General features: G+C 40.6%; 53 protein-coding genes and 1 pseudogene (1 of these 54 running past the window's edge). 30 read left to right on the forward strand and 24 right to left on the reverse strand.

The window, feature by feature from the left end:
* The 14 genes from mraZ to ftsZ all read left to right on the forward strand — a co-directional run.
* Nucleotides 1-509: division/cell wall cluster transcriptional repressor MraZ (mraZ, locus tag ABJG98_RS00060; protein ID WP_348277405.1), on the forward strand; the 509-nt coding region annotated here is incomplete at its 5' end.
* An 87-nt stretch (nucleotides 510-596) separates the two neighbouring features.
* Nucleotides 597-1,529, forward strand: coding sequence for a 16S rRNA (cytosine(1402)-N(4))-methyltransferase RsmH (rsmH, locus tag ABJG98_RS00065; protein ID WP_348277406.1), 933 nt, complete (start codon nucleotides 597-599; stop codon nucleotides 1,527-1,529).
* Between the two features lie 84 nt (nucleotides 1,530-1,613).
* The gene (locus tag ABJG98_RS00070; protein ID WP_348277407.1) at nucleotides 1,614-1,976 is read left to right on the forward strand and encodes an FtsL-like putative cell division protein; all 363 of its coding nucleotides are present in this window, start codon (nucleotides 1,614-1,616) and stop codon (nucleotides 1,974-1,976) included.
* 108 nt (nucleotides 1,977-2,084) lie between these two features.
* Nucleotides 2,085-4,184, forward strand: a complete 2,100-nt coding sequence (locus ABJG98_RS00075) for a penicillin-binding protein (protein ID WP_348277408.1) — start codon at nucleotides 2,085-2,087, stop codon at nucleotides 4,182-4,184.
* Nucleotides 4,184-5,635 (forward strand): UDP-N-acetylmuramoyl-L-alanyl-D-glutamate--2,6-diaminopimelate ligase, encoded by a 1,452-nt coding sequence (locus tag ABJG98_RS00080; protein WP_348277409.1) that lies wholly within the window; start codon nucleotides 4,184-4,186, stop codon nucleotides 5,633-5,635. The genes ABJG98_RS00075 and ABJG98_RS00080 overlap by 1 nt, the downstream gene beginning before the upstream one ends.
* Nucleotides 5,636-5,639: 4 nt before the next feature.
* On the forward strand, nucleotides 5,640-6,815 hold the full coding sequence (gene mraY, locus ABJG98_RS00085; RefSeq protein WP_348277410.1) for a phospho-N-acetylmuramoyl-pentapeptide-transferase: 1,176 nt from the start codon (nucleotides 5,640-5,642) through the stop codon (nucleotides 6,813-6,815).
* Nucleotides 6,815-7,183: a hypothetical protein gene (locus tag ABJG98_RS00090; protein WP_348277411.1), complete on the forward strand. Its 369-nt coding sequence runs from the start codon at nucleotides 6,815-6,817 to the stop codon at nucleotides 7,181-7,183. The genes mraY and ABJG98_RS00090 overlap by 1 nt, the downstream gene beginning before the upstream one ends.
* Nucleotides 7,183-8,562 (forward strand): UDP-N-acetylmuramoyl-L-alanine--D-glutamate ligase, encoded by a 1,380-nt coding sequence (murD, locus tag ABJG98_RS00095; RefSeq protein WP_348277412.1) that lies wholly within the window; start codon nucleotides 7,183-7,185, stop codon nucleotides 8,560-8,562. Before ABJG98_RS00090 ends, murD begins: the two co-directional genes overlap by 1 nt.
* On the forward strand, nucleotides 8,559-9,710 hold the full coding sequence (locus ABJG98_RS00100; RefSeq protein ID WP_348277413.1) for an FtsW/RodA/SpoVE family cell cycle protein: 1,152 nt from the start codon (nucleotides 8,559-8,561) through the stop codon (nucleotides 9,708-9,710). The genes murD and ABJG98_RS00100 overlap by 4 nt, the downstream gene beginning before the upstream one ends.
* Before the next feature lie 26 nt (nucleotides 9,711-9,736).
* Nucleotides 9,737-10,816, forward strand: a complete 1,080-nt coding sequence (gene murG / locus ABJG98_RS00105; RefSeq protein WP_348277414.1) for an undecaprenyldiphospho-muramoylpentapeptide beta-N-acetylglucosaminyltransferase — start codon at nucleotides 9,737-9,739, stop codon at nucleotides 10,814-10,816.
* Complete coding sequence (gene murC, locus ABJG98_RS00110; protein WP_348277415.1) at nucleotides 10,816-12,246, forward strand: UDP-N-acetylmuramate--L-alanine ligase; 1,431 nt, start codon at nucleotides 10,816-10,818, stop codon at nucleotides 12,244-12,246. Before murG ends, murC begins: the two co-directional genes overlap by 1 nt.
* The gene (locus ABJG98_RS00115; RefSeq protein WP_348277416.1) at nucleotides 12,197-12,997 is read left to right on the forward strand and encodes a cell division protein FtsQ; all 801 of its coding nucleotides are present in this window, start codon (nucleotides 12,197-12,199) and stop codon (nucleotides 12,995-12,997) included. The genes murC and ABJG98_RS00115 overlap by 50 nt, the downstream gene beginning before the upstream one ends.
* Before the next feature lie 24 nt (nucleotides 12,998-13,021).
* Entirely contained in the window at nucleotides 13,022-14,317 is a 1,296-nt protein-coding gene (ftsA, locus tag ABJG98_RS00120) for a cell division protein FtsA (RefSeq protein WP_348277417.1), read from the forward strand.
* A gap of 73 nt (nucleotides 14,318-14,390) precedes the next feature.
* A complete protein-coding gene (gene ftsZ / locus ABJG98_RS00125) occupies nucleotides 14,391-15,950 on the forward strand; it encodes a cell division protein FtsZ (protein WP_348277418.1) in 1,560 nt (519 codons plus the stop codon).
* A gap of 251 nt (nucleotides 15,951-16,201) precedes the next feature.
* Here the strand turns inward: ftsZ and ABJG98_RS00130 are convergent, their stop codons facing one another.
* Together ABJG98_RS00130 and ABJG98_RS00135 are read right to left on the reverse strand one after the other, a co-directional pair.
* Nucleotides 16,202-16,933 (reverse strand): lysophospholipid acyltransferase family protein, encoded by a 732-nt coding sequence (locus tag ABJG98_RS00130; protein ID WP_348277419.1) that lies wholly within the window; start codon nucleotides 16,931-16,933, stop codon nucleotides 16,202-16,204.
* A 123-nt stretch (nucleotides 16,934-17,056) separates the two neighbouring features.
* Nucleotides 17,057-19,513, reverse strand: coding sequence for an FtsX-like permease family protein (locus ABJG98_RS00135; RefSeq protein WP_348277420.1), 2,457 nt, complete (start codon nucleotides 19,511-19,513; stop codon nucleotides 17,057-17,059).
* Nucleotides 19,514-19,743: 230 nt separating this feature from the next.
* Between ABJG98_RS00135 and ABJG98_RS00140 the strand changes: the two genes are divergently transcribed.
* Nucleotides 19,744-20,904 carry a thioredoxin fold domain-containing protein gene (locus tag ABJG98_RS00140; RefSeq protein ID WP_348277421.1) on the forward strand — a complete coding sequence of 387 codons (1,161 nt, stop codon included), beginning with the start codon at nucleotides 19,744-19,746 and terminating at the stop codon, nucleotides 20,902-20,904.
* A 46-nt stretch (nucleotides 20,905-20,950) separates the two neighbouring features.
* On the opposite strand, the gene ABJG98_RS00145 is transcribed toward ABJG98_RS00140, so the two are convergent.
* Entirely contained in the window at nucleotides 20,951-23,353 is a 2,403-nt protein-coding gene (locus ABJG98_RS00145) for an ABC transporter permease (RefSeq protein ID WP_348277422.1), read from the reverse strand.
* 184 nt (nucleotides 23,354-23,537) lie between these two features.
* Here ABJG98_RS00145 and ABJG98_RS00150 point away from each other — a divergent pair, with 184 nt between their 5' ends.
* A complete protein-coding gene (locus ABJG98_RS00150; RefSeq protein WP_348277423.1) occupies nucleotides 23,538-24,203 on the forward strand; it encodes a DUF2306 domain-containing protein in 666 nt (221 codons plus the stop codon).
* A gap of 46 nt (nucleotides 24,204-24,249) precedes the next feature.
* On the opposite strand, the gene ABJG98_RS00155 is transcribed toward ABJG98_RS00150, so the two are convergent.
* The 3 genes from ABJG98_RS00155 to ABJG98_RS00165 are packed head-to-tail and all read right to left on the reverse strand — an operon-like array spanning nucleotide 24,250 to nucleotide 27,708.
* The gene (locus tag ABJG98_RS00155; RefSeq protein ID WP_348277542.1) at nucleotides 24,250-24,993 is read right to left on the reverse strand and encodes a succinate dehydrogenase/fumarate reductase iron-sulfur subunit; all 744 of its coding nucleotides are present in this window, start codon (nucleotides 24,991-24,993) and stop codon (nucleotides 24,250-24,252) included.
* 24 nt (nucleotides 24,994-25,017) lie between these two features.
* The gene (locus tag ABJG98_RS00160; RefSeq protein WP_348277424.1) at nucleotides 25,018-27,027 is read right to left on the reverse strand and encodes a fumarate reductase/succinate dehydrogenase flavoprotein subunit; all 2,010 of its coding nucleotides are present in this window, start codon (nucleotides 27,025-27,027) and stop codon (nucleotides 25,018-25,020) included.
* Nucleotides 27,028-27,039: 12 nt separating this feature from the next.
* Nucleotides 27,040-27,708: a succinate dehydrogenase cytochrome b subunit gene (locus ABJG98_RS00165; protein ID WP_348277425.1), complete on the reverse strand. Its 669-nt coding sequence runs from the start codon at nucleotides 27,706-27,708 to the stop codon at nucleotides 27,040-27,042.
* 222 nt (nucleotides 27,709-27,930) lie between these two features.
* On the opposite strand from ABJG98_RS00165, the gene ABJG98_RS00170 reads away from it, so the two are divergent.
* From ABJG98_RS00170 to ABJG98_RS00220, 11 genes are all read left to right on the forward strand, one after another.
* Nucleotides 27,931-30,750 carry a gliding motility-associated C-terminal domain-containing protein gene (locus tag ABJG98_RS00170; protein ID WP_348277426.1) on the forward strand — a complete coding sequence of 940 codons (2,820 nt, stop codon included), beginning with the start codon at nucleotides 27,931-27,933 and terminating at the stop codon, nucleotides 30,748-30,750.
* A complete protein-coding gene (locus ABJG98_RS00175; protein ID WP_348277427.1) occupies nucleotides 30,729-31,145 on the forward strand; it encodes a DUF393 domain-containing protein in 417 nt (138 codons plus the stop codon). The genes ABJG98_RS00170 and ABJG98_RS00175 overlap by 22 nt, the downstream gene beginning before the upstream one ends.
* 38 nt (nucleotides 31,146-31,183) lie before the next feature.
* A complete protein-coding gene (gene fabD, locus ABJG98_RS00180) occupies nucleotides 31,184-32,062 on the forward strand; it encodes an ACP S-malonyltransferase (protein WP_348277428.1) in 879 nt (292 codons plus the stop codon).
* A gap of 149 nt (nucleotides 32,063-32,211) precedes the next feature.
* The gene (gene cmk, locus ABJG98_RS00185; RefSeq protein WP_348277429.1) at nucleotides 32,212-32,874 is read left to right on the forward strand and encodes a (d)CMP kinase; all 663 of its coding nucleotides are present in this window, start codon (nucleotides 32,212-32,214) and stop codon (nucleotides 32,872-32,874) included.
* Nucleotides 32,864-33,754, forward strand: a complete 891-nt coding sequence (locus ABJG98_RS00190) for a 4-hydroxy-3-methylbut-2-enyl diphosphate reductase (RefSeq protein ID WP_348277430.1) — start codon at nucleotides 32,864-32,866, stop codon at nucleotides 33,752-33,754. The genes cmk and ABJG98_RS00190 overlap by 11 nt, the downstream gene beginning before the upstream one ends.
* A 129-nt stretch (nucleotides 33,755-33,883) precedes the next feature.
* Nucleotides 33,884-35,242 carry a Na(+)-translocating NADH-quinone reductase subunit A gene (locus ABJG98_RS00195; RefSeq protein WP_348277431.1) on the forward strand — a complete coding sequence of 453 codons (1,359 nt, stop codon included), beginning with the start codon at nucleotides 33,884-33,886 and terminating at the stop codon, nucleotides 35,240-35,242.
* Between the two features lie 6 nt (nucleotides 35,243-35,248).
* The gene (locus ABJG98_RS00200; RefSeq protein WP_348277432.1) at nucleotides 35,249-36,439 is read left to right on the forward strand and encodes an NADH:ubiquinone reductase (Na(+)-transporting) subunit B; all 1,191 of its coding nucleotides are present in this window, start codon (nucleotides 35,249-35,251) and stop codon (nucleotides 36,437-36,439) included.
* The gene (gene nqrC / locus ABJG98_RS00205) at nucleotides 36,426-37,166 is read left to right on the forward strand and encodes an NADH:ubiquinone reductase (Na(+)-transporting) subunit C (RefSeq protein WP_348277433.1); all 741 of its coding nucleotides are present in this window, start codon (nucleotides 36,426-36,428) and stop codon (nucleotides 37,164-37,166) included. Before ABJG98_RS00200 ends, nqrC begins: the two co-directional genes overlap by 14 nt.
* A gap of 3 nt (nucleotides 37,167-37,169) precedes the next feature.
* Nucleotides 37,170-37,883 carry an NADH:ubiquinone reductase (Na(+)-transporting) subunit D gene (locus tag ABJG98_RS00210; protein WP_348277434.1) on the forward strand — a complete coding sequence of 238 codons (714 nt, stop codon included), beginning with the start codon at nucleotides 37,170-37,172 and terminating at the stop codon, nucleotides 37,881-37,883.
* A gap of 26 nt (nucleotides 37,884-37,909) precedes the next feature.
* Nucleotides 37,910-38,521, forward strand: coding sequence for an NADH:ubiquinone reductase (Na(+)-transporting) subunit E (nqrE, locus tag ABJG98_RS00215; RefSeq protein ID WP_348277435.1), 612 nt, complete (start codon nucleotides 37,910-37,912; stop codon nucleotides 38,519-38,521).
* 104 nt (nucleotides 38,522-38,625) lie between these two features.
* On the forward strand, nucleotides 38,626-39,180 hold the full coding sequence (locus ABJG98_RS00220; protein ID WP_348277436.1) for a porin family protein: 555 nt from the start codon (nucleotides 38,626-38,628) through the stop codon (nucleotides 39,178-39,180).
* A 3-nt stretch (nucleotides 39,181-39,183) separates the two neighbouring features.
* Here ABJG98_RS00220 and ABJG98_RS00225 read toward each other — a convergent pair whose 3' ends face one another.
* From ABJG98_RS00225 to ABJG98_RS00235, 3 genes are all read right to left on the reverse strand, one after another.
* A complete protein-coding gene (locus ABJG98_RS00225) occupies nucleotides 39,184-39,348 on the reverse strand; it encodes a hypothetical protein (protein ID WP_348277437.1) in 165 nt (54 codons plus the stop codon).
* 43 nt (nucleotides 39,349-39,391) lie between these two features.
* A complete protein-coding gene (locus tag ABJG98_RS00230) occupies nucleotides 39,392-40,111 on the reverse strand; it encodes a DUF547 domain-containing protein (RefSeq protein ID WP_348277438.1) in 720 nt (239 codons plus the stop codon).
* Between the two features lie 104 nt (nucleotides 40,112-40,215).
* On the reverse strand, nucleotides 40,216-40,848 hold the full coding sequence (locus ABJG98_RS00235) for a CPBP family intramembrane glutamic endopeptidase (RefSeq protein WP_348277439.1): 633 nt from the start codon (nucleotides 40,846-40,848) through the stop codon (nucleotides 40,216-40,218).
* Between the two features lie 247 nt (nucleotides 40,849-41,095).
* On the opposite strand from ABJG98_RS00235, the pseudogene ABJG98_RS00240 reads away from it, so the two are divergent.
* A pseudogene (locus ABJG98_RS00240) lies at nucleotides 41,096-41,311 on the forward strand (thrombospondin type 3 repeat-containing protein); the annotation flags it as partial.
* A 1,047-nt stretch (nucleotides 41,312-42,358) separates the two neighbouring features.
* Here ABJG98_RS00240 and ABJG98_RS00245 read toward each other — a convergent pair.
* From ABJG98_RS00245 to ABJG98_RS00315, 15 genes are all read right to left on the reverse strand, one after another.
* On the reverse strand, nucleotides 42,359-42,913 hold the full coding sequence (locus tag ABJG98_RS00245; protein WP_348277440.1) for a VanZ family protein: 555 nt from the start codon (nucleotides 42,911-42,913) through the stop codon (nucleotides 42,359-42,361).
* 77 nt (nucleotides 42,914-42,990) lie between these two features.
* Nucleotides 42,991-44,643, reverse strand: a complete 1,653-nt coding sequence (locus tag ABJG98_RS00250; protein ID WP_348277441.1) for a hypothetical protein — start codon at nucleotides 44,641-44,643, stop codon at nucleotides 42,991-42,993.
* Between the two features lie 189 nt (nucleotides 44,644-44,832).
* Nucleotides 44,833-45,723, reverse strand: a complete 891-nt coding sequence (locus tag ABJG98_RS00255) for a hypothetical protein (RefSeq protein ID WP_348277442.1) — start codon at nucleotides 45,721-45,723, stop codon at nucleotides 44,833-44,835.
* Between the two features lie 147 nt (nucleotides 45,724-45,870).
* Entirely contained in the window at nucleotides 45,871-46,266 is a 396-nt protein-coding gene (locus tag ABJG98_RS00260; RefSeq protein WP_348277443.1) for a VOC family protein, read from the reverse strand.
* A 31-nt stretch (nucleotides 46,267-46,297) separates the two neighbouring features.
* Nucleotides 46,298-46,702, reverse strand: coding sequence for an AraC family transcriptional regulator (locus tag ABJG98_RS00265; RefSeq protein WP_348277444.1), 405 nt, complete (start codon nucleotides 46,700-46,702; stop codon nucleotides 46,298-46,300).
* Between the two features lie 321 nt (nucleotides 46,703-47,023).
* Nucleotides 47,024-47,398 (reverse strand): hypothetical protein, encoded by a 375-nt coding sequence (locus ABJG98_RS00270; protein WP_348277445.1) that lies wholly within the window; start codon nucleotides 47,396-47,398, stop codon nucleotides 47,024-47,026.
* Between the two features lie 99 nt (nucleotides 47,399-47,497).
* Nucleotides 47,498-48,082: a Crp/Fnr family transcriptional regulator gene (locus tag ABJG98_RS00275; RefSeq protein ID WP_348277446.1), complete on the reverse strand. Its 585-nt coding sequence runs from the start codon at nucleotides 48,080-48,082 to the stop codon at nucleotides 47,498-47,500.
* A 183-nt stretch (nucleotides 48,083-48,265) separates the two neighbouring features.
* Nucleotides 48,266-48,682 carry a BrxA/BrxB family bacilliredoxin gene (locus tag ABJG98_RS00280; RefSeq protein ID WP_348277447.1) on the reverse strand — a complete coding sequence of 139 codons (417 nt, stop codon included), beginning with the start codon at nucleotides 48,680-48,682 and terminating at the stop codon, nucleotides 48,266-48,268.
* A gap of 27 nt (nucleotides 48,683-48,709) precedes the next feature.
* Nucleotides 48,710-49,042, reverse strand: coding sequence for an iron-sulfur cluster assembly protein (locus ABJG98_RS00285; RefSeq protein WP_348277448.1), 333 nt, complete (start codon nucleotides 49,040-49,042; stop codon nucleotides 48,710-48,712).
* Nucleotides 49,039-49,470, reverse strand: coding sequence for a SufE family protein (locus ABJG98_RS00290; RefSeq protein ID WP_348277449.1), 432 nt, complete (start codon nucleotides 49,468-49,470; stop codon nucleotides 49,039-49,041). Before ABJG98_RS00290 ends, ABJG98_RS00285 begins: the two co-directional genes overlap by 4 nt.
* On the reverse strand, nucleotides 49,470-50,708 hold the full coding sequence (locus tag ABJG98_RS00295) for a cysteine desulfurase (protein WP_348277450.1): 1,239 nt from the start codon (nucleotides 50,706-50,708) through the stop codon (nucleotides 49,470-49,472). Before ABJG98_RS00295 ends, ABJG98_RS00290 begins: the two co-directional genes overlap by 1 nt.
* Nucleotides 50,708-51,889 carry a Fe-S cluster assembly protein SufD gene (gene sufD, locus ABJG98_RS00300; protein WP_348277451.1) on the reverse strand — a complete coding sequence of 394 codons (1,182 nt, stop codon included), beginning with the start codon at nucleotides 51,887-51,889 and terminating at the stop codon, nucleotides 50,708-50,710. Before sufD ends, ABJG98_RS00295 begins: the two co-directional genes overlap by 1 nt.
* The gene (gene sufC, locus ABJG98_RS00305; protein ID WP_348277452.1) at nucleotides 51,886-52,641 is read right to left on the reverse strand and encodes a Fe-S cluster assembly ATPase SufC; all 756 of its coding nucleotides are present in this window, start codon (nucleotides 52,639-52,641) and stop codon (nucleotides 51,886-51,888) included. The genes sufD and sufC overlap by 4 nt, the downstream gene beginning before the upstream one ends.
* A 17-nt stretch (nucleotides 52,642-52,658) precedes the next feature.
* Nucleotides 52,659-54,104, reverse strand: a complete 1,446-nt coding sequence (gene sufB / locus ABJG98_RS00310) for a Fe-S cluster assembly protein SufB (protein ID WP_348277453.1) — start codon at nucleotides 54,102-54,104, stop codon at nucleotides 52,659-52,661.
* Between the two features lie 100 nt (nucleotides 54,105-54,204).
* On the reverse strand, nucleotides 54,205-54,666 hold the full coding sequence (locus ABJG98_RS00315) for a winged helix-turn-helix transcriptional regulator (RefSeq protein WP_348277454.1): 462 nt from the start codon (nucleotides 54,664-54,666) through the stop codon (nucleotides 54,205-54,207).
* A gap of 404 nt (nucleotides 54,667-55,070) precedes the next feature.
* Here ABJG98_RS00315 and ABJG98_RS00320 point away from each other — a divergent pair, with 404 nt between their 5' ends.
* On the forward strand, nucleotides 55,071-56,759 hold the full coding sequence (locus tag ABJG98_RS00320) for an AMP-binding protein (protein WP_348277455.1): 1,689 nt from the start codon (nucleotides 55,071-55,073) through the stop codon (nucleotides 56,757-56,759).
* Nucleotides 56,760-56,761: 2 nt separating this feature from the next.
* Nucleotides 56,762-57,671: the 5' portion of a DUF3078 domain-containing protein gene (locus tag ABJG98_RS00325; RefSeq protein WP_348277456.1), read on the forward strand. It continues 32 nt past the right edge of the window; the window shows 910 of its 942 coding nt (coding positions 1-910); its start codon is at nucleotides 56,762-56,764; the stop codon falls past the right edge of the window.

Raw genomic sequence — 57,671 nt, forward strand, 5'->3', positions numbered from 1 at the left:
AGTGGAGGAAAATAGGAAAAGTTGATTACATTTGTCTCGGTGGTTTATATTTTTCAAGGCTCAGTATGACGTTTTTTACAAGCGAGTATGAGTGTAAGTTGGATACTAAAGGAAGGTTGGTCTTGCCTGCAAAGATCAAGAACAACCTTCCGGAGGTCTCCACTGCAGAACTAGTAATTCGGAAGGGATTCGAGCCGAACCTAATCCTCTACCCAATGGTGGAGTATAAAAAAATACACCACAAGATCTCATCACTTAGTGAATTCAATCCTGAGCAGCGAAAGCTGAAAAGGAATTTTTTTAGAAGTATCGCCCAGGTGGAGTTGGATAGCGCAAGCAGGATACTGGTACCCAAGACGATGCTCGCTCATGCACAGATAGACAAAGAAGCAATTCTCATCGGCATGGGCAACTATATAGAAATGTGGAATCCGGAAGTATTCAATAAGCACCTCATCGAAGATGCAGACGAATACTCAGAGTTAGCACAGAAGTTCTTAGACGAATAAGCTTCAGTTTGGAATGAAAAAGTTGATTGTAGGTAAGGCTGAAAGTTGGAATGAAGCTAAAGCTCGTTATAAAAATGGTCAGAGACCATGAGTGAATATCACAACCCGGTTATGCTGAAAGAATGCATGGAAGGGCTGGATATAAAACCGGACGGAGTATATGTGGATGTGACCTTTGGAGGTGGCGGTCATAGCAAAGCAATACTCGAGCGATTGACAACCGGACACCTCATCGCTTTTGATCAGGATGCAGATGCTGAGAAAAATGCACAACAGCTTGTCGGACCGGACACTTCCGGAAAGTCGGGCAAACGTTCTTTTACATTTATTGAGTCAAATTTCAGATTCCTGAAAAAGTACCTCAAACTACATGGCATCACGGAAGTAGATGGCATACTGGCCGATTTGGGAGTTAGCTCCCATCAGTTCGATGAGCCAGCGCGTGGATTCACCATTCGGGCAGAAGGTGTGTTGGATATGCGCATGGATCAAGCCGCAACTAAAAGCGCCAGGGAAGTAGTAAATGAGTACGATGAACGAGATCTGATACATATTTTGAGTGCATATGGTGAAATTAGAAATGCACGAACCCTCGCAAGAGAGATTGTGAATTTCAGAATGAACCAACCCGTAGAGACCAATGAGCAGCTGAAAGCAATAGCGATGAAGAACGCTCCTAAAGGTCGGGATCTCAAATACCTCGCACAGGTCTTTCAGGCCATTCGCATTGAGGTAAATGAAGAACTGGAAGCACTGAAGGAATTTTTAATACAGGCTGGCGAAGTGCTAAAGGCAGAAGGCAGACTGGTGGTGATGAGTTATCACTCACTTGAAGACAGACCGGTTAAAAATTTCATCAATAAGGGAAACATTAAAGGGGTCGATGAAAAAGACTTTTATGGGAATCCAATCAGGGTCTTAGACCCGGTGAACCGAAAGCCTATCGTCCCTGAAGCGGCAGAAATAAAAGAAAACAGCAGAGCGAGAAGCGCTAAGCTGCGTATTGGCAGAAAGAGATAATAGTAGCTACGAGTTACGAGCTATGAGTTTCGAGATTCACTTGAGACTTTACTCGCAACTCGCAACTAAAAACTCGTAACTAGAATGAAAAACACCTACAAATTACCCCAAAGAGAAGAGCGAGGAGGCCTATTCCGTCTCATCAATCGCTTTCTACGCATGGACAGCTCCATGAGCGAGGTGATACACGTGCGTTTTCTTCCCCAAATTCTATTTCTGGCATTCTTATGTCTGCTATATATCGGCAACCGCCACTACGCGGAAAAGAAGGTTCGGGACATCAACCATCTGGAAACGGAAGTTGAAGACCTGCGAGCAGATTACACGACTCTGAAAGCGGATTTCATGTATGAAAGTAAGCAATCAGAGGTAGCAAAACGAGCTTCAGAGCTTGGTTTAAAAGAGAGCAAAGAGTCACCAGTATTAATCAGGGAAGTTGGAGAATAAGCAAGAGACATATCATTTCTATAAATCAATCATCAGGACTGATTCCCCCTTTGAAGGGGGGTGGGTTGGAAGTGCATGGATAAGGGGATGTAAAATACGTTTCTCAATATGAGCATTAAAAGAGACATAGTATTACGCGTTCGCGTCGCATTCATTCTCACCTTCTTGGTGGCAGGATTGGTCGTGTTTCGTATTGCTAAGATCCAATATGTAGAAGGAGAGGAATGGAGAAGCATGGGCGAGACACTTGGCGTTCAAGCCATGAATGTCAAAGCTACCCGTGGAAACATCTATGCCGATGATGGAAGTTTACTGGCTACCTCATTGCCATTCTATCGATTGGCGATAGATCCGTATTTGCCAACAAATGGCCTTTACAAAAACAACATTGATTCACTTACCTATTTATTAGCGCGCTATTATAAAGACCTAACGCCAACCCAATACAAGCGAAAAATTGATGATGCCCGCAAAAAGGGCAGACGCTACCTCACACTTAATAGGCAGGAAATTGGCTACCAGGATAAGAAACTCATGGAAAACTGGCCGCTCTTTAGGGAGGGCCGACTCAAAGGTGGTGTGCTCTTTGAAAAAGTAGAAAAACGCTTTCTGCCATTTTCACATTTGGGCATTCGCACAATCGGAAGTGTAAATGCAAACGATCGTGGAGTGGTAGGTTTGGAGTACAGTTTCAACAAGCAACTGGCGGGTGTTAATGGAAAAGGACTTTATCAGAAAATGGCTGGCGGAGGCTGGAAGCCGATCTATGATGGCACCGAAAGACGTCCGGTTGATGGCCTGGATATACAAACAACTATCAATGTAGATCTTCAGGATGTCACAGAATCAGCGCTGCTGAATGAATTGCAAAAGCACGACGCAGATTACGGAGTAGCCATTGTGATGGAAGTGAGCACTGGAGAAATCAAAGCCATTTCTAATTTGAGTAGAAATAGTGAAGGAGACTATTACGAAAGATACAATTACGCAGTAGGTAGTCAGGGTTCGCGCGAGCCGGGTTCCACTTTCAAGCTGGCGAGTATGATTGCCTTATTGGAAGAGACAGATATCAAGCTCACTGATTCCATCGATACCGGAGATGGTAAGTTGGAATTTTTTGATAAAACCATGCGCGATCACAAGCCTGGTGGCTTTGGTAAACTGACAATTCAGGAAGTCTTTGAAAAATCTTCCAACATCGGAGTAGCAAAGATGGTGTCGCACTACTTTGGAAACGAACCAGAGAAATACATTAATTACTTGAAGCGCATGAACCTCCATCAACCTCTTGATTTTCAAATGGTAGGTGAGGGAAAGCCTTACATTAAAGACCCATCAGATAGTACCTGGAGTGGAGTAAGTCTGCCATGGATGTCTCACGGCTATGAGTTGAAAATGACACCTCTTCAGATGCTGACATTATACAATGCAGTAGCCAACAATGGGAAGATGGTGAAGCCAATGATTGTGAAAGGAGTGATGAAGGCCGACCGTATGGTCGAGGAATTTGATACTGAGGTAATCAATGCGCGAATCGCTTCGAAAGAAACACTGGTGCAACTAAGATTGATGATGGAGGGAGTCGTAGAACGAGGCACAGCGAAAAATATCAACCACAGTCATTACAAAATTGCTGGTAAGACAGGAACTGCTAAGAAGGTGAGAAATGGACGATACGTAAAGGAATACTACACCTCATTCGCGGGATACTTTCCAGCAGAGGCGCCAAGATATAGCTGTATCGTAGTGATTGACAATCCAAAAGGTTTCCAAATCTATGGAAGTGATGTGTCTGCTCCGGTCTTTAAGGAAATCGCTGATAAAATCTACTCTCTGGAGTTGGATATGCATGAAATAGGCACCCAAGAGCGAACATATGTTACTGGCGTCTTCCCTTATATAAAGGCGGGTAAGCGAGATGAATTAACCATGATCTGCAACGAGTTAGGCATTTCTAACCATGCCAGGTCAGATGCCGAATGGGTGAAAACGTCAGTCATCAATGATGCAGTGTATTGGAAAGGTAACAACATTAAATACGAGGTGGTGCCAGACGTTAGAGGCATGACTTTACGTGATGCGATCTATGTTTTAGAAAACCTTGGATTAGAGGTTAAGGTGAATGGAAGAGGTCGTGTGGCTACTCAATCTCTGACTCCAGGTGGAAGAATTTCCAAAGGTGCAACCATTAAACTCCAGATGAGCTGATGCAGACGCTGAAAGACATATTGTTTGGAGTTTCACTCAGATCACTCACGGGAAATCGAGAGGAGAAGATCACTGGTGTAACCTTTGATTCCCGCATGGTGAAAAAAGGCTTCCTTTTTGTTGCTGTGCAAGGCTTGACCGTAGATGGTCATGATTTTATAGATAATGCGATAAAGAAGGGTGCAAAAGTGATTGTTTGCGAGCAATTACAAGAAGATCTTGATAAAGACATTACAGTCGTTCAAACCGATGATTCCGCAGAAGCTTTGGGCATAGTCGCTTCCAATTTCTATGGACGACCATCAGAAAAACTTAGGCTCATCGGAATAACGGGTACAAATGGAAAGACCACTTGTGCCACATTATTATTTGAGCTTTTCCAAAACCTGGGCTACACGGTGGGCTTACTTTCTACTGTAGAAAACAAGATTAACCAAGAGGTCTTATCTGCCAGCTTTACAACTCCAGATGCAGTTCAACTCAATGCACTTTTAGCCGATATGGTTGAAGGTGGATGTACGCACTGCTTTATGGAAGTAAGCTCCCATGCTCTGGTACAGCAGCGAGTTGCAGGAATCCATTTCACAGGTGGTGTTTTCACCAACATCTCTCATGACCACCTGGATTACCACAAAACTTTTGACGAATATATCGCTGCAAAGAAATTATTGTTCGACGGACTTTCATCAGACTCATTCGCTCTTGTCAATGTAGATGATAAGCGGGGTGCGGTGATGATGCAAAATACAAAGGCCAATAAATTCAGATTGGCTATACGATCCATGGCCGACTTTAAGGTCAGAATCATTCACAACACATTGCAAGGATTGGAGCTCAACTTTGATGGAGTAGATGTGTGGTTTAAGCTAATCGGTCAGTTCAACGCTTACAATCTACTCACAGCTTATGCAGTAGCAGTGCTTCTGGATGAAGAAAAGGAAGATATACTAAGTGCGCTTTCAACTACTTCTGGAGCCAGCGGTCGATTTGAGAAAGTAGAGAATAATTCTAATGTGATGGCTATTGTGGATTATGCACACACGCCTGATGCATTGGAAAATGTACTGAAGACCATCGATGAGCTCAGAACTAAAAATGAAATGCTTGTTACCGTAGTTGGTTGTGGCGGTGATCGTGACAAAACGAAGCGTCCAATGATGGCAGATATCGCGTCACGTTTTAGTGACAAGATCATTTTAACATCAGACAATCCCAGATCAGAAGATCCAAAACTGATTTTGGAAGATATGAAAGCGGGAATTCCTAAATCAAAGGAGCGAAACGTAATGGTGATTGAAGATCGAAAAGAGGCTATACGAACAGCCTGCAATTTGGTCAATGACCAGGACATCATATTAGTCGCTGGAAAAGGACATGAGAGTTATCAGGAAATAAATGGAAAGCGACATCATTTTGATGATCGTGAAATACTAGGAGAATTATTGAACTAGAGTAATGCTGAATTATTTATTTGAATATCTGAATCAAATGGACTTCCCGGGAGCGGGACTGTTTCAGTATATCTCGTTCCGTGCAGGAATGGCAGCTTTGCTCTCCTTGCTGATCACTATCACATTTGGTAAACGATTGATCAGTATGCTTCATCGGTATCAGCTCGGTGAGTCTATTCGCGACCTGGGACTGGACGGACAAATGGAGAAAAAAGGTACTCCGACTATGGGAGGTATTATCATCATTTCTGGCATAGTTATCCCAACGCTACTCTTTGCCGATATAACCAATATCTACATCATTCTTTTGATCGTTTCTGCTCTTTGGATGGGTTCCATTGGCTTCCTTGATGACTATTTGAAAGTAAAAAAACAGAACAAAGACGGTCTCAGAGGGAAGTTCAAAGTGATAGGTCAAATTGGTTTAGGCTTATTGGTTGGTTTGGTGATGGTTTTTCATGAAGATATTGTGGTAAGAGACTTCTCTGGTGAAGCTTTCAAAGATGAGAACTCGCTGCTCACAACCATCCCATTTGTAGCCAACAATGAATTTCAGTATGATTGGTTACTACCCGATTTTCTGACTGATTATGCATGGGTACTTTACGTATTTGTAGTGATTTTCATTGTTACAGCGGTATCCAATGGGGCAAACATCACAGATGGTCTTGATGGCCTGGCAGCAGGAACATGCGCGATTATTGGACTTACATTGGCAGTATTAGCCTATCTATCTGGTAATGCCATTTTTGCCGACTACCTAAATATTATGTTTATCCCCAACTCTGGTGAGTTGGTGATCTTTTGTACCGCTTTTGTTGGAGCTTGTATAGGCTTCCTGTGGTACAATGCCTTCCCGGCACAGGTATTTATGGGAGATACGGGTAGCCTATCTCTGGGAGGAATCATTGCTGTCCTTGCTTTCGTCATCAGAAAAGAATTTTTAATTCCGATCCTATGTGGAATCATAGTTATAGAAAACTTATCAGTAATCGTTCAGGTGGCTTATTTCAAGTACACCAAAAAGAAATATGGTGAGGGAAGAAGAGTACTATTAATGTCTCCTCTTCATCACCACTACCAAAAAAAGGGAATTCATGAAGCCAAGATCGTAGGCAGATTCTGGATCGTGGGAATTCTCTTAGCCATTTTCACACTTGCAACTCTAAAAATCAGGTAATGACAGTAACAGAAATTCATGAATTAAACGAAAAATTTCAGAAAAGCGCAGTACAGCTTTCTGAGCTTATTCCTTCTGGCTCCTTAGTACAAGCCACCTCTATGTTGATTAGATGTGCTCGCAAAATTGATGATCAATTTTCGAAGCTATTATCAGCCAATACAGAAATGAAGTTTGGTCAGATTATGGGCACCCTGGAAGATGAAACAGATGAAGTATTGTTCATTCTAGATCAATTGGAGATTGCAAATAAGAAACAACAAATCAGCTTGATAAACGACTTCCTGAAGGACGGTTATGATCTGATAGCATTGTACTCAAAATGCTTTGATTACATCATTGATAAAAAGGTAAAAGAAGAAGAATAATGAATGAACGCATAGTCATATTAGGCGGTGGTGAGAGCGGCGTAGGTGCAGCTCTACTTGCTCAGCAAAAGGGCTATGAAGTATTCTTGTCTGATGGTGCAAGCCTGGCTCCTGAGCGCAAAAGAGTGCTTAAAACACAGCGAATTGATTTTGAAGAGGGAGGACATTCCGAGGAGCTCATCATGAATGCTACATTGATAGTGAAAAGTCCAGGCATTCCTGATTCAGCGCCATTAATACAGCAGTTAGTTGCAAAAGACATTCCTGTCATTTCTGAAATAGAGTTTGCCTACAGATTCATAGATAAGTCCAAGGTGATAGCTATTACAGGTACGAATGGAAAGACCACTACTTCGCTTTTGACTTATCACTTGTTAAAAACAGCAGGTTACAAAGTAGCGCTTGGTGGAAATGTGGGCAGAAGCCTGGCTGGACTGGTAGCCGAAGGCGAATTCCACTATTATGTGGTTGAAGTAAGTAGCTTTCAGCTAGATGGAATTGCCAATTTCAGACCAGATGTGGCTGTGTTGCTCAATATCACGCCTGATCACCTGGATAGATATGACTATAACTTCAATAAGTACGTCACATCCAAGTTTAGAATCATTGAAAATTTAACGAACGAACACGCATTCATTTACTGTGCGGATTCTGAGCCGGTATCGGAAGAAATAAGTCGCAGAAAGATTGAAGCGACCATGTTTGCCATGACAACTTCAAACAATGATAAGCTCAGTGCATACCTAAAAGATGAGCATCTGATATTTAATTATCAGTTCAAAAAAGATGAAAGACATTACCAGATTCCACTTTCGGAAATCTCATTGATTGGAAAACACAACATGGTCAATAGCATGGCTGCTGTGCTAAGTGCACTATGCATGGAAGTGCCGATTGAAAAGGTATTAAAAGGGCTAAAGAATTTTAAAAATGCACCACATAGACTAGAGTTTGTCAAAGAAATAGATGGTGTCGCTTACATCAATGACTCGAAGGCGACCAACGTGGATTCTGTTTATTACGCGCTTGATGGCGTGAAGGGAAACATCATATGGATTGCTGGAGGTATAGACAAAGGCAATGATTACGCTCAGTTAGATGAGTTAGTACATGATAAGGTCAAAGCACTTATATGCATGGGAAAAGATAATCAGGCATTGACTGGATATTTTGGGTCAAAGATCGATCAAATCACAGAGGTTGATAGTGCGAAGAAGGCAGTAGAAAAAGCTCAGGAATGGGCGGAAGAAGGCGATGTAGTTTTACTATCTCCGGCATGCGCCAGCTTTGATCTATTTAATAACTATGAAGACAGGGGCGATAAGTTCAAACGGGCAATAAGCAAGCTGAGTAAGAAATTAAAATTGAAAGAGGCATGAACGAAATAAAAAATTGGGCATATCGAAACCTGAAAGGTGACCCGGTAATCTGGTTCATCGTTCTCATTCTTTCGCTATTTAGTATACTGGTGGTATATAGCGCCACCGGAAGTCTTGCTTACAAGATGATGGATGGCAACACCGAGTACTACCTGATCAAGCATTCCATTCTTGTGATTGTAAGTTTAGGTGCGATTTGGCTGGCTCATCGAATCGATTATCGATACTATTCCAAAATATCAAAGTTGGTTTTATGGCTATGTGTTCCATTGTTGATATTCACATGGGCATTTGGAACCAATATCAACGAGGCTTCTCGATGGTTAACAATCCCTGTAATTAATCAGGCATTCCAGCCATCAGATCTTGCGAAACTGGCATTACTTGTCACCTTGGCCAGTATGCTGGCTAAACGTCAAAATTCCATTGAAGACTTCCAAAAAGCGATCGTGCCCATGCTATTCTGGATAGGTTTGATTTGTGGATTAATCGCATTGACCAATTTCTCGTCGGCTATCCTGCTATTCCTGACGTGTATGTTGGTGCTATTCATCGGACGCGTACCAATGAAGTATCTGGCAATGTTGGTTGTGATATGTGCCTCGTTTGGATCAGTAGCATTTATGATAGGCCAGCGTGGCGGCACGGCCATTTCACGGGTCGAAGACTTTATCAATAACGATACCCCATATCAGGCAAAACAAGCATATATCGCAATTGCGTCAGGTGGCGTAATTGGAAAAGGCCCTGGACAAAGTGATCAAAGAAACTTCTTGCCACATCCTTATTCTGACTTCATCTATGCTATCATTTTGGAAGAGTATGGGCTGATTGGCGGGATCACAATTTTATTTTTATACCTCGCATTGCTTTATCGAGGCATGAAAGCAGCAGAGGACAATGATCGGGCATACGGAGGATTACTATCCGCAGGGCTCAGTTTTGCGCTAGTCATACAAGCGCTCGTGAATATGGGTGTAGCAGTAGGTTTAGGCCCAGTTACGGGATTGACACTTCCATTCATAAGTATGGGAGGTACCTCACAGCTTTTTGCTGGTTTAGCGCTTGGAATCATCTTAAGCGTGAGTAGGGGAGAGATTGATCAGTTTGGAAATACAATTGGTAACCAATATAAAGAAGCAGCGTAATCGAGCAGGAACGAACATATCGGATAATGATTAGCGGTGGAGGCACAGGAGGTCACATCTATCCTGCTATTTCAATTGCACAAGCGTTGAAGGACACACTTCAACACGTGGAAATTCTATTTGTAGGTGCAAAAGGAAAGATGGAGATGGATAAAGTTCCGGCTGCCGGCTTTGAAATTGAAGGGCTTTGGATCAGTGGAATTCAGCGCAAAATCACTGCAGGAAATCTGATGTTTCCATTCAAACTGGTATCCAGCATTGTTAAATCCTACGGTTTACTCAAGAAATTCAGGCCTGATGTGGTGGTAGGTGTAGGTGGGTACGCTAGTGGTCCATTGCTTTATGCAGCTACTAAGAAAGGAGTTCCAACCCTTATTCAAGAGCAAAATTCATACGCAGGACTTACCAATAAATGGCTAGCAAAAAAAGTAAATAAGATATGTGTAGCTCACGATGGTATGGAGAAATACTTCCCTGCTGATAAGCTCGTGGTGACTGGAAATCCAGTACGGAAAACAATCAAACTAAATCAGAACCGAAGAGGCGAAGCATTTAAGTATTTTGAACTTGATGCCGCCAAACCTACACTCTTAGTAATAGGCGGAAGTTTAGGAGCAAGGACACTAAATGAAAGCATTATCACTGGTCTGGAGAAATTGAAAAAAGAAGGCATTCAGCTGATCTGGCAATGCGGAGGATTTTATCACGAAGAGATGAAGGAGCGTGCAGAAGGCAAGGGAGGAAAGGTAATTTTGAAAGACTTTATATTTCAAATGGATTTCGCCTATGCATGTGCAAATGTGGTAATATCAAGAGCCGGCGCACTTTCTATCGCCGAGCTGATGCTCACAGGGAAGCCTTCCATTCTGGTACCTTCTCCTAATGTCGCGGAGGATCATCAAACCATCAATGCACAAGCGTTGGTAGATAATGATGCAGCTGAAATGGTAAAGGATGGAGTGGCAATGGAAAGACTTGTGGACGAAGCGATCAAACTATTAAACGACAAAAAAAAACAAGCAAAGCTTTCAAAAAGTATACATGCAATGGCGCACGAAAATGCTGCCGTTGACATTGCAAATGAAGTAATTAAACTCATAGCCTAATGGAATTAAAAGAAGTAAATAGCGTCTATTTTATCGGTATCGGTGGTATTGGTATGAGTGCGTTGGCTCGCTGGTTCCATGCGAAGAAAATGCCAGTAGCAGGCTATGATAAGACTGAATCCGATCTGACAAAGCAGTTGGTAGAAGAGGGGATGGAAATTCACTATCAGGATCAACTGGATCTAATACCGGATTCCTTTCTGGAAAAAGAAGGAACACTGGTGGTGTATACTCCAGCCATCCCTGCTGATCACATGGAATTGAATTACTTCCGCGATAATGGATTCGAGGTGAAGAAACGATCTGAAGTACTTGGTATGATCACAGCAAACCATTTCACTATAGCTGTTGCAGGTACTCACGGAAAAACCACTACTACTTCTATGATCGCTCACCTTTTGAGCGTATCGAGGAAAGGTTGTTCGGCATTTGTAGGAGGCATCATGACCAATACAGGTACCAATCTCATGATTGGAGATTCCAATGCACCGGTAGTGGTAGAAGCGGATGAATACGACCGCTCATTTATGCAATTAAATCCGAACTATATCATCATCACCTCACTAGATCCGGATCACCTCGATATCTATGGGGACGAAACAGCAATGCTTGATACCTACGAAGAGTTTGTGAAGAAGACACCTAAAGACGGAAAAGTCTTGATGTACTCGGAAGCAGGATTTAAAATCAACCCTGGTAACAAATACACCTCATACGCGATTCGGAACGGTGATGCAGTGGCGGATGCACTCCGAATTGTGAATGGAGCTTTCGTATTCACTTATAGGTATGGCATGGAGAAAATTTCTGACGTTTATGTGGAAGTTCCTGGCTATCACAATGTTGAAAATGCACTTGCTGCAATTACAGTTGCATTGGATATGGGGATGGAGGGTAAAGAGATTCGTAAGCGCATGAAGACTTATTCTGGCGTAAAACGAAGGTTTGAATACGTATACAGAAGCCCACATATTACTTTGATTGATGATTATGCGCATCACCCCGAAGAGATTAAGGCCTTTTTGAAGTCTGTACGATCATTGTCTGGAAAACGAAAGATAACCGCAATTTTTCAACCACATCTGTATTCACGGACAAGGGATTTTAAAGCGGCATTTGCAGAAGCTTTAGACAAAGCAGACGAAATTATACTATTGGATATCTATCCAGCTCGTGAAGAACCCATTGAAGGAATTACTTCGAAATCCATCTTCGAATTGATGGAAAATGAGAAAAAAGTAATGGTTTCCAAAGAGAATTTGTACGACGAGCTGGACAAGCACAACCTGGATATTGTACTGACTATTGGAGCCGGTGATATTGATCGTGAGGTTCCCAAGATTACTAAATACCTCAAGAATAGGTTTGAACCTAAACTTGATGAAGATTCTGAGTCTGAAGAAAATTCTAAAGCCAACGAAGATGAGTAAGGAAGAGAAGAAAAATATGCTGATCTACTCGTTTAGTGGTTTGCTTCTACTAAGCCTAATCACCTTTGCTGGAGTAAAGAACAATGGTCGCGTTATCGATAAAGTGAAAGTAGAAATCCTCGAGCATGATGGAATCTTCTTCACTGATCAGCTCGAAGTTGTAGATCTGATGACAGATAAAAGTGCGGATTACGTGATTGGTGTAGAGATGGGAAATTTGGAACCAAAGATCTTAGAGGAACGCGTGGAGGCCAATCCGTTTGTTAAGGATGCACAGGTATATAGAGACCTAAAAGGAAATCTTCAGGTCAAAGTGAAGCAAAGCAAACCAATCGCACGCTTATTCATCGATGGCATGAATGATAGATACATCGATTCTGATGGTAGAGTCTTACCAGTCAATGCAAAGCATACAGCTCGCGTACCGCTAATGGAGACAGACTTTGAGTTTGGTTGGGAGAAAAATCTGAATGAGAGTAAGTATGGCACTCAAGTATTTGAACTATTGAAATACATCGAAAAGGATGCATTCTGGAAAGCACAGATAGCGCATATCTTCATTAAGAAGGATGGAGAGATAGAAATCTACCCACAAGTGACCAAGCAAGTTATAACGTTTGGAATGCCAGTGGATTTAGATAGTAAGTTTTCAAAACTGATGACTTTCTACAAAGAGATATTACCCAAAAAGGGATGGAACACTTACGACAGAGTAAATCTGAAGTTTGAAAATCAAATTATTTGCGAATAGTAATCACCACGAAATAAAGAAATTATGGAAGACAAAATCATCGTAGGATTAGACATAGGCACCACAAAGATTTGTGCCATTGTAGGTAAGAAAAATGAATACGGAAAGCTCGAAATTTTGGGCATGGGCAAGGCTGTGTCCGACGGTGTGATCCGTGGAATCGTAACAAACATTGACAAGACTGTCAGGGCCATTGAAAAGGCGATAGCGGAAGCTAGTGAGCAGTCTGGAATTGATATTGGTGTTGTCAATGTGGGTATAGCGGGTCAGCACATCAAGAGTGCTGTCCACCATGGTGGGATTACACGCGAAGACGCTGAAGGTGAAATAACGATTGAGGATCTGACCAGATTGAATAGTGATATGCATCGCATTGTCACGCCTCCAGGTAGCGAAATCATTCATGTGATGCCTCAGGATTATATCGTGGATTACGAAGATGGCATCATGGATCCGGTAGGAATGACGGGTGTGAAGCTAGAAGCCGACTTCCATATTATAACTGCACAGACCAATGCAATCAACAACATAAACAAGTGTGTGAAGAAAGCTGGGCTCCAGATTGAGAATCTCATTTTGGAACCACTCGCGTCCAGCTTATCTGTTCTCAGCGACGAAGAAAAAGAAGCAGGAGTTTGTTTGGTGGACATAGGCGGCGGCACCACGGATGTGGCCGTATTCTATGACAACATCATCCGACATACAGCTGTGATTCCTTTTGGTGGGAATATCATCACCTCTGACATCAAACAAGGATGCATGGTGATGGAGCATCAGGCAGAACTACTCAAAACTAAGTTTGGTAAAGCCATTTCGGAAGAAGCAAGTCCAAATGAAATAGTCTCAATTCCAGGATTAAGAAACAGACCTCCAAAAGAAATCTCTATTAAAAACCTGGCGCATATCATAGAAGCCAGAATGGAAGAGATCATTGAGCTGGTACATACCGAGATCATTAGCTCTGGCTATAACAAGAAGCTAGCGGCAGGTATCGTGGTGACAGGTGGTGGATCGCAGTTGACCAATTTGAGTCAGCTGTTTGAATACATGACCGGACTGGACGCACGCATCGGTTATCCAAACGAGCACCTGGGAAGAAGTAAAGTAGATGCAGCGAAGAGCCCAATGTTCGCGACCACCGTAGGTCTGGTACTATCTGGTTTCAAAGCATTAGATATTCGCCAGGCAAGGTATTCGGAAGCCCCATCTATGAAAGGGGACGGAAAGAAAAAAATGAAACAAGGCAACAAGTTCTTTTCCAACATTTTGGAGAAAACCAAAGGCCTTTTAATCGATGATTTTGATGATAAAATAAACTAGTTGCAAGTCCCAAGCTATAAGCTTCAAGTTCAACCTTGAAACTTGCTCCTTGACACTTAAAACTTTTACAATTATGGCAGAAAATATGTATCAATTCGACTTACCGTCACATCACAAATCCATCATCAAGGTGGTAGGTGTTGGAGGTGGCGGAAGCAACGCTGTTAATCACATGTACAGCCTGGGGATCCGGGACGTAGAATTTGTGGTTTGTAACACCGACCATCAGGCGCTGGAAAGCAGCGCGGTACCAAACAGGCTTCAGATAGGAAACAATCTGACAAGCGGTTTAGGAGCAGGGGCAAACCCTGAAAGAGGCAAGAATGCCGCGATAGAAAGCAAAGAAGAAATTCGTGACCTACTCTCGCAAGACACGAAAATGGTCTTCATCACTGCAGGAATGGGAGGAGGTACCGGTACGGGTGCTGCTCCGGTAATTGCGCAGGTAGCAAGTGAGCTGGATATCCTGACTGTAGGAATTGTGACAGCACCTTTTGCTTTTGAAGGAAAGAAAAAAATGAAGGCAGCTGAGGAAGGAATCAAAGAACTGAAGAAGTATTGCGATACCGTACTTGTGATCATGAACGATAAACTTCGTGAGATCTACGGCAATCTTTCCATAAGTGAGGCATTTGCTGAAGCCGATAACGTATTGACCACTGCGGCCAAAGGAATCGCGGAGATCATAACTGTACCTGGATATGTAAACGTCGATTTTGAAGATGTGAAAACAGTGATGAAAGGAGCAGGCCCGGCAGTGATGGGATCATCTAAAACAATTGGTGACAACAGAGCACGTAGAGCAGCTGAAGAGGCGCTCAACTCTCCACTATTGAATCAGCAGGATATTTATGGTGCTGAGAAGATTCTTCTTTCCATCATTTCGGGTGAGGAAGCGGAACTTCAAATGGATGAGCTTACAGATATCACAGATTACATTCAGGAGTATGCGGGTGATAATGCTGAAGTAATTTTTGGTCACGGCGTGGATGGTAGTTTAGGTGAAAACATTCGGGTCACGGTCATCGCAACCGGATTTGGAAAAGTAGCAGAAGATGGTGAGTACATCTCTAAAGAGGAGGAAGCTCGCAGATTTGATCTGAACTCTCAACGGGAAATCGATGAAAACAAGCAGGTAGGAAATACTTCAGACTTCATGTTTGAGATCGAAGATACCAAAGACAAAGAAGGTGTTGAAGATTGGAACTATGAGTTTAGCTCATTGAAAGATGAGATAAAACGAGAAGTAGAAGAAGAGGAGCAACGCCACAAACGACCATCCGATCAGTCGTCTTTTGAATTCGATTTTACGAGTGGCTTTGATAAAGAGTATGAAGAAGACGTTCATGAAGAGGAGGTAAATATCGAAGATGCCTTTGATGCTTCACCAAGTTCTAAGCAAGTACGATTGGCACAGGAACGAGCAGAGCGTGAAGCAATGTTCACGAGTAAGAAGTTTGAAATGGAAACGGAGGAATTCAAGGAGCGACTGGATGTTCCGGCATACGAGCGCAAGCAAGTAAAACTCCAAAATGTTCCTCACTCTTCCGAGCGAAACATTTCGAAATTCAACCTGAATGAGGAAAATCAAATTTTAGGAAACAATAAATTCTTGCACGATAATGTGGATTAAAATCTGAAAGATTTTAATCCATCCCTCGTGAATTGAGGGATATGTTTCCAGCATCATGAGTTGATGATTGGGAATCTAAAAAAATGGTTAACGTAGGTGTTAGTCATACACGTGCCGGACGTGATCCGGTATTCTGCCAAGAATAAGCCCCGGCCAAGGTCGGGGCTTGATTGTTTAAAATAGGTAATTAAATAGCGTGAGGGGTGTTCTGTGAGATTGATTCAGCATCTTCGAGTAGTAAAGCTAGAAGCTTATTCCGCCGGATGATCTTCCCCAATAGCCACACCTATCTTCTTAACCAACACCTCCACTGAGTCATTTTCATAGTCAATAGCCAAAGGCTGACCAAACTTCAATGAAAGCTCAGTTCCTTTTTGTAGTTTCTTAAAGCCTGTTTTGTCAAACGCAGTTCGAAAACCATCTACCCGAACAGGAATTACAAGAGGTTTGTGTTGCTTGATGAGGTGAGCTGTCCCCTTACGCACCGGCGCACCAGTTCGTGTAGTTCCTTGAGGAAAAGTGACCACCCAGCCATCCTTGATGGCCATACCAATGGATTTGGTATCGTCAGGGTTTACCTCTCGCTTAATCATCTCTTCACCTTTTCGCCACGTACGATCTACAGTGACAGCACCAGCTATCGCTAAAATGGGAGGTAAAATTCCTTTCTGCATTGTTTCTCGTGCTGCCACATAATAGACATTGACTTTAGGGTTTTTTAGAAAGCTCCAGTCATCAATAGAATCTATCTGTCCATTGAGTGCGGCAAACATGGCATGAAACATGGCAATCACATCCGTGAAAATCGTTTGGTGATTTGAAACGAACAGGACATTTTCGCCAGGAATTCCAGTCAATACTTTAGTCCCAGAAACAACCACTTTATTAGGCTTCAGTAGGTACCAGAGAACCAAACGACCCACGGTCTGAAAGATCTTCTTCTTAATCCAAATGGGCTGACCAAATACATTCCTTTTAGGCATGATTATCTCAATTTCAGGATTCGAAATTAGTGAACCTACTTGTGAATGCGAGAAGATAAAAAGAAAACCCCGCTTTGCAGCGGGGTTAGCCCTAGTAGAGTAAGTTAGTGATCGGGCATTTCTTTATTCGGTGCGCAATGACTGCACCGGGTTTGTTTTTATTGTTCCCATTACTTTGGTGACGATGCTTAATAGCGCAAGCCCAACGACAAATGCAATCGGGATCACGATAAACCACCAGCCCAGGTCTATTCTGAAAGTATACTCTTGCAGCCATCCGGACATGATCCACCAGGCAAGTGGTATACTAATTAGGCATGCAAAACCAACCAACATCATGTATTCCTTGGATAGTAGTAACAACAGGTTGTTGGCAGTGGCACCCAATACTTTACGAATGCCAATTTCTTTGGTACGTTGCTGAACACTAAATGAAGTCAGCCCAAATAATCCCAAACAGGCAATTAGGATAGCTAGTACAGAGAATCCGGTAAAGATTTTTCCAAAGCGGATGTCTTCTTTGTACTGCTCATCAAAAGCACTATCGAGGAAGAAGTAGTCCATTTGATAATCGGTAAACACATTGCCCCATTCAGCTTTCACGGTTTCCACCAGACCCGCCAACTGATCACTTTTTGAATCTGTATTGTTTTCATCAAGTCGGAGCTTAATGAAGTAATATTCTGTCCAGGAGCTTAGGATATAAGCAATCGGCGTGTAGTCATTGTGAAGGGACGTATGGTGATGATTTTCCATTACGCCTCGTATAGTCAATGGAGCATAAAACCCCTCGATTTCAGCGCCAATAGCGTCTTCCAGATTAGAGAAACCCAACATCTCTGCCAGTTTCTTATTTATCACCACATCGCCTTTGGTCCACGGATCATCACCTTTTCTTAGTTCTCTTCCAGCTATTACATCGATACCGAAAAATTGCGGAAAATCCAGGTCCATAGAAACAAGTCCGGTAGCTACGGTTGTTTCCTTTGACTGACTTTTTAAATAAAGACCAGCTTGCCACCCGACAGGTTCTCCTGGTATTTCACCCGCGTTGGTAATTTCTATGATGCCTGTGTAGCTCAATAACTCCGTTTTTAGGGTGTTGAATTTGGCGACATCTTCTCGGTCTTCAGAAGTAACATTGCCCGGAGGCGACTTGATAACCAGTATGTTTTCAATGTTGATTCCCAGGTCTGCCTCGCGCATATAGTTGATCTGGTTATATACCGTAATGGTTCCTGCGATTAAAATGAACGTGATCATAAACTGTACGAATACCATGCTCTTACGCATTTTCACGCCACCAACTTTTCCACGATTGCCAACCAGAATATTGACAATGTTCATGGTTTTTAGCAGGATGTAAGGATAAAAACCGATAAGAAATGTACCTACTGCAATCAGCCCTGAGAGCAAAGCAAAGACTTGCATGTCAAGCAAGGCAGAAACCGGAAGTCCGGTCACTTCAATCAAATATTTTTCCGCGGTTTGTGTCAATAGTATGGCCAAGCCAAAGGCGATGACATTCATTATAAAAGCCTCTAGGATGAATAACTGAGTGATTTGACGCATCGAGGAGCCCATGCATTTACGAATTCCCATCTCCTTCAATCTTTCCATGGTCCTTACAAGTGAAAGATTCATGTAGTTGATCCACGCAATCACAAGAATAATAATTGCGATAAAGCTCAATACAAAAACAGTTTTACTGTCAACACTTTCTCCATATACCCATGGACTCTCTGCATTCAGATGTATGTCTGTCAGTGGTCTTAAATAATAATCCACAGCATAACCGCTTGCTGCATAAGTCTCCTCAGAGTTTTCTTTGTGTAGTCTGGTAACGTCCTCCATTATTGCAGTTTGATCTGCATTTTCTTCTAGCAGGAGATAAGTGATAAGGCTACTCGATACCCAGCTGGTACGGGCTTTGGTATAATTATCCATGGATGGATAGGAGATGAGAAGCTCAAATTGAATGTGCGAAGCTTCAGGTATTTCCTCAATTATGCCTAAAAGCTCATATTCATGAGCTCCGGTATTTCCACTTAAGGTAAAAGTTTTGCCGATGGCTACTTCCGGATCATCAAAATACTTTCTGGACGCCTCCAAAGTTAAGATGGCGGTCTGAGGTTCATCAAACCGGGTAGCGCTTCCGGCGATGAACTCATAATCAAATAGATCAAAAGTCCCTTTGTCCGCAATGAAAACACCTGGCTGCTCGAAACTTGCTAAGCGATCGCCATTTTTATAAATAATGGTGTTGTTGGCGTAGGTGTAATCATAAAAGCGTGCCACCTCTTTGACCAATGGGGATTGATCTCTTAAGGTTTCACCCATTAGTGAAGGTGCGGTAAAGGATTGGCCGAGCTCTTCACCGTTTTTGTAAGCATCAGATTCCAGCCGATATATGCGATCCGCATTAGAATGAAATGCATCAAAAGAGGTGTGAAAGTTGACATACTGGGTGATAACCAGACAGGCAGCCATACCCAGCGCCAAACCAAAAATGTTGATGAAAGAAAAAACTTTGTTGTTACGGATTTGACGGAAAATCGTAATAAAATAATTTTTTAGCATGTCGAATTTGGTTTTGGATACTCTTTAAATGCCAATCTGTATGCCAAGGATTGTAAATACCAGATAATCAGTTATTTAAGTAAAATTCATCCAGAGATATTGTGCGATAATGAACAAATATTTTTAAGATTCGAACAGAATATTCACATATCATCGTTCCAGTTGAGTATTTTCAAGTCCTTTATTTTGTTGGTCTTTTGATTTAGATCTAAATGAATGAAATTGGCACCATGAAGAAGCTGATTATACTTTTCTGTCTAACACCGCTGGGATTGAATGCTCAAATAAAGTTTGAAAATTCATGGAAAGAAGCGACATCCAAAGCAAGGATGTCGGGTAAGCTTATATTCCTGGATGCGTATGCTGAGTGGTGTGAGCCATGTAAGGAGATGGAAGAGTACACATTCACCGATTTGGAAGTATCTAATTATTACAATTCCAATTTCATTAACGTTCACATGGATATGGAAGCTTATCCAGGTGTAGAGCTTGCAGAAGAGTATTCAATTGGAGTTTTTCCCTCTTATCTGTTTATCAATGGCAATGGAGAGGTGGTACATCGTGGATGTGGTGCCATGGATGCCAATCAATTTTTGAATTTAGGTGAAGATGCAATGGACGATAACGTAACCTTACTATCGATGGAAAATCGATTTGATCAAGGCGATCGATCAGCTGACTTTATGATCGATTATTTAGAATTGTTGGAAGATGCTTGCCTGGATGCAGAGCGGTTCGCTGCAGATTATTTGAATGGATTAGAGCTGAGTAACCTTGTAGAAGAAACGCCATGGGAGGTATTTGCTTCCTACCAATGGGATATTTACAGTAGAGAATTCCAGTACATGCTAAACAATCAAAAGATATACGAAGAAGCTTTAGGACAAAAGGTCGTTAATGCGAAGCTATACGATACCTACCTATCTCAATATCAGGAAGTATTTGAATCAGACGAACTCCATGATTTTGGAATGCGAGCATTACTTCACTCCTTCAAGGGGGCTTCATTTGCAGGAGCGGATACCTTGAGACTGATGATGAATCTCCACTATTCTGAGTACAAGGAAAATTGGAAGGATTATGCTGGATATGCGGTGGAACTCGTTGGTATGACTAATATAAGTGACCCAGAGCAACTCAACGAGCTGGCATGGAAATTTTACTTATTTGTACATAACAAAAGTCAACTGGAGATAGCCTCATCATGGGCAGCACAAGCGGTAGATCAGCAACCAGAGCCTTCTATCATTGACACATATGCTTCACTCCAGTTTAAACTCGGCAATAAGAAAAAGGCCATAGAGCTGGAAAAACGTGCACTAGCACTTGCCGAAGAACTGTATGATGATACTTCGCACTATGAGTATCAGCTGAAGAAATTTGAGAATTAAGAAATGAATAGAGAGCGCCTGATTCAATCAGGCGCTCATTGTAATATTATTCGTCTCTCAATGAATTGACAGGATTGGACAATGCTGCATTGATCGATTTGTAGCTAACCGCTACCATCGCCACAATAAGAGCTCCTAGCCCCGCAAATACATATACCAGCAGATTATCTATACCCCAAAGGTCAATCCTGTACTGGAAATCGCTAATCCAATTTTTTACGAAGTAGAATGCGATCGGCCAGGCAATAATGTTTGCCAGGATGATCAGCAATACAAATTCTTTCATTAGAAGCTGTACAATCTGACGGATCGTAGATCCAAGTACTTTGCGCACACCAATTTCCTTTTTGCGTTGCTCTACCATAAAGAAGGAGAGGCCAAATAAACCAAGAGCAGATATCACGATGGAAAGGCCAGTGAAGGTATTCACCAGACTGGCAAAGAGCTCGTCTGAAGCGAAGATCTCGTCAAATTCCTGATCGAAAAATTGATAGTCAAATGGATAATTTGGAAAAATACTATTCCATTCAGCCTCAAGAAAGTCTAATGTGCCTCTGATATCTGTTGTACTCACTTTCACCACCAGTGTATTGTTTGGTCCGGGATTGTAGAAAATCATCAGTGGTTCGATCTTGTGCCGCATACTGGAGAAGTGAAAATCTTTGATTACTCCAATCACTTTGCGGGTTGTATTATTTTGACCGAATACCAGATTTTTCCCAACTGCCTCATCCCATCCAAGTGACTCCATCATGGCTTCATTGATGATAATTGATTCTTGCCGATCAGAACCAAAACTGGGGTCGTAATTTCTACCTGCAGCCATTTCCATTCCCATGGCATCTACATAATGCTCATCCATTGACATGACGCTTACAATCCACGGCTCGTCCTGATTGCCTCCTTCCACGTTTACTACAGACCTTCCAAAAGTATTTCCGGGCATGTTATTCGAGTAGGCTGTGGCGGTGATATTGGTGTTGCTCTCGAGGAGTTGTTTATAGCTATCCATTCCATCTGCAAGTCCGGGATCACCAATGTTGATATTTACTAGTTGCTCTTTTTCAAAGCCCAGGTGCTTGTTTTTGATGTAGTCTATTTGCTTTGATACAATGAGCGTTGTACAAATCATTCCAATTGCAGCTACGAATTGCAGTACCACTAGTGTTTTTCTGAGCCAAATGCCTTTTGAGCTTGTTTGAAACCTGCCTCTTAAGATGTTTACTGATTTGATACTTGAAAGAATGAATGAAGGATAAACTCCTGCTAATACTCCAATTAGAATTGCGAGAAGTAAGTAGCCAACAAGTAGTTGGGGTGTATTACTTACCAAAGTTGCAAATTCGATGTTTAAGCTTAAATCTGTTGAAGTAGTTATCATACCAACGACTCCCAGTGAAACCAACATGGCAATAACAGCCATCAAAACTGATTCGATCATGTGCTGGCTTATCAACAAAGCCTTCGAACTACCAACCACTTTTCTTATGCCAACTTCCTTGGCTCTGGTAGTGGATTGTGCTGTGGTCAAGTTGACAAAATTGAAAGCTGCGATGAGCAGTATAAAGAGAGCGACTCCCGAAAGTGCATACACGTATACTTGATCTCCTTTTTCAATATGATAGTAGTCAAACAAGATGCCGGCCGAACCAAGGTGGATTTCTTCTAGCGGTTGAAGTTGTGGGATCCAAAAGTCGTTCACATCATTTGCGAGAGCGATATCAGCCATCTTTCTTTCTACTTCTAATTCATCTGCACCATCTGCTAATACAGCATAACCTAACATTCCCAAACCACCCCATGAGTCGATGTATTGAGCAAAGGAGGAATCAGACTGTGCCGGGTATAAAGACATTAGTGCGTCAAAACCTAGATGTGAATTCTGTGTGATATCGTCCATTAATCCTACCACTTGCCATGATTGATCATTGATGGTCAATACCTGCCCAATGCTTTCCTGATCCTGACCAAAGACTTTTTTAGCATAGGCTTCAGTGAGGATCAGTTTGTGCGGTTGATTAAACTTTTCAAGTGTTTCTTCACGGTTTCTGAGAGGTAGGTCAAAGATTTCGAAGAAATCATTTTCAACATACAGCGCGTACTCCGAATAGTATCCCTGATCATCTTTTTCCATGCGCTGCTCGCCGGCATACATCATCCGAGAAGCAATTTCTATCTCGGGAATTTCGGTTTCTGCTGCTTCTGGCATTCTTGGATTTGAGATTGCCACTTGGTTGCTTGTGACACCGAGCGCCTCGTCTATGGTCGTGAAACGATAGATCCTACTGGACTTGGAATGCCATCTGTCGTACGAAATTTCATTGTAAACAAATAGCGAGAGGATGACAAAAGTAGAGAAGCCTAAAATCAAGCCTAAAGCGTTGATTGATGTCGAAAGTTTGTTTTTCCTGAAGCTTCGTAAGGCAATGAGAATGAATGTCTTTAGCATAGTCTTTTGAGTTTGAGTCAGATCAAGCTAGCGACATTACTCGCTCAGAACAATAATGGTTACATAAATGGATTTGGTTTGGGATGGAGGGTGTTAAAAAAATGTTAAAATAGAGATTGATCCTACAGAAGCAACCTTTGTCTAGCAATTGACATCAATCCAAGTAAATACAATCGAATTAGAAATGGAAGAGGCTTTACGAATTATTCACATCGTTTCCGGAACTGTAGCTATCATTGTCGGCTTTGGTTCAATTCTTCCTAAGAAAGGAAGTAAATGGCACAGGTCGCTTGGAAAGGTTTTTTTCTACTCAATGCTAGTCATGGCTGGTCTCGCTAGTTTCTTGGCAGGAGTTTATACTCACGAGAAGATCAACCTGGTCATAGGTTTATTTACGATGTATTTAGTTATTACAGCATACTGGTCAGCTAAGAATAGTCGTAATATTAAGAGCATCAGCAGAGTGAGTGCTAGCATTTCTGCAATATTATTTGCTGCTTTTTTGTTTCTTTCAATCAATGCATATCAAAGTGGGGAGGCAATACTTGAAGGAGTATATGTCGAGGCATTTTATGTATATCTGGTGTTGTCGCTTCTTGCCTTATCCTTAGATATTAAAGTTTCAATTTATGGTATAAAAGGAGCGCAACGAATAGCAAGACACCTGTGGCGAATGCTGCTAGCATTATTTATTGCTTCAGGGTCGTTATTTATGGGCCAACCTCAAGTTTTCCCAAAAGCAATTAGAGACTCGGGAGCATTAATTGCACCCGTCTTAATTGTAATCTTAAGCTTATTCTATTGGTTAATTAGGGTTTATGTGGGAAGGCGGTTTCGTGTAGGTAGATAAAAAAAGCCTACTCACAGAGCAGGCTTCTAGTAAAGTTTCATCAAGTTTAGCTAATGCCGCTTTTGAGGTATTCTCGGTTCATTCGTGCAATATTTTCAAGGGAGATTCCTTTTGGACATTCCACTTCACAAGCACCAGTGTTGGAGCAGTTTCCAAAACCTTCTTCGTCCATTTGCTTCACCATGTTTTGAACACGCTCTTTAGCTTCTACTTTTCCTTGTGGCAAAAGAGCAAGCTGAGATACCTTGGCGGATACAAATAACATCGCGGATGCATTCTTGCACGTAGCCACACAAGCACCGCATCCTATACATGTTGCAGCATCGAAAGCCTTGTCAGCATCATGCTTGTCAATAGGAATTGCATTCGCGTCTTGTGTATTACCTGATGTATTTACACTAATAAACCCACCAGCATTCATCACGCGATCAAATGCACTTCTATCAACTACCAGGTCTTTAATTACGGGAAATGCTTTAGCTCTCCACGGCTCAACATACACGGTTTCTCCGTCCTTGAATTCACGCATGTGCAATTGGCAAGTAGTTATTTCCTCACCCGGACCATGTGCCTCGCCATTGATAAACATGGAGCAGCTACCACAAATACCTTCGCGGCAATCGTGATCAAAAGCTACAGGCTCTTTGTCTTCGGCGATTAGTTGCTCGTTCAATATGTCCATCATTTCAAGAAAAGAGCTGTCCGGCGAAATGCCAGAAACCTGATAGGTTTCCATTTTGCCTTTTTCCTTATCGCTTTTCTGTCTCCAGACTTTCAGTGTTAAGTTCAATCCTTCTGTTGCTGACATAATATCTTATTTATAAGAACGTGTTTTCAGTTCTATGTTTTCGTATTTCAAATCCTCTTTGTGAAGCTTAGCTTTTGATGGTTCTCCTGTATATTCCCAGGCTGCCACATAGGTAAAGTTTTTATCGTCACGCATAGCTTCACCTTCTTCGGTTTTATATTCCTCTCGGAAATGACCACCGCAAGATTCTTTTCTTTCCAGCGCATCCCTCGCAAATAGTTCACCTAATTCCAAGAAATCAGCCACTCGGCCAGCTTTTTCAAGCTCTTGATTTATGCAGTCAGCAGTTCCCGGTACACTTACTTCTTTCCAGAACTGCTCACGTATTTCCTTTATCTCTTCTATAGCTTCTTTCAAACCCTTTTCATCTCGAGCCATTCCTACTTTATTCCACATGACTTTCCCAAGTCGCTTGTGGAAATAATCTACAGAGTGCTTACCCTTGTTGTTTATAAAGAAGTCAATTTGATCGTTTACAGCTTTTTCGGCTTCCTCGAATGCTTTAGAGTCTGTAGAAATTGCACCCGTTCTGATGTCATCTGCTAAATAATCACCAATAGTATAGGGAAGAACAAAATATCCATCTGCAAGTCCTTGCATCAAGGCAGAAGCTCCCAGTCGGTTGGCTCCATGGTCTGAGAAGTTTGCTTCACCAATGGAATAGCAACCTGGAATAGTTGTCATTAAATTATAATCAACCCAAACACCACCCATCGTATAGTGAACCGCTGGATAGATCTTCATTGGTGTTTGATATGGATTATCAGCTGTAATCTTCTCATACATCTGGAAAAGATTGCCATACTTGGCTTCTACAACCTTGGTACCTAATTCTTTGATCTCTTTCTCTGAAGCGTTGTGATGACCTTTTATATTAGCTTCTTCCTGCCCATATCTCATGATCGCCGAGCTGAAATCCAGGTAAACTGCTTCGCCTGTTTCATTTGTCCCAACTCCAAACCCTGCATCACATCGCTCTTTAGCAGCTCTTGATGCAACATCTCTTGGAACCAGGTTGCCAAATGAAGGGTATCTTCTTTCTAAATAGTAATCACGATCTTCCTCTTTCAGGTCCGTTGGCTTCATTTTGCCAGCTCTGATCGCTTCGGCGTCTTCTTTTTTAGCCGGTACCCAAATACGCCCATCGTTTCGCAAAGACTCTGACATCAGTGTTAGTTTTGACTGCTGATCACCATGCTGAGGAATGCATGTTGGGTGGATCTGCGTGTAGCACGGATTGGCGAAAAAAGCGCCTTTTTTATGAATTTTCCATCCTGCCGATACATTCGATCCCATCGCATTTGTAGAAAGGAAGAACACATTCCCATACCCTCCAGATCCGATCACCACCGCGTGTGCTGAGTGTCTTTCTAATTCTCCAGTCACAAGGTTTCGAGCAATGATGCCCCTGGCTTTTCCATCGACCATTACCAAATCCATCATTTCATGACGATTGTACATGGTGATTTTTCCCTTTCCAATCTGACGGGACATAGCGGAATAGGCACCTAACAGAAGTTGCTGACCAGTTTGTCCCTTGGCATAAAATGTTCTTGAAACCTGGACGCCTCCGAATGATCGGTTATCCAGTAATCCACCATAGTCTCTTGCGAAAGGAACTCCCTGCGCGACACATTGATCAATAATATTTGTGGATACCTCAGCCAATCGATAAACGTTAGCTTCTCGTGATCGATAATCTCCACCTTTTACAGTATCATAAAATAATCGATAGGTAGAATCACCATCACCCTGATAATTTTTTGCGGCATTAATACCGCCCTGAGCAGCAATTGAATGCGCCCTTCTTGGAGAATCCTGGTAGCAAAATGCTTTCACGTTGTATCCAAGCTCTGCGAGAGTTGCCGCAGCAGATCCCCCAGCCAGTCCCGTTCCGACTACAATAATGTCAATGGAACGCTTATTGGCAGGATTTACAAGACGAATATTGTTTTTATGATTGGTCCACTTTTCAGCTATCGGACCTTCTGGTATTTTAGAATCTAATGTTGACATGCCTCTTATTTCTTAAAGGGAATTGACATAATGAAAAATGGCGATGAAGATGAATCCAACAGGAATCAAAATCGCGTAAGCGCGACCAATTTTTTGAATGGCCGGAGTGTATTTGTCGTGGTGAGCACCCGTTGATTGAAACGCAGATTGAAATCCGTGTAATAGATGCAACGCAAGAAACACAAATGATAGACAATAAACTATTACGCGCCCTGGGCTGGTAAACATATGAACCACTTCGTCATAGTACCGGTTTGGATCCTCAGGTTTTACTTCAATGTATTTGTAGTTCATTTCCGGAATCCAGAAGTCATAAAAGTGGAAACCAAGAAAGAATAGGATGAATAGTCCACTCCAAATCATGTTTCTGGACATCCATGAAGAATTGGCTGCTCCGTTATTCTTCGCATACTTCACTGCACGTGAATTACGATTCTTGATCTCAAGAATGAATCCCATGATAAAGTGGAAAGCCACTCCAAACATAAGAATTGGCTGCATCACAAACTGTATGAACGGATTAGTACCCATAAAATGGGACAACTCGTTAAATGTCTCTTCACTAAAAACGGATGTGAAGTTGATACTGAAATGCTGCAATAGAAATATGATCAGGAATAGCGCAGAAAGCGCCATAGCAAATTTTCTACCAATGCTGCCTGAAAAAAGTTGCTTGCTCATTTATTTAAGGTTATTGGATTTGTGCCAAAGGTAATTTCAGAAAGCTTGTCTGACAATCTTAATTCTTTTTTTGACTGGTTCTAAATAATAATGTTCACTCAAGTAAGTAATAAAACATTAGACATTGTTTATAAAGAATAACTAATTGCGCACAATTCTTGTTCGGTATTTGTTCGTTGTGATTTAAAAGCCTTTAGTTTTACAATGATTTAATTGGCTACTATGAGATATCTAAGGTATTTACTCTTACTAATCTTCACTTCAGTTGTGGTTATTGCAAATGCCACACACATTAGAGCAGGTGAGGTTATTGCAAAAAGAGTCTCCGGCCTGACCTATCAGTTTACTTTTATCGGCTATCGCGATGTTGATGGTGTGCCTTTTGGCAACGGTACCTTTGATTTTGGAGATGGTACCATTTTCGGAGGAGAAAATGGTGACACCATACCGTGGGAGAATATTGAGCTTATAGCTGAAGGTGTGGAAAAATGGGAGTTCACTTTAACCTATACTTATGCTGGAGGTTCTAATTACCTGGTCAGCTATAGAGAAGATTTCAGAAACGCAAACATTCAAAACATTGCAGGTTCAGTAAGTACTTCGTTTTATGTAGAGACCCTGGTTGTTGTTGACCCACTTATCGTAAATAGTACGCCGTTTTTCACAGTACCACCAATTGATCAGGGAGTAGTTGGTGGAATTTTTGAACATAATCCGGGTGCATTTGATCCAGATGGTGACAGCTTATCTTATTACTTCACCACACCAAAGCAAGCTGAAGGCCTAAGCGTTAATGGATATCAGCCGCTAATTGATCCAGCATTCTATGACAATTTTAATACGGGGAATCAAGCAAAAGATGGACCGCCAACTTTGACAATCAACCCGGTTAATGGAACTCTAGTCTGGGATGCACCAGGCGGAGCGACTATTCCAGACCAAGAAAACAGAGAATTCAATGTGGCGTTTGTGGTAGAAGAATGGAGGCGGATTAATGGACAACTTATACGCCTTGGATTTGTAACCCGCGACATGCAAATCATAATTTGGAATTTTGAAAATGACCCTCCAGAATTGGAAATACCACCTGACACGTGTGTAGTGGCCGGAGAATCGATCTCTGCAATTGTAACAGGAACTGATCCAGATGGTGACCCTATAAAATTGGAGGCTTTTGGTGGTCCCTTTGAGATTACCCCTTCAGCTACCTTCACTCCAGATCCACCAATGTTCCAGGACTCCCCGGCAACACTCGATTTTCAATGGACAACTGATTGTGGTCAGGTGCGTATCGCGCCGTATGAAGTTCAATTCAAAGCCACAGATGACCCAACCATCCCTGGCATATCTAACCCGCCAGGTCAGGTAAATTTTGAAACATGGCGCATTACAGTTGTTGGACCGGCGCCAACAGGTTTAACAGTTGATTCACGTCCAGGAAGACGAATGCAGCTCGATTGGGATGATTATTCATGCCCAAACGCGGATTCAATTCAGGTTTGGAGACGAGTGGGTGAATTTGATATAGACCCAACATGCAATCCTGGAATTCCGGCAAATTCCGGTTATGAATTAATAGAAACCCTGGACGTTTCTGCAACCTCTTTTCTTGATACAAATGACAATTTAGGCCTCTCTTCTGGCTCAAAATATTGTTATAGGTTAGTGGCCAAGTTCCCTTCTCCTGCAGGAGGTGAAAGTATTGCCTCAGAAGAAGCATGTGATAGTTTGATAATCGACGTGCCAATTATTACCAATGTAGATGTAAGAGGGACAAGTGAGACAAACGGCCAAATTGAAGTCAAGTGGACGCCACCCTATCAAATAGATGCCGGGGCATTCCCACCAACATACACATATGAGGTGCTTAGAAAACAAGGTCAGGGTTTTGGCGGAGCATTCACATCTATAAGACCTCCTTCCACAGACACAACTTTTATTGATTCAGGATTAAATACAGAAGATATTTCCTATTCTTATCGGATTGTTCTTTATGATAATACCAATCAACCGGTTGACACTTCTCAGCAAGCATCATCGGTAAGACTTGAGCCCACACCTCTTGTTGGTGCCATTCGACTGAATTGGGAAGCAAACGTGCCATGGTCTAATAATGTGCAAGAATTCCCATACCATTACATTTATAGGGATAATGTGATCAATGGAGATTTAAGTACACTCCAACTCATCGATTCAGTTGATGTTACGATGCAAGGACTATCCTATTTGGATGACGGGGCATTTAATGGCATAGATCTGGATGAAGAAATCGAGTACTGTTACTTCGTTACTACAAATGGATCTTATGACAATGATTTATTACCCTCACCATTAATAAACAATTCACAAATTACGTGCGCACAACCGAATGATACAATTCCGCCCTGCGCACCAGTATCAATCATATTCAATAGCAGTTTAGATTGTGAAACTCAGGCTGCATGTCAAACAAGGGGGGGTGTTTCGAGTGTTGGGTTAGTCAATGCATTTTCCTGGGAATTTGATGGAGATCCTTCATGTGATGACGATATACAGTTCTTTAGAGTTTATGCATCAAGCAATGGGGAAGACGGCGATTTTGTTTTATTAACCGAAACAACAGATACCGAATTTTTCCATAATAATTTAAATACCCTGGCCTATTGTTATTACCTCACAGCAATAGATCGATCCGGTAATGAGAGCCAAATTTCAGAGATAATCTGCAATGATAATTGCCCCCAATATGTTCTTCCGAACGTTTTTACTCCAAATGGTGATAATAAGAATGAGACGTTCAGTCCAATGCAAACTCCTGGAACTTGTCCGCGTTTTGTAGAACAAGTTGTTTTTAAGGTTTTTAATAGAGCGGGCACCGAGATATATAGTCACGATTCCTCTGAGCCAGAAAAAACCATATTTATTGAATGGGATGGTACATTGAAGGGAGGAAAGGAATTACCAGCAGGAGTTTATTTTTACTCAGCAGAAGTGAAATTCGTGACGCTGAACCCTGAAGAGGCAATCAAAGTTATAAATGGGTGGGTTCAGATCATACGATAAAACAGCCGGTCATACTGTTTGATGGTGTTTGCAATCTTTGTAATTCCTCTATCCAGTTCATAATCAAGAGAGATAAAAAAAATAGGTTTTTATTCGCTTCTCTGCAGTCAGCGTATGCAAAGAAATACTTGACAGCTGATCTTATTAAGGAAGATCAATTACAAAGCCTGGTGCTAATAGAAGGTGGCAGCATAAAAATCAAAAGTAGTGCTGCCCTTACCATCTCGAAAAGCTTATCAGGCCTATGGCCTTTGCTATATGTATATATTATAATACCGAGATTCATCCGCGATTGGTTTTATGATTTAATCGCCAAAAACAGATATAAATGGTTTGGGAAGAGAGATCATTGCATGATTCCAACATCAGAATTGAAAAGTAGATTTATCGATTGATTTGATTGCCTACTTTTGCATAGAACAATAATTAACTTATGAGCAAAGCGTACGTTTTCCCCGGACAAGGGGCCCAGTTTTCAGGAATGGGGAAGGAACTTTATGATAACCATTCTGCAGCAAAAGAAATGATGGATAAGTCCAATGATATACTTGGATTTGACATTCAAAAAATTATGTTCTCTGGATCAGATGAAGAGCTGAAACAAACGAAGGTAACGCAACCAGCAGTATTCATTCACAGCGTGGTAGCGGCACTTACTTCAGATGATTTTAATCCAGATATGGTGGCTGGTCATTCGTTGGGAGAGTTTTCTGCGTTAGTAGCAAATGGAGTGCTCAGCTTTGAGGATGGTTTATCACTTGTGTCAAAACGAGCAAAGGCGATGCAAAAAGCATGTGAAATACAAGAATCTACTATGGCTGCAGTGCTTGGTTTAGCAGATGAGATTGTAGAGAAAGTTTGCTTAGAAACAGAAGGTGTTGTGGTAGCGGCAAATTACAATTGTCCAGGCCAACTGGTAATAAGTGGAGAAGTAGCCGCTGTGAATTCAGCGTGTGAAAAATTAAAAGCAGAAGGAGCTAAAAGAGCTTTGGTACTTCCTGTTGGTGGTGCATTCCACTCTCCTTTGATGGAACCTGCACGAGAAGAATTGGCAGAAGCCATTCAAAACACAAATTTCAGTCTACCAAAATGTCCGGTTTATCAAAATGTGGATGCGAAAGGTTATACAGATGTGGATAGCATTAAGAAAAACCTTGTTTTGCAATTAACCTCTCCGGTAAGGTGGACGCAATGCGTTCAAAATATGATTAGTGATGGTGCCACCAGTTTTACTGAATGTGGACCAGGTAAGGTGTTACAAGGCCTTGTAATGAAGGTGGATAGAGAAATGACTGTTGCTGGTATTTCATGAGATTTACTAAAATCATATTGATTCTATTTTTAGGAACAATACTTATTGGCTCCGAAGGATGTCGCAAAAGACCCTCATCGTCACATCAAAAGAATAAAAAGAAAATAAAAAGAGGTAAGCCAATTCCTTGCCCAATCAAAGATTGTTAAATGAAGATAGTAATTGCCATAGATGGCTATTCAGGTACGGGGAAAAGTTCTACTGCAAAACAAGTGGCCAAGCGGCTGGGTTATACCTACATAGATAGTGGAGCCATGTATCGAGCAGTTACTTATTTTTTTCTCGTTTCTAATGTTGATTTTAAAAACGAACGTATTGTTGAAGAAAACTTAAAAAGTTGCACGATTACATTTGATGGCGTTTCCGTTTTATTGAATGGTGAAAATGTTGATCATGAGATACGAACAATGGAAGTCAATCAGCATGTGAGTGAGGTGAGCGCACTTCCAAAAGTCCGATCGAAATTGGTTGAACAGCAGCGAAAGATGGGAGAGGAGAAAGGTGTAGTAATGGACGGAAGGGATATCGGCACGATTGTGTTTCCTGATGCAGAACTTAAGGTTTTTATGACAGCAGATATGGATATTCGTGCGGAGAGAAGGAGGATGGAGTTATCAAAAAAGGGCATTGATGAGTCCGCAGAAGTAATCAAAGCCAATTTAAAACAGCGCGACAGCATTGATAGTACCAGAGCAGATAGCCCGCTCAAAAAAGCAGTCGATGCAAAAGAGATTGATACTTCTCATCTAACTTTGGATCAACAAATTGATAAAATTGTTATAATGGCTGAATCAATAATTTATGCGAGTTGAAATAGATGAGAATTCCGGATATTGCTTTGGAGTTGAATTCGCCATTCAGATGGCTGAAGATGAGATGTCTGAAGGGCAACAGCTTTATTGTCTCGGCGATATTGTCCACAATTCCATGGAAGTGGAACGACTGTACAATAAAGGTCTGCGTACAATTACCAGAGAAGAGCTTAAGAATTTAACAGATTGTAAGGTGCTGATTCGAGCGCATGGAGAACCACCCGAAACCTATCAAATTGCGATCAAAAACAACATTGAGCTGGTGGATGCTTCATGTCCGGTTGTGCTGAAACTTCAAAATAGAGTGAAGAATGCTTACGACTTGGTGAAAAGTAAAAATGGCCAACTAGTGATCTATGGAAAGCCTGGCCATGCTGAAGTTATAGGACTCACTGGACAAACGTCGAATGAAGCGATCATAATAACAGGAACTGATGATTTGAAAAAAATTGATTTTTCAAGGCCAATCACACTTTATTCGCAGACCACAAAAAGCACAAAAGGATTTTACTCCATTAAAGAAGAGATAGAAAAGCGAATTGAAAAAGAAGGTCTCCTTTCAGTTGCCGATGATTTCAATCCAAATGATAGTATTTGTCGCCAGGTATCTAATAGAGAACCTCACATGGAGAAGTTTTCGCAAAAGCACAATGTAATTGTTTTCGTGGCAGGTCGGAAAAGTTCCAATGGGAAAGCCTTATATAATGTTTGCCTTTCTCACAATCCTCGTAGTTATTTTGTGGAAAACGAAAAAGAGATTGATTTAACCTGGATCAAACCAGAAGATTCAATAGGTATTTGTGGAGCGACCTCTACTCCAACCTGGCTGATGGAACAGGTTGCTGACTTTCTAAAAAATAATGAACCAGCCTTGGTCTAGCAATCAATCCAAATCAGTTTCTATTTCATGAGCCGACGAATCAGCTATTTTATTGGAATTTTGGCGGGGGTTAAATCTGATATTGATTAAGTTTGCCTCGTTTTTTAGACGATCTCCCAAGTAAGAAATATGTCTCAGACAATTAAGCTGAAAAAAGGTTTTGACATAAACCTTGCCGGAAAGGCAGAAAACAAAACAATTGAAGTTACTCAGCCGGATACATTCGCGCTAAAACCAACGGATTTTAGTGGATTGAGCCGACCAAAGCTTGTCGTTAAGGAAGGTGATAATGTAAAAGCCGGATCACCAGTTTTCTTCGAGCGAAATGTAGAAGATATTCTCTACACCTCGCCTGTAAGCGGTGAGATTGTTGAAATCAAGCGAGCTGAGAAAAGAAAAGTACTCGAAGTAAAAATTTTAGCGGACAAGCAGGTTGAATTTGAAAAATTCAAAGCGTACGCAGCATCCGAAATAAGTAACCTTTCCAAAGAAGATGCGCTTGAGCAGCTAAAGAAGTCCGGCGGATGGACAAACATCATCCAAAGACCGTATGGATGCGTAGCAAATCCTGAAGATAGCCCCAAGTCCATTTTTATATCCACATTTGACAGCAGCCCGCTAGCACCAGATTATTCATACGTGCTACAAGGTCAAGAACAGTACTTTCAAGCTGGTATTGAGGTATTGAATAAATTTACTGCTGGTACAGTCCATCTTAATGTCGATGGCAAAGCAGAGGTTTCTCAGCTATTCTCCAACACAAAAAATGTACAGCTAAATAATATCAATGGCCCTCATCCAGCCGGTAATGTGGGCGTTCAAATTCATCATATTGATCCAATAGCGAAAGGTGATATAGTATGGACTGTAAATCCAGTAGGTGTTGCCATTATAGGGAAGCTATTCATTGAAGGAATTTATGATACATCCAGGTTGGTGGCATTAACTGGTTCTCAACTTAAAGAGCGAGGATACGCCAAGATGTATTCAGGAGCATGCCTAAACAAACTTGTTGTCGAAGGTGATGATAATCGATTCATCTCAGGAAATGTGCTTTCAGGTGAAGGAGTAGGATCAGAAGGCTATCTAGGAAATTATCACAATCAAGTTACCGTGATCCCGGAAGGGAAGTACGAAGAGTTTTTGGGATGGATTATGCCATCAACAAAAAAGTTAAGCTTTCACAAGGCATTTGGTATGCTGACATTCCTTAATGGGAAAGACAAAGAGTTTCAAGTTGATACCAATACGCACGGAGAGGAAAGGAATTTTGTAATATCAGGAGCATTCGAGGAAGTGATGCCAATGGATATTTTGCCTACTTACCTTTTCAAGGCGATTATGGCAGAAGATTATGATGACATGGAAGCGTTGGGTATATATGAAGTGATTGAAGAGGATGTTGCGCTATGTGAATTTATAGATATATCTAAAAATCCACTTCAGGAAATACTTAGAGAAGGAATTGAATTAATTAAAGAAGGATAAGCAGGAATGAAATTTTTGCAGAACAAATTCGATCAGATAAAACCCCTTTTTGAAAAAGGAGGCAAATTCGAGAAGTTCCATACCATCTATGAGGGTCATCGAACAATCTTTTTTGCTCCGGATATAATTACCGGGAAAAAAGGGACACAAATTAAGGATGCTACAGACTTGAAGCGATTGATGTTTACAGTCATCATTGCTATGATTCCATGCCTCATCTTCGGTATGTGGAATGTGGGACATCAGCACTTTATCGCTACAGGAGTAGAGGCATCCATTCTGGATAAATTCTGGATAGGAATTTTGAAAGTAGTGCCAATCATGGTTGTTTCTTATGGCGTTGGACTTTTAACTGAATTCATATTCTGCGTGATTTACAATCGCCCGATTGAGGAAGGATTCCTCGTTAGTGGAATGCTGATCCCATTAATCATGCCTGCTACGATTCCACTTTGGCAAGTTGCTATGGCAACTGTTTTTGCTGTAGTTATTGGCAAAGAAGTATTTGGTGGTACAGGAATGAATATTCTGAATGTAGCACTAACGGCAAGGGTCTTCCTATACTTCGCGTATCCTTCACAGATATCAGGTGATGTCTGGACTTATCTTGGGGATAAAACTCCTGTTGATGCATTTTCTGGCGCAACTATTCTTGCCTACGGAGCAGAAGCTGCAGCCAATGGAACAAACATGATGCAGCTTGCATCCAATCATTGGTATGCAGGTATGTTTGATTTTTGGAACATGTTTATAGGTATCATACCGGGAAGTATAGGTGAAACTTCGGTACTTATGTGTTTGATAGGAGCGTTCATTCTAATCGTAACCGGTGTGGGTAGCTGGAAAATAATGCTTAGTGTAATTCTTGGAACACTGGCCATGGGAGGTTTATTTAACCTCACTGGAGGTAATAGTTTCATGGAGATGCCAGCACATTATCACTTAGTGATAGGTGGTCTTGCATTTGGTGCCGTGTTTATGGCTACTGATCCAGTGAGCGCATCTCACACAGAACTTGGGAAATGGATTTATGGATTCTTGATTGGTGTTATAACCGTATTGATTCGAGTAGTAAATCCAGCATATCCAGAAGGAATTATGTTGGCGATCTTGTTCATGAATGTGTTCGCCCCACTTATTGATTTTTATGTTGTTGAAGCAAACAAAAAACGAAGATTAAAACGTGCGACAGTCTAATTTATATGTAATTCTATTTGCCGTTGGATTGACAGTGGTATTTGGAGGTGCACTTTCCCTTACCTCAGTAGGGCTGAAGCCATTGCAAGACAAGCAGGTGGAATTGGATACTAAGAAGAAAATCCTGGGAGCAGTGATGGATATTTCCACCATTGAAGATCCCAATGAAATACTTAGAATCTACAGTGAAAGAGTGAAATCAATGGTTGTCGATATCAATGGAAATGAAGTCACAACTGATGATAAAGGAAATCCGATTGTTGCCGAGAAAGTAAACATCCAGAAAAACTCAAAACTTGATCCACAAGAAAGACAGTATCCGGTATTCATGTTTTTAAATGAATCGGGTAAGATTGAGTCTTACATTTTTCCAACGTTTGGTTCTGGCCTTTGGGATTGGATATCAAGTTATGTGGCTTTTGGCCCAGATCTAAATACTGTAAAAGGTATTGCTTTTGACCATAAAAGTGAGACACCAGGTCTTGGTGCGAGAATTACAGAAGAAACAGTTCAGAATAGATATGTAGGTAAAGAAATCTACAATGATCAGGGAGAACTAGTAAGTATCACAATGGTGAAGGGTGAAGGAAACGCTGGATTAAATGAGCATCAGGTGGATGGTATGTCAGGAGCAACTATGACTGCTAAGGGCGTGAATGCTATGCTCGAAAAATATTTGGAATGCTACTCAGCATTCATTGATAAAATTAAATCTCAAAACAGCTAAAATATGAGTACTGAAATCGCAGAAGTGTCAGAAGAGTCAGCTGTAGCATTAAATACAAAAGAGCCGTCGGAGCCATTATTATCCAAAAGGAGAAGACGAATTGTTTCTGATCCTCTAAATGAGGATAATCCAATTACAGTTCAGGTTTTGGGTATCTGTTCAGCCTTGGCTGTAACCGTACAGTTCAAGCCAACCATGATCATGTCTATTGCGGTAATCTTCGTAATTGTATTCTCAAATCTGATCACATCAGTCATGAGAAAGATCATCCCTAACAGAATCAGAATTATTGTACAGCTTGCCATCATCGCAACGCTCGTTACACTGGTTAGCGAAGTGTTGAAGGCATATAGCTATGATATGTACAAAATCTTGGGAGCTTACGTTGGTCTAATCATCACCAACTGTATCGTCATGGGACGTCTGGAAGCTTTTGCTATGGCGAACAAGCCTTACGATTCAATTTTGGATGGATTTGGTAGTGGATTTGGCTATGCATGGATCATTCTTGTAGTTGCATTCTTCAGAGAACTACTTGGTGGTGGTACAGTATTCGTGGGTACACCACTCGAATTTGATGTTTATGGTTCGTTAGGAAGCCTTTTCGGTACAACACTACAAACAAATGGATTGATGGTAGACTCCATTGGAGCCTTCATCCTTCTGGGTATGATTATTTGGATTCAAAGAAGTAAAAACGGTTACGTAGAGCACTAACCAGTCACTTAAGAAAAGATAGAATTATGGAAGCGTTTAACATAGCGATCAAAGCAATTTTCATTGATAACATGATCTTTGCATACTTCTTAGGTATGTGCTCTTTTTTGGCCGTATCAAAGAAAGTAAAAACAGCTTTTGGGCTAGGAATGGCTGTAATCTTTGTTCTAACTATTACAGTACCTATCAACTGGTTGATTCAGGAAAATGTATTGAAAGAGGGAGCTCTTTCATGGATGGGAGCTGATTTTGCAAGTATTGATCTTACATTCTTGCAATTCATCATTTTTATTGCTGTGATTGCAGCAATGGTACAATTAGTAGAAATGATCATTGAGAAATTTTCCCCATCTCTTTATGGATCTTTAGGTATTTTCTTACCATTAATAGCTGTGAACTGTTCCATCTTAGGTTCATCTCTTTTTATGGTTCAAAGAGATTATACAATTGTAGAAGCCACCGCTTTTGGATTTGGATCAGGTACAGGCTTCTTTTTGGCGATCATTGCGCTAGCAGCGATCAGGGAGCGATTGAAATATTCACATGTACCAGATGGATTGAAAGGGTTGGGTATTACTATGCTGATCACTGGCTTAATGGGCCTTGCCTTCAAATCCTTCATAGGAGTTGCGCTATAAAAATTACAAAAATTTCATTAAAAGGGTGTCTAACACCCTTTTTTTGTGTCTTTTCTTTAGGTGTATGACACCTTTTTATTTACTAATACAAAAACAAAAACATTATGAAAAAGACTTTACTTACACTTTCTTTAGCACTAATCTCAGTTGTCGCTTTTAGCCAGGCTTCCGTTTCTTTAGGGATCAAAGCTGGTGCTAACTTTGCAAACACTAATATCTCCGGTTCAGAATCAATCACTTCTTTACACGCTGGTGCGTATGGCTTATTCAAGTTTGCTAGCTTGGGTGTACAACCAGAAGTATTGTTTTCTAAACAAGGCTCTAGCTTTACAGGAGGTAGCGAGGTAAACCTTGACTATGTAAATATTCCGGTAATGGTTAAATTTTATCTTCCTGCAGGTTTGAACTTACAAGCTGGTCCACAGTTTGGAGTCCTGCTTAATGCTGAAGATGAAAATGGGACAGATCTTAAAGATGGACTTAAAAGTTCTGATCTTTCTGCAGCACTTGGTGCCGGATGGGATGCACCTTTTGGTTTACAGTTTTCAGCTAGATACGTATTTGGACTATCGGATATTAATGACGGTGTTGGATCAGAAGTGAAGAACAAAACTTTCCAACTTTCAATTGGCTACAGCCTATTCAAGTTAGGAAAATAAGAATTACAAAAGACTATCGAAGAGAGCCGGAGCAGTTTGCTTCGGTTTTTTTTGTGTGGTTGGAGTCATATCTGAATCAAAAGACTCAGATTTAATATTGGATAAGATGAGAAGTATCGCAAGAGCAATACCACCGAGGATAATCAATATCTGCTTTCGGTTGTTCATCGTTAGGTTTTGTACATAAAAACCGACCAGCAAAATACCCTTATTACCTGTCGTTTAAAGTCCAATCGTATTCTTGAAATTGAAGATTGTATTGCTCTGGTACCTTATAGAATCGATACCTATTGACATACTTAATCAATGAGCCTGCATTGGAAATGAATTGATCACTGTACCAATCAAAAATTTTGTTTAAAACTACAGTCTTCTTTTTTTCATCAACGAAAACGTAGTTTGGCCTGTCAATGATCAGTTCGGCACGGAACTGTAATTGTTCTTGCAGCTTATCGGGATAAAAGGCATTATCGTAGAGAAAGGGACAGCTTCTGGCACCACAGCCAAGCGCAAAATGGATGCGTGGATCTTTTGTAGGCCCAATAAGCTTTGTGAATTCAATTCCGTCTAGTGTGAGCATTTCACCCGCAACATTGAATGTCTTTACTTTAAAAAATCCCTTTATGTCCATAGGGCTATTCACCGGATAATTATCCGCAACTTGTTTGATTACCAGAATGTTGTAAGCATTGATATAAAATGCAGTCTGGTGATCTTGGGAATAAAGACCGGGATTATATGTTCCAATGAGACTTATCAGCCTATCCAATTTTTCAGGATTCTGTTTTAGTTTTTCATAGTCTACTAAACCGAAAACTACCTCTTCTAACAGGAAACTATTGAATTCTTTAAATATGGCTGTTGAATCATTTGTTTGTCCAAACAAGGATGCTGAAAATGTAACGCTTAAAATCAGTGCAATTATTCTCATAGCCTACGGTGTTTTCTGGTATAAAAACGGTTTAAGGAAAATTAGTTAGACTCCTTTCATATTTTTCGTATGAAATGTATTCAGTAAGACATCCAATTTGATGTCTAATTAAAAAGCGGACCGAATACTTCTACAAAGGGATCTTTATTTACAACAGTATAGTAGAAAACAGCCCCTAACCATCCGTGAAAAATTCCTAGCACGTAAAGATTTCGATGCTTTAAAAAGATATAAGTGTAGAAGAGAGAGAGAATAAATGTGCCGATTATTAACCAACCGTATGGATAATGTAAAAGTCCGAAAAGGGCAGAGGTAGTAAGGATTATTACTTCATTGCTATATTTTTTTTGTGCTTGCATATTTCCAGCGACTAAAGACATTAACAGAAACTGTTGCAGGGTACCGAATATCGGGTAGGCCAGTAAAATAGGTATGATGTGCCAGTGGGGATTTATAGTATCTCTGAAAAAGCCAATAATAAAACATGCCAATATGGCCAAAATGCCAAAAGGGAGCACCTTCTTTAGGACTATTTGGAAGTTGTCTCTACGAAAGCCCCATTCTCTCAAAACATCAGGAGATTTCCTGATTCGCCAAAAAACATAAGACCCCCAGAAAGTAAACATGAGCAAGATGAAGACCAGTCGTTGATCGAGGATATCATAAAAAAGGAACTTCCCTAAAGCCGTGATGATCACAGCTATTGTTTCAACTTTTTGAAAGTTAATTGAGCTCATATTTAATGTTTAATCATTTAAGTACAAAAAAATCATTAATTAATGCAAAAAATAGTAATTTTTTGACGATATTTAAAGTAAGTAAGAGACTTCACCAGTTACCCCCTACCGCTAAACTCTTAAAGTTATGAATAGTCGAATCACTTGGCTGACTAAAGCAACTATCCGATCGGTATTTCTAGTTTTCACATTCCTGGCCTTTTCAGTTTTTATTTCATGTACTAGCGAAGAAGATCCACCTTTGCCAGATACGGACGATGATGGCATTGTTGATGAAGATGATAATTGTCCGCTAGTAAGCAATCCTGATCAGCTAGATAGTGATGAAGATGGTATTGGCGATGCCTGTGAAAATGACGCTGACGGAGATGGTGTAGTCGATGATACTGACAACTGCCCGGATGTAGCTAATCCAGATCAGGAGGATACGGATGGAGATGGAATGGGTGATGCATGTGATCCGACAACCATATCACAGGATAAAGAACATATTCAGGCATCGATAGATGCCACGCTAGACTGCATATTGACCTTGGAAAACGGATTGGCGATAGAAACGCTACTGACCGAATTCATGGGAATTTCAAATGGAGATACACTCAACCTTGAGTGGGTTAATGCACTGATCGATAGCTTAGCAGAAGCTGTGCCGATGACAGAAGAGGCTCGCTTTGATATTGATCTTTTTGAGGGCACATATACCTATAATCATGGTGAAGCTACCTGGACGCGAACAGAAGATCAGGAAGGAATGGTAATCATTGAGTTTCCTTCTAGTCCGGACCAAACCACAAATAATGGAACTATTACATTGGGTAATTACTCAGATCAGGAAGTGACAATTGGCGAAAGTCCGATTTACCTACCTAAAACTGTTAATGTTTCCTTGGTAGTGGATAACGAAGAAATAATTGCGGTGAATCTGGAGGGTGTTACCTATGCTTCGAATGCGGGATTTCAAATACCTGTGGAGATCGATTTATTTGTTTACGTTAATCCATATTCACTTTCGATTGTGGTTGATCGAAGTTCTTCTACTGAATTTTCTCTAGACCTTGACTTTTCAGAGGATAGCGATTTGTGCTCCACTGGTATCCATGTAGACGCATCACTCGCAACAGATGATTTTGAAAACCTTACGCAACAAGACATCCTGAGTCTTACATTTTCATTTTATAGTAATGATCTCTCCATACAGTCATTGAATGGTATAGCTGAAGTTCTGCAAATCACTGACCCAACGATCAGTCAAATCAATGCCTTTGTGGATGTTGAGGTGCTTATCAGAGATTTAAAAGTGGCAGATCTCGTGCTGGAGGAGGGAGAGGGCGAGGAAGTGATAGTCGTTTTAAAATTTAAAGATGGAACCACTGAAGATAGTGCCAATTATTATCAAGAATTTATTGAGGAATTAGAGGCGTTATTTACTTCCTATTTTGGAAGCTAACCCTCACTAAATGACCTGTGGATGAAGTCAAAAAAACTAGCTAGATGGTTTATGGCTATTGGCTCATTTTGACCTGCTAAATTTTCTACGCATCCAAACTAAAAATATAGTCACAATAATAGCCATAGTCACGGCTATACCATTAAACAATATGTCTTGCGGATCAAATACCCGATTAGGTAAAATTATTTGAATTGATTCATCCAGGACGCCAATCAGAAATGCAATAACCCAAGCGAACAAAGCGGGCATGCGAATTCGATTTGCTTGTCGCGCTCTTTCGATAAGGGCTTTGTGAATAATTATGGTCAGCACACTGTATTCTATTAAGTGACTCCTCTCAGGAGCGCCCAATCGGAAAATAAACATGACATAAACTGCGATTATACCTAGCAGGATTGATAATTCAATCTTGCTAGGTTTTGACTTCCATGCATGAATTAGGACCGCAATTGCAATCAGCAGCATGCCAAGCATGAAGAAAATAGCTTGTACATTTTGATTCCTCAGTTGACTTGCGAGTGGCCGACCAATGAAAAGCGTAGATATGATGGCAGCAAATACAGCAAGAGCCCAGAGCCAAAGTCGTTTTTCTTTTGTGGATGTGAAAAGAGTCATGAGAATGAAAGTCGCGTAAAAGAGAATTAAATAAAATAGACCATTTGAATTGATCTAGCATAACTGCAGTCATGAGTTTAAAATTGAACCTGATTGATTAGTGTTACTGTAAAGAGCGTGAGCAAAAACCAGCCAATAAAGCCTTGAATGATGCATGCGTATTTAGCCAAGCCAGTAGTAGGAATTCTGCCGAAACCGAGTGTTACAAATGCATTTAAACTCAGAATCAATCCATTGATAAAGCTTACAATTATACCGGTTGAAAGCTTTAGGAATGGCTTGAAATACCTACCATCTTTATGTACAAGCTCTTTATAGTGTTCGATCATGGTGCGCTTACTTTCTTTGTCCCATTCCGATGGGAAGAAAAAATAGAAGATGCCAAATAAGACAATAATGTAGATAGAAATAGAAATTGCTTTGGCAGGGTTCGTTCCATGATCGGTATAAAACCCCATCAATTTATTGAGCTGCCATCTGAAAAATGAATTGAAGTTTGAATACTGATCAAAATCCATTTTTAGAAACCTTTCCTCTATTTTTTGAAGTTCATCATAGATAGAATTAGCTGATCGAATGTTTCCGTTATGCTTCTGAATACTATACAATTGATAATAATTCCTTATTAATTGGTCATATGCTCGCTGGTTCAAGGGAGGCCTGATATCGATCTGTGGTTCAAAAAAACTTATAGGGTCTCCTAATCCTGTCTGAGTGTAAAAACTTTCCAGAGAATCCTGTGGAATGCCAATTGCTTCTGATTCATCTTCATTGAAATTTATATCTATTGTTTCTAAAAGTTTAAAATTGGAGAGATCACTCCATGTGATGGTATTTGAAGTTTCAGAAAACGACATGTCGCCAAAAGCAACGTACTGAATGTTGTTATCGATCATTTGAAATTCTTTCCCAATACGCAGTAAACCAAAGTCCAGCAAGGATTCAAAGTGATTGTCCTGAATTGTCAGAATGTTAATATCGCCAGCAATCTCAACTGTTTGAAACTTGTCGTTGCTAATGAATCTATTTTCAATGATAGTTAGGCCATTTGCTAGCCCTTCGCTTGAAAAGCTGAGCTGATTTTTGTAGATGATCTGTTTGTTTGTCAGAGTATCAAAAAATTCTATACTTCCCGCGATAGGCATAAAAGTATTATTGGCGATATATAGAGATTGTCTGATTTCACTGGGAGCGAATGATATATTTGAATGAAAGACGTTATTCTCTATGCCGCCCCTTGCAATTGAATTATTAAGAAATGTCACCTCATTGGAAAAAGTAGAGCCATCTATGATCAAGTTGTTTTTGTACCATAGTTGATCTCCACCAAGGGTGTTTCCGATGAATCCTGCAAACCCTTGAAAAGTACAGGAATTCAAGCTGAGAGTATAATTAAACAAGTTGAATTCAAAAGAAGCAGCTCCTAAAATTACGTTCGTTAGATGAATGTTTTCGATGATGTTTGATTCAAAGTGTAAATACCCAATGAATATATTGTTCAGCTCAAGTGCTTGTATGGAGCAATCCTTGATATGGATCGTTTTAGGAATGGTGTCGTAATCAGCAAACAGTGTGGTTAGCTTGTCTCCAAGTGCGAAACCATTTAGGGTAAACTCATCATTTGATTTTTCATAGAGTTTTTGCAATTCTTCCAGCGATACTTCTTTGAGAGGCTGCGAAAAACAATCAAGAGAAATAAATAGCAGGATGGATAAAATGAAAGATTTCATTTGAGTGAGATTGGTAATGAAAGTTAACAGAATATTGGGAGTAAGTCTAGGAAGAAGTATTTGACATCTTTTTATCTTCTCCATATACTCTTTGGGGAAGCCTTTCCACATAGCTAATTTATAAAGTGATCTAGCATACAATTCATTCGCTAGTAAGTAATTCAGAAGGCAACTTGCAGCAATTTGCTGCTATTTTACGGTAACAGCTTCCAAGGCTTTCACCCAATTTTCAACGGCCTTGTTACAGTTTTTATCTAGCAATTGAATGATCTCTGAAATTTCGTAAACCGATTGCTCATTTTTTGGAAACATTTCTTCAAAAGTGGAAATGAAATCAGAACCGTAGCACTTATACAATGCATCAACAAGAAAATAGAAATTACTATGATACCAAACATAATTTTCTACTCCCATCCCCATGTATACGTCATTAAAATCGGCTATTGTGGAATACTTGGGCTGATAAAAGTCTTTGTGTACCCGGTGAAAAAGCTCAAACTCTCTCAACGAAGATTCACTGTACTTCTTAAAAAAATTATAGGAGAAATAGGTTGCAATGAATTCGTTGGTCCAACGGTCAGGTGATTTTGCATTGGAAATTTGCGAAATGAAGTAATGTCCAAGTTCATGAATGGAGTAAACAACATAAAATGACTGGATCATTTGTGAAGGAGAAATTCCTGACTTTTTGAGATCCAGGTCAATTTGTTCGTAAATGTCAGCAAGTCCGTATACGTTCTTAAAATTATCGTAAGTCATTCCTGTATTCATGAAAATCCATCCACTGCTATAAAACACATAACCAAAAGGAACTCTCTCACTTGGCCATTGGGCAGAATCTAATACAGCTAATTTTATATCGAATTGATCCAAACTTTCCTTCTCATAAAATCTTATTGCATCTGAAATTGTTTGCTGCAATTCAAGTGCTATAGTGTAGCTGCCGGGTGTATAAAATGTAGGCACATATCCATCAATCGTGTCAACTTTTAATTCGGCTATATATGAATCATAGAAGTTCTGTGAAAACGAACAAAATGGGACAAGAATAATTGCGACAGCTAGTGTGATCCATTTCATAATGCTTCATTTTATTGCATCGAGCACCCAGATCGGCGCTTGATTTTAATTTTTTTAGCAACTACTAAAATATCGGTTTTGCTTTTCACTTTCAAGTATCCCAGAAAAGGGCTGCAGGCTATATCGTTGTTAGCGAATGCTACTTACTCACAGTTCTTCTACCAGTTGAATATTATTTCCACAGGTGTCATTGAAAACTGCAACTTTCACCGTTCCCATTTGAGTGGGTTTCATGCTGAATTCGACTCCCAATTCAATCAATCGGTCATGTTCATGTTGTACATCTTCAACGTCAAATTGTGTGTAAGGAAATCCAGCTTTCATTAATGCGTCTTGATAAACTTTGCAGGGCTCAAAGTGGTTTGGAGCTGGTTCTAATAATAATTCAGGCCCATCTTGCCATTCTGGTGAAACTAAAGTCAGCCATCGATTGCCACCTTCTAATGGAGTGTCGAGTTTCTTAATGAATCCTAACTTTTCAGTGTAGAATCTGAGTGCCTTTTCCTGATCCCGAACCGGGATACTTATAAGTGTTACCTTCATCTTGTTGATTCAAATTTGTCTATTTCAAAGATCAGGAATCAGAAACTAAGTTGCTTCTCGAAAGTTGCTCTTTTTGAAATTGAACTGGTGTTTTTCCGGTTTTAGTTTTGAAAAGAACACTGAACGATCCCAGACTTGCAAATCCAACGGCATAGCAAGTTTCTGTGACTGTCATTTTGTTTACCAAGTGATCTTTAGATTTTTCAATTCGTTTATCTATCAAATATTGTCTTGGTGTGAGGCCATAGTACTTTTTAAACAAGCGCAAGAGGTGATACTTAGAAATAAACTGAATTTGCGACAGTAAGTTGAGGTTCAAATCGATTTCATAATTGCAGTCGATGTATTTGCGGATTGCAATTACAGCGTCGATTTGTACTTGATTTTTGTAAAGAACTTCGTGTAGCTTTTTAAGCTTTCTTTCGTAGAATGTCATTTTAGTGGAGGTATTCCTGCGAACGTCCAAACATCATCCGTAAGCCAGACTTTTCTAATATCTATAAAAATATCTCATTGTATCAGCCTTTGCAAATGGCTCTGTTGGTGAGGCGGCTAGGTTTATCGATCATGGTGATTGTTCAGGATTTTTAGTGTCTTTACCTTATCACTAATCAAATATGACAGGGTACTTAATTTAATAGCTCAGAAGAGTTCTGGCATCATCTGACAAAAAATGTCTCAAACTGTATTGGAAAAAAGCCAAAAAAAACCCTCACCTGATTGTCAAGTGAGGGTTTCAAAGAATGTTTTCAATGGACTAATTGCTTGCTATTTCAGAATTTTCTGCCACTTCTGGCTTATGCAGACTAACTACAGTCAATACTGCAGCACCATTTAACCAATAGTAGTTTGCGTCTAAACCTTCAAATGAAAATATGAAAGGTGCCAACACAAACACGATGCCTACAAGACCATCTACAATAAGATGTCCTTTGTAAGGAATTATTTTATATACTCCTAACCTATGGTCGGTTAATAGTGTAAGTATAAAAGCTGCAATTCCTGTCACTACCGATAGTATCAAAGCAAAGGAGTTAGAAGTCCCCAACCCTAAAAGGAAGGGTAAAGCCATAAGTGCTACAGCTACCGGATAATCCAAATAAGCGTGTATATTTTTTGTTATGAATCTCATAGTTTTTGATTTGTTTTATCAATAAAATCGATAAGGCAAAAGTGGGTTAACTCTAAATCAATAAATATGAAGTAGTTCAAGAAATAAGGTTGATGTAGATCAACTTTTTTTGGCTCTCTTATTTCTAATTCTGGATAAAAACTCTGTGGTCATTCCCAGGTAGGAAGCCAATGCGTACTGTGGTACACGCTGAACGAAGTTGGGAAAATTTGACAAAAAATTCTGGTAGCGTTCTTCAGCAGAATGGGTAAGATTAATAACGATTCTTCGGTGTTCGAAGGCAAGACCCTTTTCTGCCATTATTCTAAAAAAAGTTTCAAATTTATGGTTGACTTTTTTTAGCTCTTGCTCTTTGTTGAATTCAATTTGTAAGATCGTGCTGTCTTCTAATGCTACGATAAAAAGAGTTGAAGGATGTTGATAGATGTAACTATTGAAATCGGAGACCCACCAGTTTTCAATTGCAAATTGGAGTGTATGTTCTTGTCCGTCAGGCGCCAATGCATAGCTTCTGAAGGCACCTTTTACTACAAATACCCTGTGCTTGTTTGTGAAATTAGGTTGAACAATGAACTGCCTTTTTTTTACGTTGACTTCTTCAAAGTTTGATACAAATTGTTTGGCTTCAATATCGTCTAGTGGAACAAATTTTTTCACATAGCTTATAAGCTGGTCTTTACTCATTATTCTATCTATTTGTTGTGATTGCGTCACTGTGCAATTAGCAAGCTAAAGTCTGATCATAAACTTGCCGAGATAGCTCAATTTATCTACGTACCAAAGATACCTGAAGCAACGAGGTTTAAAAACAAAACCCCTCACCTGACTAGCAGATGAAGGGTTTTAACTAAAAGATTATTGCGTAACCTAACAGAACTCAGCATACACTTGCTCGAGGTGATCAGCGATCATCTCTGCAGATCTCCCTTCGATGTGATGTCTCTCTACCATATGAGCGAGCTCACCATCTTTGAACAGCGCAATCGCGGGAGAAGATGGAGGGAAGGGTAGTGTAAACTCACGTGCCTTCTGAGTTGCTTCAATATCAAATCCGGCAAACACTGTCGTAAGGTTGTCAGGCTTTTTATCAGATTTTTCAAGAGATAATAATACACCAGGTCGGCAGGTGCCAGCTGCACATCCACATACTGAGTTGATCACCAAAAGAGACGTTCCTTTGTGATCTGATAGGTGGCTTTCAACTGCATCAGCAGACGTCAATTCCTGAAATCCGTTTTGAGTAAGTTGAGCTTTCATCGGAGCTACTAATTCCGCAGGGTACATATTCGTTTTGTTTTTGTTTTTTACTTATTACATAAAACCTAGCTCCAGCTTCGCCTCTTCAGACATCATGTCTGTAGCATAAGGTGGATCAAAGGTCAATTCTATATTCACATCGTTAACACCTTCCACAGCCTTCACGTTCATTTCTATTTCGCTCGGAATACTTTCTGCCGCAGGACAAGAGGGTGAGGTCAGCGTCATCACAATCTCCACATTATTGATAGGGAGAATGTTGATTTCATAAATCAATCCAAGCTCGTAAACATCTACCGGAATCTCAGGGTCATAAACGCCTTTGATCGCACGGATGATGTCTTCCTTCAGTGCCAGTATATCGTTGTTTGATTTCGTTTCGCTCATGATTCTTGTTTTGCTGTAAGCGCCAGCGCATACATTTTCATCTGCTTGATCATCGCTGCAAATCCATTAGATCGCTGTGTTCCGATGAATCGATCCATTCCTATCTGCTTTGGAAAGTAGATCTCTGCATTCATAACATCTTGCGGCGGCGATTGATTCAACGTTCGCACCAATAAACTCACCAGACCTTTAGTGATGGCTGTATTTGAATCTGCCTTGAACTGTACTCGCTCGTTGTCGAGTTCGGCAATCATCCAGACTTTGGATTGACAACCTTTGACAATATTGTCTTCTATGCGTGCTTCTTCCGGAAGCTCACTCAATTCGGCACCCAGCTCCATGATGTAATCCAGCGTCATTTCCATGTCGCCATCCAGCATGGCAAACTCTTCTATAATCTCCTCCTGACGTTTTTTGATTAAGTCCATTAGTTGAAACGAGCTACAATTTTCTGCAAAGATTCACAGAAAACATCAATTTCTTCTTTAGTGCTGTAAACCGCAAACGAGGCACGCACAGTTCCATCTATCTCGAGGAAGTCCATCAGAGGTTGTGTGCAGTGATGTCCTGTTCGCACAGCTATCCCTTTCGCATCTAGCAACTGTCCCAAATCATATGGATGTACATTCCTAATCAGAAAGGAAATTACACTTGTTTTTTTATCTGCTGTTCCAATGGGCGTGAAGCCAGGAATGGATTTTAGCTTGCTGTTGGCATATTCGAGTAATTCGTGCTCATACGCTTGAATGTTTTCATGCCCAATTTCATCGATGAAGTCCATTGCGAACTTGAATGCGATCACCTCGCCAATGTTAGGTGTACCAGCTTCAAACTTGTAAGGAATATCATTGAAAGTGGTGCCGTTGAAAGAGACGTCTTTGATCATTTCACCACCTCCCTGGTAGGGTGGGATGACTTCTAAAAGATCTCTGCGCCCATACAGTACTCCGACACCTGTTGGGCCGTACATCTTATGACTCGAAAGTGCCAGAAAATCGCAGTTTAGATCTTGAACGTCTATTTTGATATGTGGAGCAGCTTGTGCAGCATCTATCATAGTGATGGCTCCCTGCGCAATAGCTAGCTCTATGATTTCTTTCACAGGATTGATGGTGCCTAAGGAATTAGAGACATAGTTGACAGCTACAAGCTTGGTCTTTCGATTCAAGAGTTTCTTATACGCGTCCAAAAGTATCTCACCTTTTTCATTGATAGGGATTACTTTAATGATGGCTCCCGTTCGTTCGGCTGCCAACTGCCAAGGCACAATATTGGAGTGATGCTCTAGTTGCGAAATTAAGATTTCATCTCCTTTCTTAAGAAATTTCGAACCCCACGATTGAGCGACTAAGTTGATGCTTTCGGTTGTTCCTTTGGTAAAGATGATTTCATCAGCTTCTTCCGAATTAATGAATTGATGTACTCTTTCACGTGTCTCTTCAAATCCCTTTGTAGATCGCTCTGCCAGGGTATGAATGCCTCTATGAATATTTGCGTGATCCTTTTCGTAAAACTTAATCAGCGCATCTACTACACTTTTCGCAGTTTGGGAAGTGGCAGCATTATCAAAATAGATCAAAGGCTTTCCATTCACCTCCTGATTGAGAACAGGGAATTGTGCTCTGATTTTTTTAATATCTATGGCTGTGGTGGTAGAATTAGACATTACATCAGTTTTTTATCAATCAAAGATTGAATTTCATTTCTTACTGATTCAACCTTTACATATTCCATTGTTTCCGAAGCAAATGCATTCAATATCATTGCTTTGGCACTTTTTTCGTTTATTCCTCGAGCCCTTAAATAGAAGATGGCATCTTCATCCAGCTGACCAGAGGTACATCCATGCGAGCATTTTACATCATCAGCCCAAATCTCCAATTGAGGCTTGGTGTGCAAAGTGGCATCTTCAGAAAGTAGGATATTATTGTTGGATTGGAACGCATTGGTTTTCTGCGCATCCTGTCTTACGTAGATTTTTCCATTGAAAACGCCAGTCGACTTTTCATCAAGGATTCCTTTATATAACTCATTGCTGTACGAGTTAGGCTTCAGATGATCTACAGAAGTATTATTATCGACGTGCGATTTCTTATCCAATAGGAACAGCCCATACATGTGACCCTCGCAGTTTTCGTCTGCTAGATTAATTGTCAGGTTGTTTCTTACCATAGCACCTTCGAAAGAGAAGGTATTGTTATAGAAATGTGAATCTCTGGATACACTGGCTACTACTGTCTCATGACTAAATGTCTCTGCATTATAGTTTTGCACTTTGGTGTGATAACCAAATGCATTCTTGCCTACCGTAAATTCAATGTATGAATTGGTAAATGTCTTTTTTTCTTCGGGAGTAATTAGCTTTTCAACTATTCGAAATGTGTGGCCATCTTTCACATTCACCTTGATGCGAGGGTTAGATATGCCGTTTGTGTTGAAGTGGTAAATAAATACAGGATCTTCATAACCAGATTCAATACTCACTTCCTCTTGAGCGTAGGCTGTATTTAATAAGCTGAACGGATCATGCAAGCCTTCCGTGACTGCTCTAATCTCCAATTTAAGCTTTGGTGAAATGTTTGAGTCCTTATTTGAAAGCACACCATTGATGAAAACCAGATGACTTCCATCTTCTTTATAAAGTTTACTAGTATCAACTTTACTTTCTTCTTTTGACTCAAATGAAACATTCTTTTCGAGTATTGAAGTGATGGATGTAAACTTATAAGCTTCAGATTTTTTGTGAGGCAATCCGATCTCATTGAGCATCTTCAAAGCATCTTTCTGTGCTTGATTGCCGTGAGACAGATCCGTAAGGCTTGATAGTAACGTTGATTCGATCATCATACTGTAGCAAGCTCTTCTTTGATCCAATCGTACCCTTTTTCTTCCAGCTCGAGTGCGAGACTTTTATCGCCAGACTTCACGATCCTACCTTTATAAAGTACATGCACATAATCTGGCACGATATAATCCAATAAACGCTGGTAATGCGTCACGACGATGGTTGCGGTTTTGTCGGTCTTTAATGTATTCACGCCATCCGCCACTATTTTCAACGCATCAATATCAAGTCCGGAATCAGTCTCATCCAAAATGGAGAGCTTTGGTTCAAGCATTGCCATCTGGAAGATTTCATTTCGCTTCTTTTCGCCACCGGAGAAGCCTTCATTTAGCGAACGGCTCAAAAGCGCTTGATCGATATCAACGAGCTTCATTTTCTCTTTCATCAGCTTAAGGAAGTGCACAGCATCTAGCGCTTTCTCACCTCTCGCCTCCTTCACTTGATTAATGGCTGTCTTTAAAAAGTTTGTAGTTGATACACCCGGAATTTCAACAGGATATTGAAATGCAAGGAAGATCCCTTTTTGGGCACGTTCCTCAGGACTCAACGCTAATAGATTTTCATTTTCAAATGTGACAGACCCGCTTGTTACGTTGTAATCTTCTCTGCCTGCAAGTACAGAGGCTAGCGTACTCTTACCGGAACCATTTGGGCCCATTATGGCATGTACTTCGCCAGCTTTAACTTCCAGGTTGATACCCTTCAATATTTCCTTGTCCTCGATTGAGGCGTGTAAATTTTTAATACTTATCATACGTGTATTGAATTGTCTTATCCGACGCTACCTTCAAGTGTAAGCGCTAATAGTTTTTGTGCTTCTACAGCAAATTCCATAGGTAGCTTGTTCATTACTTCTTTCGCAAAGCCGTTGACGATCAGTGCCACAGCTGTTTCTTCATCTATTCCTCTTTGTTGACAGTAGAAGATTTGATCTTCACCAATCTTAGAAGTTGTTGCTTCATGCTCTATTTGAGCAGATTTGTTTTTTATATCAATGTATGGGAAGGTGTGTGCACCACACTTATCTCCCATCAGAAGTGAGTCGCATTGTGAGAAATTTCGCGCATTTTCTGCTCGCTTCATCACCTCTACCTGTCCACGATAGCTGTTTTGAGATTTTCCTGCTGAAATTCCTTTTGACACAATGCGAGATCGCGTGTTTTTTCCCAGATGAACCATTTTGGTTCCTGTATCCGCTTGCTGGTAGTTGTTGGTTACTGCAACGGAATAAAATTCACCCACCGAGTGGTCACCTTTCAAAATACAGGAAGGATATTTCCAAGTCACAGCCGAACCGGTTTCTACCTGCGTCCATGAGATTTTAGAGTGATCTCCTGAGCATATGCCTCGCTTTGTTACAAAATTGAAAATTCCTCCTTTTCCGTTCTTATCGCCAGGGTACCAGTTTTGAACGGTGGAGTATTTTACTTCTGCATTTTTTGCTGCGTAAATTTCCACTACCGCGGCATGCAGTTGATTTTCATCTCGTTGAGGAGCAGTACAGCCTTCGAGGTAGCTCACGTAGCTATCATCGTCAGCTACAATAAGTGTTCTCTCAAACTGTCCCGTGTTAGCGGCATTAATTCTGAAGTAGGTGGAAAGCTCCATTGGGCACCTTACACCTTTTGGGATGTAGCAGAACGATCCATCGGAAAAAACGGCGGAGTTTAATGCTGCAAAGTAGTTGTCATTTGCAGGTACAACTGAGCCTAAATATTTTTTTATTAATTCCGGATGTTCTTGGACAGCCTCACTAAATGAGCAGAAGATTACACCAAGTTCGGATAATTTTTCCTTGAAAGTGGTAGCTACAGAAACGGAATCAATCACTGCATCAACAGCTACTCCTGTAAGCCTTTTTTGTTCCTGGAGGGAGATTCCAAGACGTTCGAATGTTTTAAGCAACTCCGGGTCTACCTCATCAAGATTCTTCGGCTTCTTATCTTGCTTAGGAGCAGAATAGTACCTGATGGCTTGATAATCAATCTTGGGATAGTTGATGTTTGCCCAATTGGGCTCTTTCATCTGCTTCCATTGAGCAAATGCCTTAAGACGCCAGTCAAGTAGCCATTGTGGTTCTTCTTTTTTAGCTGAAATGAAACGAACAATATCTTCATTGATTCCCAAAGGAGCCTCGTCTGCTTCAAAATCAACAGACCAACCATGCTCGTATTCTTTGGAGGTAAATTCTTCTAATATTTGATCGTCAGTGCTCATCTAAAATACTTCGTTTCGGAGTGCAAAGGTACACCTTATTTATAGTAATTCTAAATAAGAACAAGGAAGATGGAAGAAGGTTCAGTGCTAAACACTTTTTCTAAAATACGAGGTGTTTATTTACACTCTCTTCGAGTGAAATAAATGTCTCGGTACTCTCAATACCGTCTACTTTTTGAATTTTGTCATGCAATACATCCTTGAGGTGTGAAGTTCCTTTGCAATAGATTTTGCAGAAGATATTGTAGTTGCCAGTCGTATATCTGATGGTAGCTATTTCAGGAATTTCTTTTAGTTCGGATACTACTCTATCATATAGCGAACTTTTCTCCAGGTAGATGCCTAAAAAGCATGTGATGTCATATCCCAGCTTTTCGTAATCAATTTTCAATGTGGTTCCTTTTACAATGCCCATGTCTTCTAACTTTTTCATTCTGACGTGAACAGTCCCACCAGACACAAACACTTTTTTGGCAACCTCGGTATATGGCATCTTAGCATCCTCTGAGAGGATGTTTAAGATTTTAAGATCCACATTATCAATCTCATAATTTTTACTCATATATCACTTATTGATTTTGAAAATTTCAATTTAAAACGTTTTAAATTGAATTAAATGTATTTATTCATGTAATTTATTGAATTATTTTCAATAAAAACATCATTATGCTACATTTGAACCATCAAACATACTGTAGAGTGGTGAAACTGGCAGACATGCCCTCCTCTCTCGGGGGTGGAGATAAGGGATAAATCCCGGTAAGTTCTCTCTCGGTCATGAACCGGGAGAGAACGTCTGGGACTAACTGCTCCGTGGAGGTTCGAATCCTCCCTCTACAGCTTTGGGTTAATGTTGTTTATTTTAAGGTCTTGGTAGGGGTGCCAAGGCCTTTTTTATTGACTAATCCTTTTTCAGTAAAGAGCATACCTTATCTTTATCAGCTTTATAAATCAACAAGCCTTAATATGAAAAAACAACCATGGCATGCCAGCTACCCCGATGGTGTAAGCTTTGAGATAAACCCAGATAGCTATAGCTCTCTATCAGAAATGGTTGATGAGCGAATTGAGAAATATGGTGATCTCGTAGCATTTGAGAACATGGGAAAGGAAATGACTTTTTCAGAACTCGGACATGCCATCAATCAGTTTGCTTCGTATTTGCAGAATCATACGAATCTTAAAAAAGGTGACAGAGTTGCGATTCAGATGCCGAATTTGTTGCAATACCCAGTGGTTCTCTATGGAATCCTAAAAGCAGGAATGGTGGTTGTAAATACGAATCCGTTGTATACGCCAAGTGAGATGCTTCATCAGTTTAACGATTCTGGTGCTAAGGCTATAATAATTGTTGAAAATTTTGCCGCAAATCTGGAAGAGATTCTGAATGAGACTCAGATAGAGACCGTTATACTAACCAAGATTGGAGATTTAATTGGAGGCTTAAAGGGGAGTATCGTAAATTTTGTTGTGAAGAACATCAAGAAGATGGTGCCGGCCTACAGCCTTCCCAATGCTATTGCACTAAAAAATGCATTAAAGCTTGGCACTCAAAAGGCGCCAGATAAAGTAGAAATAGAAAGCTCTGAATTAGCATTCCTTCAGTATACAGGCGGAACTACTGGGGTATCGAAGGGAGCAATGCTTACGCATAGAAATGTGATTGCGAACATGGAACAGGTTTGTGAGTGGATGCTGCACGGTGGTCTGGAAGAAGAAAAAGAGATTTTCATTACAGCCTTGCCTATGTATCACATCTTCGCATTGACATGTAATGCACTTATGACTGTTCGGATCGGAGCGAGAAATGTACTCGTTACCAATCCTCGGGATATGAAAGCATTTCTAGGAGATCTGGGCAGACATCAATGGTCCATACTTACTGGCGTGAATACTCTTTTTAATGGATTACTCAACCAACCAAAATTCAAAGATCTGGATTTTTCAAAAGTTAAATTCTCCTTTGCTGGTGGAATGGCACTCCAAAAGTTTGTGGCTGAAAAATGGATGGAAGTGACAGGAACTCCTGTTTCAGAGGGTTATGGTTTGACCGAAACTTCGCCTGTTCTTACTGCCAACCCGCTCAGGAAAGATGCAGAACCAGGATATATAGGTATGCCGATACCAAGCACGGAAGTTATTATTTTGGATGATGATGGCAAAGAGGTGAAGACTGGAGAGCGTGGAGAACTGTGCGCTCGCGGGCCTCAGGTGTTTCAAGGATATTGGAATAGACCCGAAGAAACTAAGAATTGTTTCCACGAAGATTGGTTTAAAACTGGAGATATTGCTGTGATAAACGAACAAGGACTCTTTAAAATAGTTGATCGTAAGAAAGAGATGATTTTGGTCTCTGGTTTCAATGTTTATCCGAATGAAATAGAAGATTGCATTGCACTTCATGAGAAGGTGTTGGAGGTAGGAGTAATTGGAGTGCCGGATAAAAAATCGACTGAAGCAGTTAAGGTCTACATCGTAAAGGCAGACCCGAGCCTGACAGAAGAGGAGATAACAGAACACTGTAAGGAAAACCTAACAGGATATAAGCGACCAAAGTACATAGCCTTTACAGATGAGCTGCCAAAATCAAACGTTGGTAAGATTCTTCGAAGAATACTGAAAGAAAACGATTTAAAAACAAATACTTACGACTAAGAATGAAGTTAAAAATTACCGCCTTATTACTATTAATCAGTGCTACATCATTCGCTCAAAATGTCACTCAAGACACCACCTATTGGCGTATTGGTGGCACGAGCTCATTGACATTTTCCCAAGTTTCACTGACCAACTGGGCAGCGGGAGGCCAAAACTCAGTTGCGATAAACTCCAACTTCAGCATATTCGCTAATCGAGTGAAGGGTAGAGGAAAGTGGGAAAACTCTATGGATTTGGCCTATGGGTTGATCAAGCAAGGATCGGCAGGTTTTAGTAAATCTGACGATCTTATCAACATTGTGACTAAGTACAGCTACAAAGTAAAAAAAGACAATGGTAAGTGGTTTTATAGTGCGCTTATGGATTTTAGAACCCAATTTTATGAAGGCTTTGATGGGGAGGATAATTTCATCTCAGACTTTATGGCTCCTGGTTATTTAACTATTGGTCTTGGTATTTCATATGATCCAAGTGATAAGCTAAGCTTTACATATCAACCGCTCACGGGTAAATTCACTTTTGTGAGCGATCAGGATCTTGCAAATGCTGGAGCCTACGGTGTGAATCGTGCTGTATTTGCTGGAGATGGCGTAACCATTATAACCCCGGGAAGTAAGAGTAGAGCAGAATTTGGTTCATTCTTTAGAGCCAAATACAAGAATGATATTTTCGAAAGCAAACTCGAACTCTTTACCGGATACACCGAAAATGTAGGTGAAGTAGACGTGAATTGGCAAAATGCACTTGTGTTACAGTTAACCAAGGTTTTGTCTATGAATGTATTTACCCAATTGATCTATGATAAAGACATTGAAATCGGAGCGGATGATAATAGTGACGGAACGATTCAGGAAAGTGAAGTAAAACCTCGGGTTCAATTCAAAAGTGTACTCGGTGTAGGACTCACCT

Origin of the sequence: Ekhidna sp. (genome assembly GCF_039960695.1) — a bacterium.
Taxonomy (GTDB): domain Bacteria; phylum Bacteroidota; class Bacteroidia; order Cytophagales; family Cyclobacteriaceae; genus Ekhidna.

Excerpts from the sequence above, each read along its gene's own strand:
- ABJG98_RS00100 (WP_348277413.1), top strand. The coding sequence starts at position 8,559 with ATGAACGAAATAAAAAATTGGGCATATCGAAACCTGAAAGGTGACCCG.
- ABJG98_RS00190 (WP_348277430.1), top strand. The coding sequence starts at position 32,864 with ATGCGAGTTGAAATAGATGAGAATTCCGGATATTGCTTTGGAGTTGAA.
- ABJG98_RS00260 (WP_348277443.1), bottom strand. The coding sequence starts at position 46,266 with ATGAAGGTAACACTTATAAGTATCCCGGTTCGGGATCAGGAAAAGGCA.
- ABJG98_RS00140 (WP_348277421.1), top strand. The coding sequence starts at position 19,744 with ATGAAGAAGCTGATTATACTTTTCTGTCTAACACCGCTGGGATTGAAT.
- ABJG98_RS00225 (WP_348277437.1), bottom strand. The coding sequence starts at position 39,348 with ATGAACAACCGAAAGCAGATATTGATTATCCTCGGTGGTATTGCTCTT.
- ABJG98_RS00075 (WP_348277408.1), top strand. The coding sequence starts at position 2,085 with ATGAGCATTAAAAGAGACATAGTATTACGCGTTCGCGTCGCATTCATT.
- ABJG98_RS00160 (WP_348277424.1), bottom strand. The coding sequence starts at position 27,027 with ATGTCAACATTAGATTCTAAAATACCAGAAGGTCCGATAGCTGAAAAG.
- ABJG98_RS00200 (WP_348277432.1), top strand. The coding sequence starts at position 35,249 with ATGAAATTTTTGCAGAACAAATTCGATCAGATAAAACCCCTTTTTGAA.
- ABJG98_RS00285 (WP_348277448.1), bottom strand. The coding sequence starts at position 49,042 with ATGAGCGAAACGAAATCAAACAACGATATACTGGCACTGAAGGAAGAC.
- ABJG98_RS00295 (WP_348277450.1), bottom strand. The coding sequence starts at position 50,708 with ATGTCTAATTCTACCACCACAGCCATAGATATTAAAAAAATCAGAGCA.
- ABJG98_RS00290 (WP_348277449.1), bottom strand. The coding sequence starts at position 49,470 with ATGGACTTAATCAAAAAACGTCAGGAGGAGATTATAGAAGAGTTTGCC.
- ftsA (WP_348277417.1), top strand. The coding sequence starts at position 13,022 with ATGGAAGACAAAATCATCGTAGGATTAGACATAGGCACCACAAAGATT.
- sufC (WP_348277452.1), bottom strand. The coding sequence starts at position 52,641 with ATGATAAGTATTAAAAATTTACACGCCTCAATCGAGGACAAGGAAATA.
- ABJG98_RS00315 (WP_348277454.1), bottom strand. The coding sequence starts at position 54,666 with ATGAGTAAAAATTATGAGATTGATAATGTGGATCTTAAAATCTTAAAC.
- ABJG98_RS00165 (WP_348277425.1), bottom strand. The coding sequence starts at position 27,708 with ATGAGCAAGCAACTTTTTTCAGGCAGCATTGGTAGAAAATTTGCTATG.
- ABJG98_RS00070 (WP_348277407.1), top strand. The coding sequence starts at position 1,614 with ATGAAAAACACCTACAAATTACCCCAAAGAGAAGAGCGAGGAGGCCTA.
- ABJG98_RS00080 (WP_348277409.1), top strand. The coding sequence starts at position 4,184 with ATGCAGACGCTGAAAGACATATTGTTTGGAGTTTCACTCAGATCACTC.
- ABJG98_RS00220 (WP_348277436.1), top strand. The coding sequence starts at position 38,626 with ATGAAAAAGACTTTACTTACACTTTCTTTAGCACTAATCTCAGTTGTC.
- ABJG98_RS00135 (WP_348277420.1), bottom strand. The coding sequence starts at position 19,513 with ATGCTAAAAAATTATTTTATTACGATTTTCCGTCAAATCCGTAACAAC.
- murD (WP_348277412.1), top strand. The coding sequence starts at position 7,183 with ATGAATGAACGCATAGTCATATTAGGCGGTGGTGAGAGCGGCGTAGGT.
- ABJG98_RS00255 (WP_348277442.1), bottom strand. The coding sequence starts at position 45,723 with ATGAAATGGATCACACTAGCTGTCGCAATTATTCTTGTCCCATTTTGT.
- ABJG98_RS00090 (WP_348277411.1), top strand. The coding sequence starts at position 6,815 with ATGACAGTAACAGAAATTCATGAATTAAACGAAAAATTTCAGAAAAGC.
- mraY (WP_348277410.1), top strand. The coding sequence starts at position 5,640 with ATGCTGAATTATTTATTTGAATATCTGAATCAAATGGACTTCCCGGGA.
- ABJG98_RS00280 (WP_348277447.1), bottom strand. The coding sequence starts at position 48,682 with ATGTACCCTGCGGAATTAGTAGCTCCGATGAAAGCTCAACTTACTCAA.
- sufB (WP_348277453.1), bottom strand. The coding sequence starts at position 54,104 with ATGAGCACTGACGATCAAATATTAGAAGAATTTACCTCCAAAGAATAC.
- sufD (WP_348277451.1), bottom strand. The coding sequence starts at position 51,889 with ATGATGATCGAATCAACGTTACTATCAAGCCTTACGGATCTGTCTCAC.
- murG (WP_348277414.1), top strand. The coding sequence starts at position 9,737 with ATGATTAGCGGTGGAGGCACAGGAGGTCACATCTATCCTGCTATTTCA.
- ABJG98_RS00270 (WP_348277445.1), bottom strand. The coding sequence starts at position 47,398 with ATGAGATTCATAACAAAAAATATACACGCTTATTTGGATTATCCGGTA.
- ABJG98_RS00245 (WP_348277440.1), bottom strand. The coding sequence starts at position 42,913 with ATGACTCTTTTCACATCCACAAAAGAAAAACGACTTTGGCTCTGGGCT.
- ftsZ (WP_348277418.1), top strand. The coding sequence starts at position 14,391 with ATGGCAGAAAATATGTATCAATTCGACTTACCGTCACATCACAAATCC.
- ABJG98_RS00230 (WP_348277438.1), bottom strand. The coding sequence starts at position 40,111 with ATGAGAATAATTGCACTGATTTTAAGCGTTACATTTTCAGCATCCTTG.
- ABJG98_RS00320 (WP_348277455.1), top strand. The coding sequence starts at position 55,071 with ATGAAAAAACAACCATGGCATGCCAGCTACCCCGATGGTGTAAGCTTT.
- ABJG98_RS00150 (WP_348277423.1), top strand. The coding sequence starts at position 23,538 with ATGGAAGAGGCTTTACGAATTATTCACATCGTTTCCGGAACTGTAGCT.
- ABJG98_RS00130 (WP_348277419.1), bottom strand. The coding sequence starts at position 16,933 with ATGCCTAAAAGGAATGTATTTGGTCAGCCCATTTGGATTAAGAAGAAG.
- ABJG98_RS00145 (WP_348277422.1), bottom strand. The coding sequence starts at position 23,353 with ATGCTAAAGACATTCATTCTCATTGCCTTACGAAGCTTCAGGAAAAAC.
- rsmH (WP_348277406.1), top strand. The coding sequence starts at position 597 with ATGAGTGAATATCACAACCCGGTTATGCTGAAAGAATGCATGGAAGGG.
- nqrE (WP_348277435.1), top strand. The coding sequence starts at position 37,910 with ATGGAAGCGTTTAACATAGCGATCAAAGCAATTTTCATTGATAACATG.
- ABJG98_RS00170 (WP_348277426.1), top strand. The coding sequence starts at position 27,931 with ATGAGATATCTAAGGTATTTACTCTTACTAATCTTCACTTCAGTTGTG.
- ABJG98_RS00235 (WP_348277439.1), bottom strand. The coding sequence starts at position 40,848 with ATGAGCTCAATTAACTTTCAAAAAGTTGAAACAATAGCTGTGATCATC.
- ABJG98_RS00195 (WP_348277431.1), top strand. The coding sequence starts at position 33,884 with ATGTCTCAGACAATTAAGCTGAAAAAAGGTTTTGACATAAACCTTGCC.
- ABJG98_RS00115 (WP_348277416.1), top strand. The coding sequence starts at position 12,197 with ATGAAGATTCTGAGTCTGAAGAAAATTCTAAAGCCAACGAAGATGAGT.
- ABJG98_RS00265 (WP_348277444.1), bottom strand. The coding sequence starts at position 46,702 with ATGACATTCTACGAAAGAAAGCTTAAAAAGCTACACGAAGTTCTTTAC.
- ABJG98_RS00275 (WP_348277446.1), bottom strand. The coding sequence starts at position 48,082 with ATGAGTAAAGACCAGCTTATAAGCTATGTGAAAAAATTTGTTCCACTA.
- cmk (WP_348277429.1), top strand. The coding sequence starts at position 32,212 with ATGAAGATAGTAATTGCCATAGATGGCTATTCAGGTACGGGGAAAAGT.
- fabD (WP_348277428.1), top strand. The coding sequence starts at position 31,184 with ATGAGCAAAGCGTACGTTTTCCCCGGACAAGGGGCCCAGTTTTCAGGA.
- ABJG98_RS00210 (WP_348277434.1), top strand. The coding sequence starts at position 37,170 with ATGAGTACTGAAATCGCAGAAGTGTCAGAAGAGTCAGCTGTAGCATTA.
- murC (WP_348277415.1), top strand. The coding sequence starts at position 10,816 with ATGGAATTAAAAGAAGTAAATAGCGTCTATTTTATCGGTATCGGTGGT.
- ABJG98_RS00250 (WP_348277441.1), bottom strand. The coding sequence starts at position 44,643 with ATGAAATCTTTCATTTTATCCATCCTGCTATTTATTTCTCTTGATTGT.